The 57,671-nt window shown below is 35.7% G+C and carries 65 protein-coding genes, 1 tRNA gene, 1 other RNA gene and 1 pseudogene (2 of these 68 running past the window's edge); 4 read left to right on the forward strand and 64 right to left on the reverse strand.

Annotation, left to right across the window (positions count from 1 at the left end; all coding sequences use genetic code 11):
* From PHE88_05605 to PHE88_05685, 17 genes are all read right to left on the reverse strand, one after another.
* Positions 1-242, reverse strand: partial view of an aldolase catalytic domain-containing protein gene (locus PHE88_05605; protein MDD5687289.1) — the 5' end (the start) only. The gene continues 727 nt to the left of window position 1, outside the view; the window shows 242 of its 969 coding nt (coding positions 1-242); its start codon is at positions 240-242; its stop codon lies beyond the left edge, outside the window.
* A 60-nt stretch (positions 243-302) separates the two neighbouring features.
* Entirely contained in the window at positions 303-2,657 is a 2,355-nt protein-coding gene (hypF, locus tag PHE88_05610) for a carbamoyltransferase HypF (GenBank protein MDD5687290.1), read from the reverse strand.
* A gap of 161 nt (positions 2,658-2,818) precedes the next feature.
* Positions 2,819-3,160, reverse strand: a complete 342-nt coding sequence (locus PHE88_05615; protein ID MDD5687291.1) for a hydrogenase maturation nickel metallochaperone HypA — start codon at positions 3,158-3,160, stop codon at positions 2,819-2,821.
* A gap of 43 nt (positions 3,161-3,203) precedes the next feature.
* Positions 3,204-4,040: an HAD family acid phosphatase gene (locus PHE88_05620; GenBank protein MDD5687292.1), complete on the reverse strand. Its 837-nt coding sequence runs from the start codon at positions 4,038-4,040 to the stop codon at positions 3,204-3,206.
* The gene (locus PHE88_05625) at positions 4,037-5,155 is read right to left on the reverse strand and encodes a glycosyltransferase (GenBank protein MDD5687293.1); all 1,119 of its coding nucleotides are present in this window, start codon (positions 5,153-5,155) and stop codon (positions 4,037-4,039) included. Before PHE88_05625 ends, PHE88_05620 begins: the two co-directional genes overlap by 4 nt.
* Before the next feature lie 14 nt (positions 5,156-5,169).
* The gene (locus PHE88_05630; GenBank protein MDD5687294.1) at positions 5,170-7,146 is read right to left on the reverse strand and encodes a DUF3999 family protein; all 1,977 of its coding nucleotides are present in this window, start codon (positions 7,144-7,146) and stop codon (positions 5,170-5,172) included.
* Positions 7,139-10,171, reverse strand: coding sequence for a DUF2339 domain-containing protein (locus PHE88_05635; GenBank protein MDD5687295.1), 3,033 nt, complete (start codon positions 10,169-10,171; stop codon positions 7,139-7,141). Before PHE88_05635 ends, PHE88_05630 begins: the two co-directional genes overlap by 8 nt.
* 89 nt (positions 10,172-10,260) lie before the next feature.
* The gene (locus PHE88_05640; GenBank protein ID MDD5687296.1) at positions 10,261-10,836 is read right to left on the reverse strand and encodes a hypothetical protein; all 576 of its coding nucleotides are present in this window, start codon (positions 10,834-10,836) and stop codon (positions 10,261-10,263) included.
* A gap of 106 nt (positions 10,837-10,942) precedes the next feature.
* Positions 10,943-11,485 carry a hypothetical protein gene (locus PHE88_05645; GenBank protein MDD5687297.1) on the reverse strand — a complete coding sequence of 181 codons (543 nt, stop codon included), beginning with the start codon at positions 11,483-11,485 and terminating at the stop codon, positions 10,943-10,945.
* Between the two features lie 213 nt (positions 11,486-11,698).
* Positions 11,699-13,243, reverse strand: a complete 1,545-nt coding sequence (gene nadB / locus PHE88_05650; GenBank protein ID MDD5687298.1) for an L-aspartate oxidase — start codon at positions 13,241-13,243, stop codon at positions 11,699-11,701.
* A 167-nt stretch (positions 13,244-13,410) separates the two neighbouring features.
* The gene (locus tag PHE88_05655) at positions 13,411-14,379 is read right to left on the reverse strand and encodes an NAD(P)-dependent alcohol dehydrogenase (GenBank protein ID MDD5687299.1); all 969 of its coding nucleotides are present in this window, start codon (positions 14,377-14,379) and stop codon (positions 13,411-13,413) included.
* Positions 14,380-14,544: 165 nt separating this feature from the next.
* Entirely contained in the window at positions 14,545-15,663 is a 1,119-nt protein-coding gene (locus PHE88_05660) for a TIM barrel protein (GenBank protein ID MDD5687300.1), read from the reverse strand.
* 131 nt (positions 15,664-15,794) lie between these two features.
* Positions 15,795-16,466 (reverse strand): L-ribulose-5-phosphate 4-epimerase, encoded by a 672-nt coding sequence (locus tag PHE88_05665; GenBank protein MDD5687301.1) that lies wholly within the window; start codon positions 16,464-16,466, stop codon positions 15,795-15,797.
* Between the two features lie 35 nt (positions 16,467-16,501).
* Positions 16,502-17,275 (reverse strand): creatininase family protein, encoded by a 774-nt coding sequence (locus tag PHE88_05670; GenBank protein MDD5687302.1) that lies wholly within the window; start codon positions 17,273-17,275, stop codon positions 16,502-16,504.
* A gap of 167 nt (positions 17,276-17,442) precedes the next feature.
* Positions 17,443-18,492, reverse strand: a complete 1,050-nt coding sequence (locus tag PHE88_05675) for a Gfo/Idh/MocA family oxidoreductase (GenBank protein MDD5687303.1) — start codon at positions 18,490-18,492, stop codon at positions 17,443-17,445.
* 16 nt (positions 18,493-18,508) lie between these two features.
* Positions 18,509-19,939, reverse strand: a complete 1,431-nt coding sequence (gene melA, locus PHE88_05680; protein MDD5687304.1) for an alpha-galactosidase — start codon at positions 19,937-19,939, stop codon at positions 18,509-18,511.
* Between the two features lie 18 nt (positions 19,940-19,957).
* Positions 19,958-21,049 (reverse strand): VCBS repeat-containing protein, encoded by a 1,092-nt coding sequence (locus PHE88_05685; protein ID MDD5687305.1) that lies wholly within the window; start codon positions 21,047-21,049, stop codon positions 19,958-19,960.
* A 146-nt stretch (positions 21,050-21,195) separates the two neighbouring features.
* On the opposite strand from PHE88_05685, the gene PHE88_05690 reads away from it, so the two are divergent.
* Positions 21,196-21,948: an AraC family transcriptional regulator gene (locus tag PHE88_05690; protein ID MDD5687306.1), complete on the forward strand. Its 753-nt coding sequence runs from the start codon at positions 21,196-21,198 to the stop codon at positions 21,946-21,948.
* Positions 21,949-21,990: 42 nt separating this feature from the next.
* Here PHE88_05690 and nadA read toward each other — a convergent pair whose 3' ends face one another.
* The 8 genes from nadA to smpB form a co-directional block, all read right to left on the reverse strand.
* Entirely contained in the window at positions 21,991-22,893 is a 903-nt protein-coding gene (nadA, locus tag PHE88_05695; GenBank protein ID MDD5687307.1) for a quinolinate synthase NadA, read from the reverse strand.
* Between the two features lie 15 nt (positions 22,894-22,908).
* A complete protein-coding gene (locus PHE88_05700; GenBank protein ID MDD5687308.1) occupies positions 22,909-23,295 on the reverse strand; it encodes a response regulator in 387 nt (128 codons plus the stop codon).
* Positions 23,292-24,320, reverse strand: a complete 1,029-nt coding sequence (locus PHE88_05705) for a GAF domain-containing protein (protein ID MDD5687309.1) — start codon at positions 24,318-24,320, stop codon at positions 23,292-23,294. Before PHE88_05705 ends, PHE88_05700 begins: the two co-directional genes overlap by 4 nt.
* A gap of 193 nt (positions 24,321-24,513) precedes the next feature.
* Positions 24,514-26,328 carry an ATPase, T2SS/T4P/T4SS family gene (locus PHE88_05710; protein MDD5687310.1) on the reverse strand — a complete coding sequence of 605 codons (1,815 nt, stop codon included), beginning with the start codon at positions 26,326-26,328 and terminating at the stop codon, positions 24,514-24,516.
* Positions 26,329-26,346: 18 nt separating this feature from the next.
* Positions 26,347-27,228 carry a hypothetical protein gene (locus tag PHE88_05715; GenBank protein MDD5687311.1) on the reverse strand — a complete coding sequence of 294 codons (882 nt, stop codon included), beginning with the start codon at positions 27,226-27,228 and terminating at the stop codon, positions 26,347-26,349.
* Between the two features lie 6 nt (positions 27,229-27,234).
* On the reverse strand, positions 27,235-27,594 hold the full coding sequence (locus tag PHE88_05720; GenBank protein ID MDD5687312.1) for a DUF192 domain-containing protein: 360 nt from the start codon (positions 27,592-27,594) through the stop codon (positions 27,235-27,237).
* Between the two features lie 289 nt (positions 27,595-27,883).
* Positions 27,884-28,239, reverse strand: a transfer-messenger RNA (tmRNA) gene (gene ssrA / locus PHE88_05725).
* A gap of 194 nt (positions 28,240-28,433) precedes the next feature.
* Entirely contained in the window at positions 28,434-28,883 is a 450-nt protein-coding gene (smpB, locus tag PHE88_05730) for an SsrA-binding protein SmpB (protein MDD5687313.1), read from the reverse strand.
* 289 nt (positions 28,884-29,172) lie between these two features.
* On the opposite strand from smpB, the gene PHE88_05735 reads away from it, so the two are divergent.
* Both PHE88_05735 and PHE88_05740 read left to right on the forward strand, forming a co-directional pair.
* Positions 29,173-29,256 (forward strand) — tRNA-Leu (locus PHE88_05735).
* A gap of 144 nt (positions 29,257-29,400) precedes the next feature.
* Positions 29,401-30,306, forward strand: a complete 906-nt coding sequence (locus tag PHE88_05740) for a PfkB family carbohydrate kinase (GenBank protein ID MDD5687314.1) — start codon at positions 29,401-29,403, stop codon at positions 30,304-30,306.
* Between the two features lie 95 nt (positions 30,307-30,401).
* Here PHE88_05740 and PHE88_05745 read toward each other — a convergent pair whose 3' ends face one another.
* Positions 30,402-30,803 carry a response regulator gene (locus PHE88_05745; GenBank protein MDD5687315.1) on the reverse strand — a complete coding sequence of 134 codons (402 nt, stop codon included), beginning with the start codon at positions 30,801-30,803 and terminating at the stop codon, positions 30,402-30,404.
* A 133-nt stretch (positions 30,804-30,936) separates the two neighbouring features.
* Here PHE88_05745 and PHE88_05750 point away from each other — a divergent pair, with 133 nt between their 5' ends.
* On the forward strand, positions 30,937-31,281 hold the full coding sequence (locus PHE88_05750) for a helix-turn-helix transcriptional regulator (protein MDD5687316.1): 345 nt from the start codon (positions 30,937-30,939) through the stop codon (positions 31,279-31,281).
* A gap of 228 nt (positions 31,282-31,509) precedes the next feature.
* On the opposite strand, the gene PHE88_05755 is transcribed toward PHE88_05750, so the two are convergent.
* The 38 genes and pseudogenes from PHE88_05755 to fusA all read right to left on the reverse strand — a co-directional run.
* Entirely contained in the window at positions 31,510-33,141 is a 1,632-nt protein-coding gene (locus PHE88_05755) for a TIGR03960 family B12-binding radical SAM protein (protein ID MDD5687317.1), read from the reverse strand.
* A gap of 103 nt (positions 33,142-33,244) precedes the next feature.
* Complete coding sequence (rodA, locus tag PHE88_05760; GenBank protein MDD5687318.1) at positions 33,245-34,534, reverse strand: rod shape-determining protein RodA; 1,290 nt, start codon at positions 34,532-34,534, stop codon at positions 33,245-33,247.
* 147 nt (positions 34,535-34,681) lie between these two features.
* On the reverse strand, positions 34,682-36,496 hold the full coding sequence (gene mrdA, locus PHE88_05765; GenBank protein MDD5687319.1) for a penicillin-binding protein 2: 1,815 nt from the start codon (positions 36,494-36,496) through the stop codon (positions 34,682-34,684).
* Between the two features lie 76 nt (positions 36,497-36,572).
* Positions 36,573-37,040 (reverse strand): rod shape-determining protein MreD, encoded by a 468-nt coding sequence (mreD, locus tag PHE88_05770; protein MDD5687320.1) that lies wholly within the window; start codon positions 37,038-37,040, stop codon positions 36,573-36,575.
* Between the two features lie 147 nt (positions 37,041-37,187).
* Complete coding sequence (gene mreC, locus PHE88_05775) at positions 37,188-37,988, reverse strand: rod shape-determining protein MreC (protein ID MDD5687321.1); 801 nt, start codon at positions 37,986-37,988, stop codon at positions 37,188-37,190.
* A 30-nt stretch (positions 37,989-38,018) separates the two neighbouring features.
* Positions 38,019-39,050, reverse strand: a complete 1,032-nt coding sequence (locus PHE88_05780; GenBank protein ID MDD5687322.1) for a rod shape-determining protein — start codon at positions 39,048-39,050, stop codon at positions 38,019-38,021.
* An 88-nt stretch (positions 39,051-39,138) separates the two neighbouring features.
* Entirely contained in the window at positions 39,139-39,489 is a 351-nt protein-coding gene (gene rplQ / locus PHE88_05785) for a 50S ribosomal protein L17 (GenBank protein ID MDD5687323.1), read from the reverse strand.
* A 95-nt stretch (positions 39,490-39,584) separates the two neighbouring features.
* Positions 39,585-40,535 (reverse strand): DNA-directed RNA polymerase subunit alpha, encoded by a 951-nt coding sequence (locus tag PHE88_05790; GenBank protein MDD5687324.1) that lies wholly within the window; start codon positions 40,533-40,535, stop codon positions 39,585-39,587.
* A 101-nt stretch (positions 40,536-40,636) separates the two neighbouring features.
* On the reverse strand, positions 40,637-41,278 hold the full coding sequence (gene rpsD / locus PHE88_05795; protein MDD5687325.1) for a 30S ribosomal protein S4: 642 nt from the start codon (positions 41,276-41,278) through the stop codon (positions 40,637-40,639).
* Positions 41,279-41,398: 120 nt separating this feature from the next.
* Entirely contained in the window at positions 41,399-41,884 is a 486-nt protein-coding gene (gene rpsK, locus PHE88_05800; GenBank protein MDD5687326.1) for a 30S ribosomal protein S11, read from the reverse strand.
* Between the two features lie 51 nt (positions 41,885-41,935).
* Positions 41,936-42,337, reverse strand: coding sequence for a 30S ribosomal protein S13 (rpsM, locus tag PHE88_05805; GenBank protein MDD5687327.1), 402 nt, complete (start codon positions 42,335-42,337; stop codon positions 41,936-41,938).
* Positions 42,338-42,426: 89 nt separating this feature from the next.
* Positions 42,427-42,540, reverse strand: a complete 114-nt coding sequence (gene rpmJ / locus PHE88_05810) for a 50S ribosomal protein L36 (protein MDD5687328.1) — start codon at positions 42,538-42,540, stop codon at positions 42,427-42,429.
* A 53-nt stretch (positions 42,541-42,593) separates the two neighbouring features.
* A complete protein-coding gene (infA, locus tag PHE88_05815; GenBank protein MDD5687329.1) occupies positions 42,594-42,812 on the reverse strand; it encodes a translation initiation factor IF-1 in 219 nt (72 codons plus the stop codon).
* Between the two features lie 49 nt (positions 42,813-42,861).
* A complete protein-coding gene (map, locus tag PHE88_05820; GenBank protein ID MDD5687330.1) occupies positions 42,862-43,611 on the reverse strand; it encodes a type I methionyl aminopeptidase in 750 nt (249 codons plus the stop codon).
* A complete protein-coding gene (locus PHE88_05825) occupies positions 43,608-44,246 on the reverse strand; it encodes an adenylate kinase (GenBank protein MDD5687331.1) in 639 nt (212 codons plus the stop codon). The genes map and PHE88_05825 overlap by 4 nt, the downstream gene beginning before the upstream one ends.
* Before the next feature lie 82 nt (positions 44,247-44,328).
* On the reverse strand, positions 44,329-45,654 hold the full coding sequence (gene secY, locus PHE88_05830) for a preprotein translocase subunit SecY (protein MDD5687332.1): 1,326 nt from the start codon (positions 45,652-45,654) through the stop codon (positions 44,329-44,331).
* A 93-nt stretch (positions 45,655-45,747) separates the two neighbouring features.
* Positions 45,748-46,206, reverse strand: coding sequence for a 50S ribosomal protein L15 (gene rplO, locus PHE88_05835; protein ID MDD5687333.1), 459 nt, complete (start codon positions 46,204-46,206; stop codon positions 45,748-45,750).
* Positions 46,207-46,289: 83 nt separating this feature from the next.
* A complete protein-coding gene (gene rpsE, locus PHE88_05840; protein MDD5687334.1) occupies positions 46,290-46,760 on the reverse strand; it encodes a 30S ribosomal protein S5 in 471 nt (156 codons plus the stop codon).
* A 91-nt stretch (positions 46,761-46,851) separates the two neighbouring features.
* Positions 46,852-47,202 carry a 50S ribosomal protein L18 gene (gene rplR / locus PHE88_05845; GenBank protein ID MDD5687335.1) on the reverse strand — a complete coding sequence of 117 codons (351 nt, stop codon included), beginning with the start codon at positions 47,200-47,202 and terminating at the stop codon, positions 46,852-46,854.
* A 73-nt stretch (positions 47,203-47,275) separates the two neighbouring features.
* Positions 47,276-47,848 carry a 50S ribosomal protein L6 gene (gene rplF, locus PHE88_05850; GenBank protein ID MDD5687336.1) on the reverse strand — a complete coding sequence of 191 codons (573 nt, stop codon included), beginning with the start codon at positions 47,846-47,848 and terminating at the stop codon, positions 47,276-47,278.
* Between the two features lie 137 nt (positions 47,849-47,985).
* A complete protein-coding gene (gene rpsH / locus PHE88_05855; GenBank protein ID MDD5687337.1) occupies positions 47,986-48,384 on the reverse strand; it encodes a 30S ribosomal protein S8 in 399 nt (132 codons plus the stop codon).
* An 84-nt stretch (positions 48,385-48,468) separates the two neighbouring features.
* Positions 48,469-48,654, reverse strand: a complete 186-nt coding sequence (locus tag PHE88_05860) for a type Z 30S ribosomal protein S14 (GenBank protein ID MDD5687338.1) — start codon at positions 48,652-48,654, stop codon at positions 48,469-48,471.
* 32 nt (positions 48,655-48,686) lie between these two features.
* Positions 48,687-49,241: a 50S ribosomal protein L5 gene (gene rplE, locus PHE88_05865; protein ID MDD5687339.1), complete on the reverse strand. Its 555-nt coding sequence runs from the start codon at positions 49,239-49,241 to the stop codon at positions 48,687-48,689.
* 75 nt (positions 49,242-49,316) lie between these two features.
* Entirely contained in the window at positions 49,317-49,625 is a 309-nt protein-coding gene (rplX, locus tag PHE88_05870; GenBank protein ID MDD5687340.1) for a 50S ribosomal protein L24, read from the reverse strand.
* Between the two features lie 87 nt (positions 49,626-49,712).
* Positions 49,713-50,081 carry a 50S ribosomal protein L14 gene (gene rplN / locus PHE88_05875; GenBank protein ID MDD5687341.1) on the reverse strand — a complete coding sequence of 123 codons (369 nt, stop codon included), beginning with the start codon at positions 50,079-50,081 and terminating at the stop codon, positions 49,713-49,715.
* A 53-nt stretch (positions 50,082-50,134) separates the two neighbouring features.
* Entirely contained in the window at positions 50,135-50,389 is a 255-nt protein-coding gene (rpsQ, locus tag PHE88_05880; GenBank protein ID MDD5687342.1) for a 30S ribosomal protein S17, read from the reverse strand.
* The gene (rpmC, locus tag PHE88_05885; GenBank protein MDD5687343.1) at positions 50,386-50,589 is read right to left on the reverse strand and encodes a 50S ribosomal protein L29; all 204 of its coding nucleotides are present in this window, start codon (positions 50,587-50,589) and stop codon (positions 50,386-50,388) included. The genes rpsQ and rpmC overlap by 4 nt, the downstream gene beginning before the upstream one ends.
* Positions 50,590-50,693: 104 nt before the next feature.
* Positions 50,694-51,104, reverse strand: coding sequence for a 50S ribosomal protein L16 (rplP, locus tag PHE88_05890; protein MDD5687344.1), 411 nt, complete (start codon positions 51,102-51,104; stop codon positions 50,694-50,696).
* Positions 51,076-51,846: a 30S ribosomal protein S3 gene (gene rpsC, locus PHE88_05895; protein MDD5687345.1), complete on the reverse strand. Its 771-nt coding sequence runs from the start codon at positions 51,844-51,846 to the stop codon at positions 51,076-51,078. The genes rplP and rpsC overlap by 29 nt, the downstream gene beginning before the upstream one ends.
* Before the next feature lie 81 nt (positions 51,847-51,927).
* Positions 51,928-52,260: a 50S ribosomal protein L22 gene (gene rplV / locus PHE88_05900; protein MDD5687346.1), complete on the reverse strand. Its 333-nt coding sequence runs from the start codon at positions 52,258-52,260 to the stop codon at positions 51,928-51,930.
* Between the two features lie 96 nt (positions 52,261-52,356).
* Complete coding sequence (rpsS, locus tag PHE88_05905) at positions 52,357-52,644, reverse strand: 30S ribosomal protein S19 (GenBank protein ID MDD5687347.1); 288 nt, start codon at positions 52,642-52,644, stop codon at positions 52,357-52,359.
* Between the two features lie 23 nt (positions 52,645-52,667).
* Positions 52,668-53,504 carry a 50S ribosomal protein L2 gene (gene rplB, locus PHE88_05910; protein ID MDD5687348.1) on the reverse strand — a complete coding sequence of 279 codons (837 nt, stop codon included), beginning with the start codon at positions 53,502-53,504 and terminating at the stop codon, positions 52,668-52,670.
* A gap of 107 nt (positions 53,505-53,611) precedes the next feature.
* Positions 53,612-53,902, reverse strand: a complete 291-nt coding sequence (rplW, locus tag PHE88_05915; GenBank protein ID MDD5687349.1) for a 50S ribosomal protein L23 — start codon at positions 53,900-53,902, stop codon at positions 53,612-53,614.
* Complete coding sequence (rplD, locus tag PHE88_05920) at positions 53,881-54,501, reverse strand: 50S ribosomal protein L4 (GenBank protein MDD5687350.1); 621 nt, start codon at positions 54,499-54,501, stop codon at positions 53,881-53,883. Before rplD ends, rplW begins: the two co-directional genes overlap by 22 nt.
* 96 nt (positions 54,502-54,597) lie before the next feature.
* Positions 54,598-55,218 (reverse strand): annotated as a pseudogene (rplC, locus tag PHE88_05925) (50S ribosomal protein L3).
* Between the two features lie 20 nt (positions 55,219-55,238).
* Positions 55,239-55,547 carry a 30S ribosomal protein S10 gene (rpsJ, locus tag PHE88_05930; GenBank protein MDD5687351.1) on the reverse strand — a complete coding sequence of 103 codons (309 nt, stop codon included), beginning with the start codon at positions 55,545-55,547 and terminating at the stop codon, positions 55,239-55,241.
* Positions 55,548-55,572: 25 nt separating this feature from the next.
* Complete coding sequence (gene tuf, locus PHE88_05935) at positions 55,573-56,778, reverse strand: elongation factor Tu (GenBank protein ID MDD5687352.1); 1,206 nt, start codon at positions 56,776-56,778, stop codon at positions 55,573-55,575.
* 91 nt (positions 56,779-56,869) lie between these two features.
* Positions 56,870-57,671: the final stretch of an elongation factor G gene (gene fusA, locus PHE88_05940; protein MDD5687353.1), read on the reverse strand. Its footprint extends 1,262 nt past the window's final position; the window shows 802 of its 2,064 coding nt (coding positions 1,263-2,064); the start codon falls outside the window, past its right edge; it ends in the stop codon at positions 56,870-56,872.

Consider the following 57,671-nt stretch of genomic DNA (forward strand, 5'->3'; position numbering starts at 1 on the left):
TCTGATTTTATTCCATCAACTACTTTTAAAAGATTTTCCTCATCACAAAAACGCCACGGTCCATATTCTTTTACAGAAAACATTTTTTTACTATTCCTGTAGCCCAACTCAATAATATCTATACCAGCATCACAAACAGCTTTATAGACCTTCCTGACAATTTCAAATGAAAAATTTGATTTGTTCATTAAGCCGCCATCACGAATGGTACAATCTACTACTTTAATTTCCGGTCTGAACATTTTATATCTCCTTTAAAAATATTTAAGCTGCGTTAAGATGTGCTATTTTAGTAAATAAAACTAACTATGTAAACCCCCACATGCTAATTTTGAGACATAAACCTGACCCAAAGAAATTCCACCGTCGTTGGTTGGCACTTCTTTATTTGTAAAAACACTGAACCCGGCATTTTTAAGTAATTCAATAGCTTTCCCCAATAATGTCATATTTTGAAAAACACCGCCGCTTAATGCTACTTTATTTATTTTAGTTTCTTTCCTTAGTTTTTGACATACGTCCAAAATGATTTCTGCAAGTGTATTATGAAATTTAAACGAAATCTCTCCTTTGGATTTCTTTTTTTTAAGGTCGTTAATAATTTCTATTATCATTTTTTTAACATCAATCTCATCTCCGATAATTTCATAGTTATAACTTTTAACCGGTCCCTTGCAACCATCAACCGCTAAATTCTCCAGTTCAATTGCCGCCTGAGCTTCGTAAGTTGTTTCTTGTCTTAAATTTATTATTGATGCCACTGCATCAAAAAGCCGTCCCATTGAAGATGTTAAAGGAGAGTTTATATTTTTATCAATCATATTCTTTATAACTGTTATTTTCTTATTCTTGTAAAACCTGACTGCCTTTTCTCCCAAAATCGAATACAGATAACTGAACCCTGTCCGCCATATTTCATTTGCAGCAGCATCACCGCCAGGCAATTTAATATATTTTAAATGATATTTTCGTTCGAAAGTTCCACCATCAACAACTAAAAATTCACCGCCCCAAATAGCGTTGTCAGTCCCATAACCTGTCCCATCATACGCTACACCAATAATTTTTTCATTAATATTATTTTCTGCACAAACAGAAGCGATGTGAGCGTGGTGGTGTTGAATAAAAATAGTCCGAGGTCCGAGGTCCGGGGTCCGAGGTCTAGAGTTCATAGTCTGAAGGTCTTTGGCGTATTGGGTGGAAAGATAGTCCAGGTGTAAATCGCAGGCAATAACTTTTGGATTTACCTTTAAAAGATTTTTCATATTTTCAATTGCTTCTTTGTAAAACTCGTATGTTTTTAAGTCTTTTAAGTCACCTATGTATTGTGAAATATACGCTTCGCTCCCGCGTGTCAGGCAAAAAGTGTTTTTTAGTTCAGCACCGGTCGCGAGAACGTCGGGAAGCCCGCCACTAAAGCTCGGCGAGGCAAGTGGGATGGGATTTGGGACGTAGCCGCGGCTGCGGCGGATGATTCTTTGTTCTCCCTTACAATCTATTTGGACAATGGAATCGTCACACCTGTTAAAGATATCCCTGTTATGCAATAAAAAATAATCGCAGATTCCGGAAAGTTCTTTTAGTACCTCTTTATTGTCTTTACAGATTGGTTCATCCTGTTTATTGCCGGAGGTCATGACAAGGGCTGAGAAATTGGAAATTGGAAATTGGAAATTAAATAATAGATAATGCAGCGGGGCGTAAGGAAGCATAACGCCAAGTGAGTTATTGTTTGGAGAGACAAAATCGGAAATTACCTCTCCTTGTCGTTTTTTCAATAATACAATTGGACGTTCGGAAGACAATAAAACTTTTTCTTCTGCTTTGTTTACGTGACAGAATTTTTTTACAGCTTTTATATCAGGCATCATTACTGCAAACGGTTTATCTGGGCGGCTTTTCCTGATACGAAGTTTTTTGACAGCATCATTATTAGTAGCATCACAAGCAATATGAAAACCCCCAATCCCTTTTATCGCAACAATCTTTCCTTTCTTTAAAAGTTCAATAGTCTTTTGAATTGCCTTTAACCCTTGACCTTGGACCTCGCCCACCACCAAACCGTCGGCGGGCAGGGACCTCGGACCTCGGACTAATTCCACATTTGGCCCACAATCCCAACAGGCATTTGGCTGGGCATGGAACCTTCTATCAGATGGATTTTCATAATCATTTCCACATACTTTGCACATATTAAAACTTTGCATTGTCGTATTTTTTCTGTCATAAGGGATATCTTTTATAATAGAAAATCTCGGACCGCAGTTAGTGCAATTTATAAATGGATATAGATACCTATGATTATTTTTATCATACAATTCGTGAAGACAATCATCACATATTGCAATATCCGGAGAAATATTCAGTAGAGCCTTATTATCAACAGTGCTTTTCTTTATAACAAACTTCTTGTCATATTGTAATATAATCTTCTTAAGCGTTATTTTAGTGATTCTTGCTTGTATTGGCGGGGTATTTTTTAATTTCCCTAAAAATATTTTTATACTCAGCTTATTACCTTCCACTTCTATTATTACACCCTCGCTTGTATTAATAACAAACCCTGCAAGGTTTTCTTGCACAGCATAACGATAAACCGTGGGTCTGAATCCCACGCCTTGAACTCTACCGGAAACAATTATTTTATATCTTTCCATATTGTGTGTTTAAAATATCAAAGCTGTCCACTAAAAATCTCATAATTTTCCCCTCAACTCTTTCTTCTCCCCCGAGGAGAGAAGATGAAAGATGAGGGGTCAGACAATTGTGTTATTATATCAGTTTTAAGATGAAATCTAAAGCAGGGCTTGAAATTATATCAACCTTCTATAAAATCAACATAAACTTCTTTACCGAAAATAATTTCAATATTATCGCTTTGGCAGGACGGGCACAAGAAGTATTTTTTTTCAGGTAAAAATTCTTTGGAACACTTTTTACATTTTGCTTTTACTTTTTCAGCAGCAATTTCCAGGATACAACCCGAAGCAATTGTATTTGGAAATAAATGGTCGACAAAAGAATGTCTTAAAAAATCCATTTCTATTCCTGCGGCCTCACCAAGTTTTACAGATATTTTTGTAATTTTCTTAAGTTTATTCTCTTTTGCTTTCTGTAAAACAATATCAAAAAGGTTTTTAGCAATCCCTAATTCATGCATAAATAATTTTTCTCCTTAAGTTTTAAGAAAAGATTCGTTATTTTTACTTTCCGAGCAATAAATCTTCTATCTCATCCCAATTTGATACAAATGTCACATTGGGAATAGTTTTGTTTTCTTTACCTATCTTAATAACTTTCATATCGTTTGCAAGGTATGATTCTATATCAGTATCTCTGTCGCCAATACCGATTGAGATATTTTTCCATATTTGTTTTAATTTTTTAATTCTTTCTGTTTTATATTTCACAGAACTTAAAGGATAATCACCTAAATCCCAAAAGAACACAGGGGCATCAGGAAATTTATACATTTTTAGCCATTCTTCTGTCTTCCATAGAAACACCTCTTCTCTTTTGGTTACAAAGACAATATCATATTTTCTGGAAAGCTTTTGTAAAACTTCCGGGGCATTTTTAAGGGGCATAACTTTTTCATTTGGTTTAGTTACATATCCGAACCAACTTACATCAGCAATAGTGTGGTCTATATCAACAACCATAGCAGGTTTCTTTTTATCAGAACAAAATATTTTTGCTGATACCGGTCCTGAAATATAATTAGAAGCCGTTGATAATTTTACATTTAACTCAAATATACCCGGTTTATTGATTATATACGGCAGGAAAGCAAAACCTTCACTATTAGTTATAGATTCCCCTATGTTTTTGTTATCAATATAAAAAGCGAGTTTTTCATCTTTTATGTCCGGTCGGAAAAACAAAACTTTCTTTTCTAACTTTGCACTGAGAATAACTTCTTGACCGGGAATGGATATTGAATCATATGCGACTAATCTTGCCGGTTTCAGCATTTCCGCAGAAAGATTATTAAAACCGTACAAAATTAAAATACTAAGCAATATACTTTTTTTATTCATAACAACCTTTTTATAATTTCTTTAGCTGAATTTATTGCAGATAATGGTTTACCAACCCGTAACGCATTTGACCTCATTATATTCAATCTACCCCTTTCACGAAGTATCGATTCAATCCTAAATCCAATGTCATCTATTTTATTTACCCTTATACCTGCTCCGTGTTCCAAAAGATAGTCACTATTTCTTTCTTCCTGCCCCGGAGTAGGATTAACAACAATCATTGGCACGCCTTTTGCCAGTGCTTCAGAAGTAGTCAGTCCGCCGGGCTTTGAAACAAGCAAATCGGTTACGGAAAGAAGCTCGTCAACATTATTAACAAAACCTAAAACTTTAGTAGGTTTTGCATACTTTCCCGATTTAAGTTTATCCTCAAGCTGTTTGTTTCTACCTGTAACAATTATAATTTGTATAGGGAAATTTATTTTTTGTAACTGTTTTAATATACTTTCTACAGGTCCGGTACCAAAACCACCGCTCATTACTAATATCGTTTTTAATTTTTTTTGGAGTCCGATTTTTTTCATTAAAATATTTTTTGAGTTTTTTTGTGAAAATATTGGGTCTATAGGAATACCTACCGGTAAAATCTTTTTTGCAGAAATACCGTTTCTCTCAAGTTGAAATTTAGTATGTTCAGTCGCTGCTATGTACAAATCAGCATTTGGATATATCCAGAACATATGTGCTTCGTAGTCAGTCACAACACATACCCACGGAAAATCTATTTTATGTTTGGTCTTTCGACTGGACAAAATCTCAGCCGGTAAGAAATGTGTACATATAGCAATATCAGGCGGGTATTTCTTAATATATTTTACAAAGCGGATAGTGTTAATTTTATTAAAAAGGTGCTGTGCCTTTGCAGTTTTTTCAACCGCTTTTTTATCGTCCATTCTCCCATAAAGCAAACCCCAGAATTCAGGGACCTGATTAACTACATCAAGGTAAGAATTTGCATAGAATTTTTTAAACCATGGATTAGTATAATCCAGGACATTGATAAGTTTAATATCCCATTCCGGATGCAGAGATATAAACGCTTTTCTCAGTGCATCCGCTGCCCGCAAATGCCCTGCACCGGCAGTCACTGTTAAAATATATACTTTTTTCATAAAAGATTTTTTGGCTAAGAATTTTTTGGCAAAAGTTTAATTATAACAACAAGCAAACCAATTACTACGATAATCATAACTATCCAGAAAACTATCCGCATTGCGCCTGATAATACCGGCAATTCCCACCAAGTACTTGGATTAAGTGCTTCTTCCTTATTCAATGTCGCGATTTTCTTGTCAGCGGAAAGAACTTCGTTTGCGACCAGGTCAATGTCATATTGAGGACTTGAAACGTCTTTGTTTCCATAATATAAATAAGTGTTGTTATTCGCTGTCGCTTTAAATAATAGTCTGGTAATTAGATAGTAGAACTGAATATTACTAATCGTCAATGGAGGATTATCTCCATTTTGAATCACCAAAATAATTTTATTTGTAATTGGTTTGGTATTCAAGTTAATCGAAAAGGAAGTATTACTCTGATTTGGTATTCTTGTCCATATTGCATTCCCTAAATACCGATTACTTTTTGCACCTCGCTCATCAAGTATTTCTTCATACAAAGAAATGTTCCTCTGGAATATAGATTCATTTACATTACACGATAAATATGTTACAGGAATTGAATTTTTTGGAAGAGTTAACAACCAGCTACTTATTGGTAATTTTTTATCATTAGGTATGTTTGTTACATTAGGCTGAAGACTACGCAGTATGCTTGTTCGCTCTATAATAAACGGGATTTGTTTACCATCTCTTACTAATCTCAAGTCTTTCATTGAAGTGTCAGCATGAACTATAACATCAAAATCAAGTTCTAATTTCTGAATTCCTGATTCGGGAATATTCATTATCTTTCTAAATTGCCAATCGCTTACATCAATAGAAGTTCCTAATTCACTCAGTTCCGGTAATGTTTCAGGAGGTTTATATTTTGGATTTAAGACAATCTGACCTATTTTCACAGATGTGTATTTTGCTTTTTGTAGATATTCATTTAATTCAGAAATATCATATTTTGGAGCAGATATTAACTGATTACCGGTTAAAACATAGAATGTTCCGGTAGTTTTAGTTAAAAATCTAATAAATACCGGTTTCACAAACACTGTCACTTTTTTTATACTTAATGGAGGACTATTGCCATTATTGATGACAAGTATAATTTCATTATTTTTTATCTGTGCTGAAACAAGAATACTTATTTTTTCAAAAGAATTTTGACCGTCAACAGATACTCTGTAAATTGTTCCCTGCTCTATATATGATTCTTTGATTTCACCTTGCAAATATTCACGAGTTAAAACTGAGACTTGTCGCGTAAATAAACTATTGTCAGTATTTATCATTATTTTTGAAAGTCGCAAATTCTTTGCCGGTAATTTTATAACTATACGCGATTGACTTGGGGTCTCACTTCTCTCAATAGCATCAATCTTAATTTCATCATCAGGATAAACCGATTCCTGGGAAACAGTACGAACCGATAAGCCGGTTATCGGAATAGCATCTTTACGTTTATCATTCAAAATAACTTTTAAATATTTATAAGAACCCTTTGTAAACTCTATATGAATATTCTCCACGTTATAAGATTGCCTGAATATTGGCTTATCTTTTGCTATACAATTCCATTCATTTTGGTCTGAAGAACTGAATACAGATACAGACTTTAAAAATCCGCTGGCTGGTGTTATAATAGCAATTGAATCGATTTGTTCAGATATACCGGTTTTTGAAATAAGTTCTGTACTATTCTCATTTACCGTAACTTTATAATCGCGTAATGGCTGTTCAGTCTCCTCTATTCTGGCTGGTATGCTAATAGAATAAGGGACCTCGCCTCCGACAGCATCATAAATTCTTATATCTTCAAGATTTTCTCTTGAAACATTTATAGTTTCAAATGGTATTTTTACCGATACTAATCCTATATTTTCAATGTTGATATTTTTGAAATATTGCCAATCAACCGGAACTTCAATCGCACCTCCATAAACAGTGAATCCGAAAAATATAAAAACAATACAAAATACTTTTTTAAACATTTTTAGAATCCTCCTTTACTTTTGGTGAAAGATATCGCTGGTAAAGAAATGATACAAGGGTAAGCGTGATTGCAAGACCAATAATCGAGCCTACTCTATACAACTGACCCAAACGCCAAAGGTCATGTAAAAATACTTTAATAATCGTAACCGAAAAAAGACCCAAACTGCCGATTCGTGCAGCCTGGTTTTTCTTATTGATACCAATAATAAGCATTACTAACGCAAAGATAGTCCAACCTAATGAATAAGTCATATCTCTTGCCAAATCACCGGAGAACTGGAAAGTTATGGTACTACCCGTACTAAAATAATCTGCAATTTCAATATTTAATAACAAAAATGCAAGTATGGTTCCTAATGAATTTAAAACAGGTGTCATTTTATATTCCATTATCTGGTCACCTAATTTATAAATAAATCTCGCGCCAACAAATAGACATAAAGTAACAATACCATAAGCATATAAATACCAATTGAAAATTTGCAATATTTCCCGTGGATGATATAAAAAAACAGATTTATTTAATGCTAATCTAACAAAAGCAATTATCAATAATCCTACACCCCAGATTTTAAGACCCTGGTGCGGAATGCGTCGCAAAAGCCATAAAAGTGCTATCCCTTCCAAAGCCCAACCAATTGTTATCCATTGTTTTTCAAATTGTAAAGGGAAAATCAGTGTAATAAAAAATAGCGATACTCCTGCAAATAGAGCTAATTGTGACATACGGATAGGATTTTCTAAAGGAGTATATTTTATTATATAAAATAAACATAAAAGTGACAGAACGGCGAATATGGCAGGTAATATTCCTATATATTCAGTTCCCATAGAAAGCGTGATAACTTTATGTATTAGATAAAATTGGAGCGGACCAACAAATGCAGATACAGCCCACGGGATTATTCTATCGCTCATTTGTCTCATAAAGATGAAAGGAAAAGCTGTAAAAATACAGTAAAATGTAAAATACCATATCAAAGCAACTGTTGGATTCTGCGGATTAAAATACAAAGTATGCCATATATATTGAACCATTACAGTGCACAACATAGCAATTACACCTACAGATTCAGTATCACGATATCTTACTAACCCTAAAAGTAAAATAATAAGCAGAACAACTAAACCAAATATAGGAGAAGGATTATATATTTTAAGATGGGTTATCGCTATAGATACCAAAACAAACGGGAGAATTGCTGATAGCGAAGAGAGTTGAGCAATTTGCTCAGGTTTTATTTCCCATAATGACTTATTTTCTTTTTCTTCCTGTTTAATTGGTTTCTTTCGGGCTATGTATAAACCCCATGCAAAAAAAGCAAGTATAAAAAATGTTACCAATACCAGCCACTCCGAAATATTGGATATATCCTGCAATTTAGAAGTCCAGATTCCGAGTGCAACCATTGTTAATATCAATACTATACCACTAACCCATGCTATTGCCATAATCATAGCAGACATAACTGCAACTGCACTTATTAAAAAAACAAATGGCCATATGATTATTGAAGTCACCGGTTCTTTAATCAATGGGAACATTACAAGAATCAACATCAGTGACGGAAACAAATAACACCATTTAGGCATTGAAGTCGTTGGTCGTATTTTTTGTAAAACAATCGGTAAAAGAGAATGTAGTACTGCAAAAATTAAATAGAATGCTAAACCCCACGGTAAAAGCGTTAATGTAAGATATCTATTAGTCCAAACTAAAAGAATTATAAAAGAAAAAATACTGGCATAAAGATGTGTAGGACGAAAGTCATCACGGCAAACTGCAAGATAACTAATGCCTAACTGAAGCAAAAACAGAAAAGAAAGAACCAAACCGGGACGAGTTCCCAATTCCTGAAAAGACAATAGATACATAGCAAATACCATGGATAATAACGGGACGAATGATGCCGGTAAATTTATCCATTTATCTTCTCTTCTAATTTTTTCGGATATTTTAAAAGCAATGATGAAAAGTGCTGAAAATAAAAGAAAAACTGTAATACCTGTGTTGACTTTGTAAGAATTGAAAAACTTTACAACCCATCCCGTTTCTATAATGAGAGTCCCTACAGCTGCCATGCTTACTAAAAATCCCCACCTTTTTTGCAAAGCAACTGCAATTAAACCGACATCAAGAATGGTAATATAAGTAAACAAACCTAAGGGTCTATCTATACCTGTAGATAGAAGCGGCGGAGTAAGAAAACCACCTATCATCCCTAATATTGCAACATATTGTGAATCTAATCTAACCGCCAAAAGAAACGAAGTGATAGTAACTAAAATCATCAGTAAGAAAGACACACCTGAAGAAATAAAATGATAATAAGTGCAAGCCGCAAAAATATCAGCATATAGAACTGCAACACCGCTGGCACATAAAGCCTGTACAGTTACAGAATATCCTTTCTTCCTAAGTAGTAACCCACTGACAATACAACATATTCCAAAAATGAAGCTTATCATAACCCGTACAAGCGGACTAATTAAATTATGTTCTATTGAATATTTTACAAAAAATGATATACCAAGAAAAAAAGCAAAACCTCCAAGCCATGCAAACAATTTTATACCCATGAATTTTTCCCAATCTATCTTTGGGATAGATAATGATTGAACAGCAGTTTCAGGATGAATTATTGGGATATCTTCTTTTTCTTCAAGAGGAGTGTTTGTCGGAGTACCACAGTTCATACAATGAAGTGCATCTACACTATTCATGCTTCCGCATTTTAGACATGGGATACTTTCTGTTTCAGTATTTAATCCTATGGATCCTTCCGGAATAGCGATATAATCAGGTATGGCTACTTTTTCTTCCCCATCCATGAACGGTTTATTTACATCCTGAGGGTTGAGTTTATTCCATAATAAAATAACCGTACTACGTAATTCTTTAATATTTTTTTCTAATAATTCAATTTTAGTTAAAGCCTCGCGGGCATTTGTTGAAGAAGTACTTATAGTAATAATAAGCCAAATTATAACACCTATAACTATTATAATTATTAATGGCATATATCCTCCTTCCTAAAAAATCATTCTATACTTAATTGAAATGTGAAAATAAACTTACACTGTCACAACCAGAACCGTCCCCGTTTATGTCAAACAGGTCTTCTTGTTGCTTTTTCGTAATCTATTTGTTCTATTCTTCCTAAATTATGTTTTGCCTGGTCATATTTAGTACGCAAATAACCGGTCATGTCAAATTCAATTAACTCTGCCATAATATCATTGATAATTTTTTTCATTTTGGGTACTTCGTCCAAATTACCGGCAGCAGCTTCGTTAACAGCCCTGCGTACCAGTTCGCCGGTTAAATCACAAAGTCCTCCCAGATAAGAACCATAGTTTAAATTAATTTCCTTAATCCTGTCTATTTTCTTATTCACCATAACAAAATAAAACATTTTCGCTTCCACGTACTCTTCAACAGCAGCCCTGTAACTGCCTTCTTCTGAAATCCGTTCAAAACCGAATTTCTTTTCCAGTTGCCGCAGAACCTGTTCTATCTCAAGAAGTTTCTTTTTTGCTTCGCCGGTTTCCCCGCGATGCAGGGTAAAAATTATTCTCTTGGCATTATGTAGCGTATCATTAGATATGCCGATAATTTGCATTCTTTCATTTGACGCCTTCCGGTGGTCTTCTTTTAATTTCTGAAAAAATTTTTCATTAATCATATTTAGTTTCCCTCCAAAACATTACTGTAACAATCACCCTTGGCAACTATGTATCATAAGTGAACCATTTAAACTCCATTGTCCCCTTCTCCCTCTTTATTATCATTTATTGATATTTTTTTGTAAAAATAAAATATCTAATTTCTAGTCCAAGTATTAATGAAAACAAAAATGTCTGAAGTACACGCCCATATCTCGCAATTTCATATTCATAACCATATTCAGATATTTGTATAGGCAATTTTACTGTATAAATTAGAACTTGTAGTAACAATAAAACTAAACAACAAAAAGTAATTAACTTATATCCTGAACCACTAAGATACCATAACCTTTTGTATATTCCTAATCCTGATAGTTCACTAAAATGCTTATCGTGTTTTTGTCTTATTTTTGTTATTTTAATTACAGTCCCTTTTAAGTCGTTTCTAGTAAGGAACAAAGATATTGTTACTCCAACTAAAATATCAATTAAAACCAAAAATATAAAATGATACGAATTAACTATTAAACAATTAACAGAAAAACTTATTACGATTTCAAATATTAATATTACTAAAATACTTATTATAAAAAATAGAGAATATTTTGGTTTTGTTAAAACAGTAGGCAAATCTTGTTTATCTATATCATATCCATAGATATTCATAATATTCTATAGCCTTTAGAAACCAGTTGAACCGTCTAATAGTTTTAATACTCAAGACTTGAGAAGATAAGCTGGCAAAAATAAAAAGTAAAGGGGTCAGGCCTTGAATTGTGAATTACCCACTCTTTTTTATTTACTATTTCGCTTATTGTCATAATTGTATTAAATAACACAATCAAACTTATTGCATAAAAACCAGAACCGTCCCTGATTTTACAAAACTGTGTCTCTTGGATTTGAAAGTTTTTTTGGATAATCTATGTTGTAATGTAGACCACGTGATTCTTTGCGGGCAATTGCTGACTTTATTATGAGTTCTGAAACTATTGCTATGTTTCTTAGTTCAATTAAATCCTGAGTGATGATAAAATCCCAATAGTATTGGTTTATTTCCTTTTTTAGGTTCTCTATTCTGGCAAGTGCACGTTCTAACCGCTTGTTTGAACGAACGATGCCGACATAGTTCCACATAAGCCGTCTTATTTCATCCCAGTTATGAGAAATAACTATCGCTTCATCCGAATGTGTGGCATGCCCTATTTTCCACGGTTCTACTTTCGGAAAATTATGATTGTTTTTTCCCACACAGCTTTCTTCAATAATTTTTTTTGCTGCTTGATAAGAAAAAACTATTCCTTCTAAAAGCGAGTTTGAGGCAAGACGGTTTGCACCGTGCAATCCCGTGCAGGCGACTTCACCTATAGCATATAGTCCGGGGATATTCGTTCTTCCATGAATATCTGTTACAATTCCGCCACACATGTAATGAGCTGCCGGGACAACAGGTATAGGTCTTTTTGTAATATCAATGCCGAAAGAAAGACACTTTTTATAAATACTAGGAAATCTTTTTCTGATAAAATTAGCAGGTTTGAAAGAAATATCCAAATAGGCGCAGTCAGCACCGGATTTTTTTAATTCGGAGTCAATTGACCTTGCAACTATATCACGTAGAGCAAGCTCTTTTTTGGCATGATACTTCTCCATAAAGCGGTTGCCTTTTGAATCAATCAAAATGGCACCTTCACCACGGAGTGCCTCGGATATCAGGAAAGATTTTGCTTCAGGATGATAAAGACAGGTAGGGTGGAACTGCATGAATTCAAGGTTTGACACTTTACATCCGATACGATAAGCCATAGCAATACCGTCACCGGTAGCGACATCAGGATTAGAGGTATAAAGATAAACTTTGCCTGTACCGCCTGTCGCTAAAATTGTCGTTCTCGCTAAAAACGTTTCAACTTTACCTTTGTTCTTATTTAAAATATATGCACCCCAGCATTTGTTGTTTTTTTTGATTAAATTAACTGCTGCATAATTCTCAAATATTTTTATGTTTTTTCCTTTTTTAACTTTATTAACAATTGCTGTTTCAATTACTTTTCCCGTGTTATCACCGGAATGTAAAACCCTCCTTCTTGAATGCCCACCTTCCAGCCCGGTATCTTTATCAAATTTTACACCCCACTTTCTTAATTCTTCAACGCGGTCCGGTGCTTGTTTTACAACTAATTCAACAACTTTTTCATTACAAAGCCCGTCACCAGAAGAAAGTGTATCATCTATATGTTTTTGAAAAGAATCATTTTTTTGGCAGACAGAAGCAATTCCGCCCTGTGCTTCAATTGTATTTGACTCAAATATAAGTCTTTTTGTAACAATAAATACTGAGCCGTATTTTGAAAGCCGGAGCGCAAGTGAAAGTCCGGCGATTCCCGAACCAATAATTAGAAAATCTGATTTATGTTCCGTCATAGTTTTGATTATATAAAATTAGTGAAGGAAAAACAAGGTAAGAAGATAGAAAACAAGTTAGGCACGCCAAGGGCGTGCTACTACAATTGTGACACAGCCTAAGGCGGACGTAAAAAAACATAATGTTATGACATTATGTTTTTTTGCCTGCGGATTTCCTGCTATATCTACATATTTATTATGGCTTTCATTACTCCATCTGCGTATTTTTCAACCAGTTCAAACGATTTATTAATGTCGTCCAGTTTGAAATTATGGGTTATCATATCTTTAACAACAATTTTTCCGGATTTTACTGCTTGGATTGCTTTTTTATATTGATTTTTAAACCTGCGGACTAATTTAATAACCACTTCTTTCCGTCTTGCAATATGCCCTTCAATAGATATATAATCCTCTTTAGGAATACCTATCCATATTACTTTGCCACCTATCCTGACAATTTCTATAGACTGCCGAAATGTATCTGCAGCACCAGTCGCTTCAAAAACTATATCTACCCCGCGATTCTTGGTCAATTCTTTTATTACTTCAACAGGGTTTTTTTGTGATGCGTTTATTGCAACAACATTTTTATATTTTCTTGCAAAATTGAGCCGTTCTTCAATTAAATCAGTAATAAATATATTTTGGACACCCGCTGCCACTACTGATTTTAAAGTAGTTAATCCTACGGGACCACAACCAAGTACAGCTACGCTATCAGTTTTTTTCAATTCTGACAATTCTACAGCATACATTCCTACTGATAATGTTTCTATCAATGCACCTTCGGCAAAACTCATTGAACCCGGTATAGGAAAGAGAAGCTCGGCAGGATACGCAAGATATTCACGATATGCACCACTAACCGGCGGAGTGCCTAAAAACAATATATCAGGACAGATGTTATAACGTCCTGATTTACAATATTCACATTTACCGCATGGAATGCCCGGCTCTACTGCTACCCGCATACCGGGAGTAATATTTTTTACATTCTTACCGACTTTAACAACCTCACCTGATACTTCATGACCGAGTATATGCGGACCTTTAACAATCTGGTTGCCTATTTTACCGTGAAGATAATAATGTACATCTGACCCGCAAACACCGACTGATTTAATCTTTACTAACGCTTCTTCCGGTTTGATACTTGGAACTTGGACATCTTCAATATTAATATTTTTTATACCCCGTAATATCGCGGCTTTTATATAACCCCCTGTAACAATACAGAACTGTCAAATCCCCCTCATCTTTCATCTTCTCCCCCGAGGGGAGAAGAAAGAATTTAAGGGAGCATATCACTTATATAATTATCCGATTATATATTTTTTGACAACTTCTATGGTTTCTATGGCATCACCTGTTGATTGTGCTTTTTCGAGTTTATCTTTTATCGCGTAAATCATTAGCGACTTTTTCATTATATTACCAAAAAATTCTCTGGATAGCAACATTGATTTTACCGCGTCAGTACGATACGTGAACTGGTCTTCTCCAATCCAGCCGTTATAACCGGTATCAATTGCAGCATAACAAAAATCAGCTAATCGCCATATATCTCCTGTCCCTGCTATCCTATCTTCATCATTTGAATGGAGTTTAGCGTTATTCACATGTAAATTAACTACAGGCACACCAAATCTTTTGGCAGCATAAAGCATAGATGCAGGTTCGACCGCATACATCTGTTCATGACCGTAGTCAATAGCAACTCCCATATTGGTTTCGCCACATTCTTCGTTGACTTCTTTTGCAATTAATATTGCCAAATGTGTCGTAGGAACTACCATATTGCCTTCCCTTGGTTCGTGCAATTTAGCTTCTATACCAAACTTGAGACCTAATTCCTTAGTTTTCTTATTTATAGCAATACACCCTTCAATAAATCTATCTAATATAACACCATAATTCACTTCAAAATTGTAGTCCCAACCGTCTGAACCGGGCCATAAAGCAACGCTCTTACAGCCAACCTCTTTTGCTATTTCCACACCTTGTAACGCAACTGCTAATGCATCTTCGCGGATTGATTTGTTAACATTGGTGATACCACCCAGTTTCCATTTTGGGTCACCAAAAAGATTGGTATTCATATTTGTAGGTTCAACTTTATTTTTTGCCAAGGATTCTTTTATTTTGTCAATCTTGCTTTTATCTTTCTTGTAGTTCTTATCAATAAAAAGCGCTTCGTGAAATTCTATTCCTTTGATTCCTGCTTTTGCAACCCGTTCAATCTGGGCAATGATACTCTCATCAAGACCGGGATTGTATCCGCCAGGTGCAAACCTATCGGCAAACCCACCGGCAGACCAGTGACCGGCAGCAAAATCTATTCCAAACTCATTGAAAAAACTGTCTAATTTCTTACCTTCCAGATACCCGGCATATTCTTTATCCAATTTTCCAAGACTGCTCTTTGTTAATTTCATTGTCTCCTCCCATTTTTTACTTCAAGTTAGGCCCTCCACTGAATCGTTGGCGGGCAGCTACAAACCAATTGATATTGTAGCCGCAGAACGTTAGCTCTGCTATACATTGAAATCCGCATACTTTTAATTATTCAAAATAACTTGCTATTTTTTTGTCCGTATACTTCGTGATATCTTCTATACCATTTTTTTATTTCACTTCCAGGTAATACGTTCGGCTTGCCTAAAAGTAATGTTAAATGGCAGGTCTTTGCTATATCTTCAACCATTACAGCAGCTTTAAGTGCAGAAGTGGCTGTAGTACCAAATGCAAATACTCCATGGCTTTTAACTAATACTGCCTGAACTCTTGAATTTCCTAATGTTTCGACTACGGCTTCTCCTACTTCTTCTAACGGAAACGGAGATGCATACCTTGTAATTGGAACCACCTCGCCAAATTCATCAGCGTGAGCAGTAAGGTAGACAGGTATTGGTTTTCCCAACAATGCGAAACTTGTTGCATATGAAGAATGAGTGTGAACTACACCGCATAAATCCTTACGGTTACGGTAAATAACTAAATGTGATATTGTATCAACTGACGGGCTAAGTTTTCCTTCTATAACTTTTCCGGATAAATCTACTATAACCATTTTTGCAGGACTAAGTTCATCATAATTTATCCCGCTGGGTTTAATTACAATATAACCTGTTTTAATATCTCTGCCACTTACATTCCCACTGGTCATCGTAACCAGATGGTTTTTAGGAAGTTCTAAATTCATTCTATATACTTCTTCTCTAAGTTTTTTCAATAACATATTTTCCCCATTAAGTTCAACTACAAACCAATTAATTATCTACCTAATAATTTATGCACTTTTTCCGATATCCGGTTGACAATTGCATCAACACCTTTTTTGCCATACTTTACACTTGCATATTTCCTTGGGTCTCTACCATGCACTCCGATAAGTTTTACATTCAAGTCCTTTGGTAACCTCGTCATATCAACCAAATCGGGTCTTAAGTACATCATTAAACTTGTTTCCCATGCAGCAGCATGGTCACCGGCTGACGGGATTACATCTCTTACTAATTCATACCCGGAACAAGGCCATGCCTTTCTGTAATCAAGATTAAAAAGTTCACAAGCAGCTCTTGCATGATATAGCAGCGGATAGTGTCCTGATAAAACAATAATAACTTCAAACCCAAGACTATGAATTTCAACCATAATATGATGTAACAATTTCACATAGTCAAAATTAGCCTGAAAACCTTGCTCCTGCATATACCCGGGTGAAAAATTACTTTTAGGTAGTTCCATCTTATTAGCAATTTGTCCATCTTCATCCTGGTCCGCTTCCATAAGATAATGTTCCCGTGGTTCACCATAGAAAAGAGATGGAAAAACTACTCCACCTATTCTTTTGGCGCATTCCATAGCAATTGCGTGAACCTTGACGGTATCTAATCCGAGACAGTTCTGTTCGCCATGCCACTCAATCCCACCGATTGGTAGATAGGCAACCGGGAATGCCTTACGGGATTTTACTGCTTCCCAAGGTAACATCTCCTCATATCGTACTTTTTTAATCAGAATTGATTTTTTTATTTTTTTATCCATTTTATTATACTTTCATACAAGTTAAGCAAAGCTTCGCTTTGCAGCTACAAATCAATCGATATTGTAGCCGCAGAGCGTTAGCTCTGCTAAACATTGAAATTTCTATACATCAAGTTAATACCGACTAAGGTCGCCGAAGTAGGTTTTATAAGAGACAATCACATCTATCACTTCTTTGTTAGCAGTTTGATATATGATTCGGCAACTTCCAAATCCTTTAATCCGTCTTCAGCCGTAGAAATGCATTCCCGTTTTCCTTGTATTGTTTCCACAAAGATACGGGCTTGTTCTAACATACACCAGCGAGGTGAAAAAACAGGGTTTTTATAATATTCCCCTGAGCTATTATTAATATATATTTCTACCTTGCCGCTATGTTGCCGTGCCAGCGGCGCCGGTAGCGATAACTTAATATAACCTTTTTCAAAAAATGCAGTATAAAATTCGTGCCACTCTTTTTTAAGGTTATAAGTATTCATTTCAAGAACAATAGGTTTTCCTGAATCAGTCTCCCCTACCAGCAGCCTGCCTGAAGACTCTGCGTATTTTACGCTGTAGTCCTCTTTTAACAAATACCTGATTAAATTTATCTGGTGAATATAATAATTTACAAAATCTACATATTTTTCACCGGTTTTTTTGTCCATCCAGGAAGGAACTGATTCCTGTTCCTGAGCCGGTGATTGGTCAGCATCATTTGCAGATATTGGGTCTTCAATCCCAAACATCCAATTGCCCGGGGGCATACTTGCTCTTAAATAACTAAATTCACCTAATTCACCGGACTTCTTCCATTCTTCAATTGTCTTTTTCATATAAATGCTGGCAGGGTCGCATCTTTTCATAAAACCAACATGATAAACTATATCTTTTTGTTTCGCTTTCTGAACTAAATTTTTCCCATTTTCTGCGTTTACACACAATGGTTTTTCTGTCAGTATATTCAGCCCGGCATCAATAACATCAGGGACCACAACATTATGAAACCCGAAGTTCATTATCGCCACAACTCCGTCTAATTTTTCATTTTTAAGCATCTCTTTATGATTTGAATAAACCTTTTTAATACCATAACGGGAGGCAACGAGTTCAGCAGTTTTCTCCCTGCCTTCAGCAAGAGCAGTCATCTCCACATCAGGCAATAATGCATAGTTTGAAATATGAGCCAGTTGCCCCATAAATCCGGAACCGATAAACCCAATTTTTACTTTAGACATATTTCCTCCGTTTTACTTATTTCTTTTGTTCAACTAATTTGCCGAACCTATGGACAACTGCAAGTGCCGGGTCCAAAGGTACATCAACTCCTTTCGTTCCTTTTGGAGTATTAATAATTGGTTTTGACTGTAACTTCTTCCCTGCAAATTGCGGCAACCATTCTTTTTCTGCTTCAAACATATCACTCACCATTTCACGTGCTTCATAAAGAGTACAAACTGCGCTTGTAAGCGGGTCCATTGCCACTGACTGCATTGCATATTCCGGGTTGCCGGTCAATGCCGATTCAGCTGCTAATGCCTGCACACCGATATTGCTTTGATTCAAAACTGCACACTGCAGAGGCAGTTCTCCAACGCGGACTGGATGAAGTCCTCTACTGTCAACAAATATCGGCACTTCAACACAACAACCCTGCGGTAAATTTGTAATATACCCGTCATTCCTAATATTACCGTTGAGACGAAAAATATTGTCCGTTTCCATTGCCTCAATAATATAAGAACAATACTCTATACTCCTTCCTTTAATTTGTGTTGATTCAAACGACAGTTGGTCTATTTTGGCATATTTTTCGGCAATCATACTGCACCATTTATAATATGCACCTGTTTCCCCGCCAAAACTCGGCTGGTCACAATACAGGTCGAGCGCCTTCTTGTTCTTACGAAACCAGGGAATATATTCCGAAAGATGGCCGGTACTTTCTGTCATAAAATAACCAAAATGCCTCATAACTTCACACCGTACTTTTTCGTTAATATAATATTCCGGTTTCTCAATATTCCTACTAAGTATGGGATAAAGGTCTTTCCCGTCTTTTTTATCTTTGAGAGAAAGAAACCAAGCCATATGGTTAATTCCCGCACAGAAATAGTCAATCCTGTCCTTTGGAACATCTACATACCTGCTGATTAAATCAAGTGTGGTTTGTACACCATGACAAAGTCCTATAAAATTTATTTTGGTCGCTTTGCCAAGTGCGAAACAATTAGCTGCCATCGGATTGGCATAGTTCACCATCAATGCATCTGGGCATACTTCTTCCATATCTTTGGCTATATCAATCAATACCGGTATAGTCCGTAACGCTCTAAATATCCCGCCGGGTCCAAGTGAATCTCCTATGCACTGGTCTACTCCATATTTTAAAGGAATTTCATAATCCATTTTGAAAGCATCTACGCCGCCAACCTGTATCATTACAATAACATAATCGGCTCCCGCTAACGCCTTTTTCCGGTCAAGTGTGGCGACTACCTTTGTAGGCAGTTTGTTGTCTTTTACCATCCTGTCAGCAAAACTTTTTATCTGGTCAAGTTTAGGTTTCGTCCTGTTCATCAACCATATTTCACTGTCCTGTAAAGCCGGAGTCGCTAAAATATCCTTCATTAATGTCTGACAAAAAACAATGCTTCCTGCCCCTATAAACGCTATCTTCGCCATAACCAACCTCCTATTTTTTTATTTTTCCAATCCCATATTTTCAAATAAATATAAACCATCTTTACCCGGGGCAACAACATCAAGCCAGCCGTTACCATTTAAATCGGCAATTGCAAAATGAATACCGCAACCGGTGGCATCCGGAACTTTACCGAAATCAATAATATTTTTCTCAAACTTTCCGGAATTAATTTTGAAATAATAAATCCCAACAGGATCAGAATCACTTTCGCCGGGATCCTCGCCGCAATGGGCACGATATCTTTTACCGGTAACTAATTCCAACTCCCCGTCATTGTCTATATCTGCCATCTGTAAATCGTGATACTGGGATGCGGTGAGGTCAATATCATGTTTTATCCATTTTCTTTCACCGTTACTCATCTTTTGCTGCTCCCACCAGTGCAAACCAAAATTATGCGCCTGCCCTACAATTAAATCTGCAATACCGTCATTATTAACATCGTGTACAATTATCGGGATACTAGCGCTGCCCAAATCAAATTCCGGGTGAAATTTCCATTTACCTTTTGCAGGGTCTTCCGGTGCTTCCAACCAGCCATTTCTTAAAATAATGTCAGGTCTGCCATTGCCATTTATATCGCCAAATCCTAAACCATGTCCGCTCGGTTGGTCAAAAACTACATACCTGTCAAATTCGCCGGTACCTTTTCCTTTGGAATCTAATTTTAATTTATAATACGCTAAGGGAGCTTCGGGCGTATTGGGGATAATCTCCTGGTGTCCGTCTTTATCAATATCAAACAGCCGTGTAGTTTCAATACTCCCGCATTTATATATATCGTGAGTTTTCCATTCTACAGGTTTACCCTTTGGATTTTCCCTCCACTGTAAAGTGGCACCCCACCATGCACCCGTAACTATATCCAAAAAACCGTCACCGTTAACATCCATAGGCAAATCTGAAAAATCATTATAATATTCGCCTTCCCGTTTCACATCACATATTTTATGTTTCTTCCAATCAGGACCCTCATACCAATTCGCTCCGCATACAATATCTAAAATTCCGTCATTATTAACGTCAAAAACCGAAGCAGCCTCATATTTAACATTATCTATCAACTTCTTTCTGAATTTTACCGGCATTTTAATCCTCCTTTATTATTCTTATATTGCTATTGACATATTTTTATTATTTTATATAATGTTTCTGTGCTATCTAACAGTAGTATAACGCATAGTGCTAAAAATGTCAATACCTACGATTGCCATTATTTTATCTATAATTGCTTATGAAGAAAAATAACTCAGAATTACTTTATGTTGGCAGAACCGAACCTTATTCGAAATGGAAAATGCCCAGTCATTCCCATCCTTTTAATGAAATGATTGTTGTTATCAACGGAGAGATGTCTGTATTAATCGCAAACCAAAACATAATTGCAAAAGCAGGAGATGTTTTGTTTTATCAAGCCGGTGCGGCACATAAAGAAAAATCTAATGAAAAAAATCCGGCTGAAACTATTTATTTTGGCTGGAAACAAGATAACAAAGAAAAAATGGAATTCCCTATATTATTACACGATACTAACGGCAGGATGAGACTTTTATCAAAATGGCTTTTAGAAGAAAGACAAACTAATTCGAAATATAATATTCAATTTCAGGAATCAATAACCGAAACCATATTAGCAGAATATTCAAGATTAAATAGAACTAATAAAGAAAAATCTGAACTTATCCGGAAAATAAAAGGTTTTATGCGTGATAATTTAAAGGAAAATATTACTCTACAAAAATTAGCTGATTTTGCTTACCTGAGTAAATATCATTTTTTACGGAAATATAAAAGTGAATCAGGACGTACACCAATAGAGGATTTAAGTATATTACGTATCGAAACGGCCAAAGAATTAATCCTGACAACAAACCTGCCGTTAAAATCCATTGCCAAAGAAGTGGGTTTTACTAATGAATATCATTTCAATAGAATATTCCGCAAATACAGCGGTTTAACTCCCGGACATTTCCGCAAAAACCAATAGATGCAACCAAACTTCATTTAATCCGTTTTATAATGATACTTTCTAAGAAATATCAAGCATTTTTTGGATTACCAAATATGCCTTTTTTCTTATTTTTTCCGGGACTTCTATTTCGTGTTGCTTATTAAGAAGTGATTCGTGCAGCGACTCGAGGTTGACATATTTCATATTCGGGCAGAACATCCTTCGGGAGGCAGGTATAAATGTTTTGTTTGGGTTTTCCTTTTGAAGACGGTGTAAAATGGCAGTTTCAGTGCCTATAATAAAGCTATTTGAAGAATCATTTTTAACATATCTGATTATCCCGCTTGTTGAAGTAACCTTATCGGCAAGATTCAGAACATCTTCTCTGCATTCAGGATGCGCTACGAATTTTGCATTAGAATATTGTTTTTTTAATTCCAGGACATCCTCAACTTTTAGTGTTTCATGGGTAGGACAAAAACCATTCCATATAATTACTTTCTTGTCTGTGTATTTGGAAACATAATTGCCGAGGTTTCTGTCAGGTAAAAATATTACAGTGTCGGATGGAACAGAATTAACAATTTCAATAGCATTTGAAGACGTACAACAAATATCACATTCTGCCTTTACATCAGCAGATGTATTTATGTAACAAACAACTGATGCCTTAGGATTTTCATGGCGAAGTCTTCTAACATCATCTACAGTAATCATATTGGCAAGCGGGCAGCTACTTCTCATATCAGGTAAGAGTACTACTTTTAACGGCGATAATATCTTTGCAGTTTCAGCCATAAAATGAACACCGCAAAAAACAATAATTTTAGCATCGGTAATTAGAGCATTCCTTGAAAGTTCTAATGAATCACCCACGAAGTCAGCAATATCCTGAATTTCAGGTAACTGATAATTATGTGAAAGCACAACCGCTTTTTTTTCAATTTTTAACTGATTTATGTCGTCAATTATATTATCCATTGTTTTGAAATCGTATTACTGGGTAAAATCCTTTTTGTCAAGCAGTTCTACAACCTTCTTAACAAGTTCTTTGGGTTCAAACGGCTTTATCAAGTAGGCATCACAACCGAATTGTTCTGCTTGCTGAATATCCCGGGGTTGTGATTTTACGGAGAGCATTAATACCTTTGGATAAGGTTTGAAAACTTCATCTTTTTTTAACCGTCTTAAAACCTGGAAACCGGTAAAACAAGGCATCATTATATCAAGAACAACGAGATGCGGCTTTTCTCTGCGGCAAACAGAAAACACTTCAGAACCGTCCCTTGCTATAAAGATTTCATGTCCAAGTGGTGTAAATAAAGCTATAAGAAGTTGTACTATTTCCTCATTATCATCTGCTATGAGAATTTTCTTCTTCATAATAAATCTAATTTGAGATAAGTATCAACTATTTGAGGGTCGTATTTTATTCCTTTTTGTGATTCAAGAATCTGTTTGATTTTGTCATTTGAAATACCCGAAAAATTCATATCTTCTACCGATTCAACTAAAGATATTATCCTTGAACCGAGAGGTATTTGCTCTTTTTTTAAGCTTTCAGGGAAACCGGAACCATCATACATCAGGTGGTGATATTTTATAAGTTCCGCAGCATTTTTTAAAAGGTTTATATTTTTAACCATTTCAAAACCTCTTATAGGATGACTTTTATTTGTTGCATGGTCCATTATAGAATATTCAGGAATATTAACAAAACCAACATCATGTAAAATTGCAGCGTAATAAATATCTTTGTAATTGGAACCGGAAATATCGAGTTCTTTGGCTATTGCAGTTGAAAGTTGCGCTACCTTAAACGAATGTCCTGAAAGCCGTTTGTCTTTTGACTCAAACGCAGTTGTAAGTATCTCGAAAATATTTGCAAAAAAGTTCTGCTGGTCAGAAATATTTCTTGCATTTAATATTGCAACAGCAGCAAAACCCGATAAACTAATTAAAATTGTTTTATCGTCTTCTGTAAACTGGGAACCATCTACTTTATTAAGTACTTCCGCAACTCCGATAAGTTCATTGTTTACAATCAGTGGAACACAAAGTATTGATTTTGTTTGAAAGCCGGATTCAGAATCAATTTTTCCAGTAAAACGCGCGTCAGTTTTTACATCCTGAATAATCAGCGGCTCTTTATTTTTGGCAACCCAGCCTGCAACACCCTCACCAACGGGAACTTTAAGCTTAGTTAATATCGTACCTTTATCACCACTGGCAACTTTAAAATAAAGACTTTTTTTATCATCGTCCAAAATCATAATTGAGGATGCCATTGTATTGGTTAGTCTCTCAGCAGCAGTACCTATTTTTTTTAAAACTGAATCAACATCAAATGTGGATGTTATGGTTCTCACAATATCAAAAAATTCAGCAAAATTTGAGTTTTTTTCCATAAATAACTCCTGTAATATATCGTTTTCTTATTATTCTTTTAAAAACTAAACTTTACTTAACAAGTTAGGCAAAGCTTCGCTTTGCAGCTACAAACCAATTGATATTGTAGCCGCAGAGCGTTAGCTCTGCTAAATATCGAAATTCCTATACACCAAGATAGCAGACGAAGGGTCTCAACCACAAAACCACCTTTTATGTAGCAGCAGTCATAACCTCATCAAAAGTTGTAAGTCCCATTGTAACTTTTATAAGTCCATCTTCAACCAATGTACGCATACCATGTTTCTTTGCCATATCCCTTATTGGACCGACAGAAACTTCTTTTATACAAAACCTGCGTAACTCCTCATCCATAACTAAAAGTTCGTGTATTGCAGTCCTGCCTTTCATTCCCCTGGTACCGCATTTCGGACAGCCACCCTGGTGAATTTTCATAAACGACGCTTTTGAATAATCAATTTTGTAAAATTCAAGTAACTTTATCAAATCTTCTGACGGATTAGGGTCCGGTTCCTTGCAATTTTTACATAATGTCCCTATCAACCGTTGGGCAAGAATACACTCTGTTGTATTTGCCACAAGAAAGGTATGTATACCCATTTCAGAAAGCCTGGAAATCGCTGATGGTGCATCATTGGTATGAACAGTAGATAAAACCAAATGACCCGTCATAGCAGCTTCCATCGCTATCTGACCTGTTTCTTTATCGCGAATTTCACCAACCATAATTATATCCGGATCTTGTCTGAGGAAAGAACGAAGTGCCATAGAAAAGTCAAAAACTTTGTCGCCCATTTTCAGGTCGGGATTTACCTGCACCTGCATTACCCCGTCAAGGTTATATTCAACCGGATTCTCAGCAGTTAGGATTTTTTCCGTCGGGTCTTTGATAGCTGCAAGTGCTGCAGAAAGTGTATATGATTTACCGCTTCCAGTAGGTCCGCATACTAGAATAAGACCATATGGTTTAGCAAGCGATACCAGAAATTTCTCAATAGTATCAGGTAAAAAACCAAGTTGTTCCAATTTTGCCGAAGAACCGGACCTATCAAGAATTCTCATTACTGCACTTTCACCATAGATAGTCGGAATAATATTGACACGGAATTCTATCGGTTTACCTTTTGCCTTTACCTGGATTCTGCCGTCCTGCGGAACCCTTCTTTCAGTAAGGTTCATTGAACCGGTCATGATTTTTATTTTTGCAATAAGAGCCTGTTTAAAACTTAACGGTATTTTAAACGATGCTCGCCTTAAATTGCCGTCCACGCGGTAGCGAACATTTAATTTCTTTTCAAACGGTTCAATGTGAATATCTGATGCTTTTAACCTCATTGCTTCTAAAATTATAGCATTAACAAGTTTTTCTACTTCAGGTGCAGAAGTATCAACCTGCATAATATCGGTAGATTCTTCCGCTGCAAATTTATCAACTTCTATTTCACCACCTGAATCAAGTCCTGCTATCAGTTCTGCAGTAAGTTCTTTTGCATCATCCGCATCAGAAGATGACATTGAAGCTGTTTCTTCTCTTCCCTCTTCGTCTTCAGCCATCGCTTCTGCTTCACTTCCGTAGATTTTATCTATTACTATTCTTATATCCTCAGGAAGCGCCAGATACGGCTGGACCTGAAACCCTGTTCTTAAATTTATATCTTCAATAGCAAATAAATCACGCGGTTCTGCCATAGCAACAAATAAAATGCTTTCTTCTTTAGCAAAAGGAATAGCATTATATCTTTTTGCAGATGGTTTAGGCATTACTTTCACTATTTCCGGGTCGATATCCATAACAGACAAATCAATTGCTTTCACTGTCCATTCAGTTGATAAAAGTTTTAATATTTCACCTTTATCAATAAGTTTCATATCAATAGCTGCCTGCTGGAAAAGAGCGCCGGTTTTCTTTACCTCTTCTTCTACCTTTTTAAATTGTTCATCGGTTAAAATCTTTTTATCGAGAAGTATTTCTTTACAGGATTTTTTTTTGCCGGTTGCCTGAACCATTTCTTATTTCCTCCTTCCCTAAAATGGTATCTTTTCTATAGGGGCGCCTTCTTTAACAATTGTCGGTGTTATAAATATAACCACAGTAGTTTTTATATTGCTATAAGACTTGTGTGAAAACAAAATACCTATAATCGGTATATCTGATAAAAACGGAATTCCGCTTGTTATTTCTTCTTTTAAACTCTTTTCTAAACCTGCTAAAGTAAGCGTCTCCCCGTCTTTTAAAATCACAGATGAAGATGCTTTCCTGGTAATTAAAGCAGGGAGACTGAAACCCGAGACAACTGTTCCATGTGTATAATCCAAATCAGAAATATCCGCAAAAACTGAAAGTCCTATCTGATTATCATCAAGAATGGTCGGTAAAAGATTTACCTGAGTACCATAATCCTTCCATTCTATCTGTATGTTATTCGTTGTCGCTATAGCATACGGAACTTTACCGCCAACAAAGAATGAGGCATTTGTTTCCGACTTAGCTATAATTTTAGGTTTTGCCAAAAGCCGTGCTGCACCTTTATTAACTAAAAGTTTTATATCTGCCGAAAGAGTTGTCCACCTACCGAACTCACCAACCCTAAAAAGTGCCGGGATATCCGTTATCGTTGGCGGTACACTCGTTTCGCCGACATTAACTGTGTCAATCCACTTAACACCAAGCGTTTTCGCCGCTTCGTTTCTTATCTCTAACACCTCAATAGCAATATGGACAAGTTTATTTTTCTTTTTGTTTGTTTCGTTAAGAGCAGATAAATCACCATTAGATGAATCTTCAGTAATTGCTTTTACAACCGTTGTTTCACAGTAAAGTCTTAAATTAGAGAATGCTATTAACATTTCAAGCAGTACAATAAACCTTACTGCTTTTGTTGAAATACAAACAGCATTTTTTCTCATATTATTTTATTTTACTTCCAACTCATCACCAACCAAAATTACATCCTTTGAAATCTGTGCTTTCATCTCTAAAACAGAATTAGCACTAAAAACGGGTTGACACAATCCCCACGGTTTCACATTATATAAAATTTTTACAACTTTGTAAACATTTTGAGATTGAGTTTTTTGTGTTTTAAGAAAAACAGCATCAATAGCAAATCTCATAAAGAACATATGTATCCAGTTGCATCTTTTTAATAATAACCCTTCGTTCTTTCCTATTCCCGCTTTACCTATAAGCCCTTTTGCCCTATCAAAATATTTCTCTGCAATCTTTAAGTTTTCTATGACAACCCTGCCTTTTGTCAAATTATACAATATCATTTTTATATTAAAGATTTTACTGATTTTTTACTATTTCTAATACCATCTATATGAAACACCCAAGTTTAGTTACCCGAATTGAGAAGAAAACCTGGCATTTTCACTTCAAAATGATTACTGTCAAAAATGTATGGAAGTTGTAGTTATTACTCTAGTTTTTGAATGTCAGGTTTATTGCAATAATCTACGTTCTTATTTGATACCAAATCTAAAAATCATTTACAAATACTAAAACCTTAGTATTTAGTGTGAGTAATTTGTAGTTAGTGAAATTTTTGTTTACAAAAATTTATGGAGGTGGCCGGAATCGAACCGGCGTCCGAAAAAACTGCCTGATGGCTTCTACAGACATAGTCGATGTTTTTGTCTCGCCCTGAACCTATTCCATCGACAAAACTGGCTCAGGACCAGCCGCTAAGTTTCGCCGTCGGCATCGCAGCTCTGCCGGCAACTATCCCGCTTTATAACACTCTGCCCCGACTCCGCAGGAGTAGAAATCGGGAGAGCGGCTCACTTATGCGTGAGCAACTACTGGTGAATAATCAGCAGTTATATTTGAATAACCGATTTTTAACGCAGCCGTTCGGTTAACTGCGGTCTGCCACAACATCAAACTAGTAATCCCGTCGAGACCTGTTCACCCCCAAAATTCGCTCGGGAATAAATTTCTTTGAGACGCTCGTTAGAACTCGCTCTATCATTTGCTCCTGGAAAGAATAAGTCGCAAATTTAGGCTCTTCAGAAATTTTTCCCTCGCTCACTATAAAATTAGAAATTTTTCCTTCGCTCACTATAAAAATCAGAATCTTTTCTTCGCTCACTATTAACAAACGACTTTGCTATCTAATATTTCTTATTTCTCTTTCTATCTCTCTTTTTTTAATAGATTCTCTCTTATCCCAGGTTTTTTTGCCTTTGGCAACGGAGATTTCAACTTTTACTAATCCGTTCTTAAGGTAAACTTCTATGGGAATAATAGATAATCCCCTTTCACTGACTTTCACCTGAAGTCTTGTTATTTCTTTTTTATGAAGAAGAAGTTTTCGAGGTTTCTGGGGATCATATTTTCCGCTTAACCTGTCGGAAGCAAAATCGTATAAGCTTATGTTTATATTATATAAAAAGACTTCGCTATTTTCAATTTTTACATAACCATCTTTCAAATCAATGTTTCCGGCACGAACCGATTTCACCTCACTACCTTCAAGCACAATACCCGCCTCATAACTTTCAAGTATAGTGTAATTAAACCTCGCTTTCCTATTTGTTGTAATTATCTTTTTACTCATAGATTGATTTTACCATATTTTAAGAGGTTTTACAATTGACTAATTTTTGCTTTTTTTGTAGAATAACTTTGGTTTTGGTGATTAACAGGTTGAGCCCGCCACTGAACCGTTGGCGGGCAGCTACAAAACAGCTGATGTTGTAGCCGCAGAGCGTCAGCTCTGTTAAACATTGAAATTCTTAGACATCAAGTTAGGCACGCCAAGGGCGTGCGACTACAAACATTGAAATTCCTGTACATCAAGATATGCCGACCAAGGTCGGCAACTACAAAAGTTGAAATTTATAGATGCCGAGGTGGCGAAACTGGCAGACGCGCTAGCTTCAGGAGCTAGTGCCCGCAGGGGCTTGCGGGTTCAAATCCCGCTCTCGGCATGATGTTTTTGTATAGGAATTTGAAAGATGCAGGCAGAGCAAGCTCTGCCACTACAATAACAAAAACTGTTTATAAAACATAATGCACGCCGAGGGCGTGCGACTACAAAAGAACCTGAAAAATTTACAAATAGGAGCGAAATTATGTCTATTCTTGTTGTTGGGTCGGTGGCTTTGGATTCGGTTAAGACACCGTTTGGTGAAAGGAAGGAGATTCTTGGGGGGTCGGCTACTTACTTTTCGTATTCGGCGAGCTTTTTTACAAAAGTAAATCTTGTAGCGGTTGTCGGAAATGATTTTCAAAAAGAACATATTGAACTTTTGAAATCAAGAAATATAAATGTTGAAGGACTTAAAGTGGTTGAAGGACAAACATTCAGATGGTGTGGTTTTTATGAATATGATATGAATGAGGCAAAAACGCTTTCAACCTGTCTGAATGTATTTGAGACGTTTAAGCCTGAGATACCGGAATCATATAAAGATAGTAAATTCATTTTTTTGGCAAATATTGACCCTGATTTACAAATGGAGGTTCTCTCACAGATAAAAAAGCCCAAACTTATTGCAGCAGATTCAATGAATCTCTGGATAAAAATAAAGAAACCATCACTTATAAAACTACTTTCTAAAATTGATATTCTGATAATCAACGACGCAGAAGCAAGATTATTGACCGAACAGTCAAGTTTGATAAAAGCAGGAAGAATTATTCTTAACTACGGGCTTAAGTATGTGGTAATAAAAAAAGGAGAACATGGTTCTCTTCTATTATCAAAGGATAATTTCTTTTCGGCACCCGCTTACCCTATTGAAGAAGTTCTTGACCCGACAGGAGCAGGCGATACGTTTGCAGGTGGTTTTTTTGGTTATCTTGCAAAATTAGATAAAAAACCTACTGAAGATGATATGAAAAAAGCTGTTATTTATGGAAGCGTTATGGCGTCATTTAATGTAGAGGATTTTTCACTTGAACGACTTAAAAAACTTACCAACAGGGAAATTACAGCTCGTTATAAAAAATTCAAAGAAATTACACGGTTTAAATGAATCTACATTTTAGCAGAGCTAACGCTTTCGCCTCAGGCGAACCTACTCGGCTGCGGCCACAATTTTAGGAGAACGACACGATATCAACGACAAGATTACTTCGTCTCTTCAGTTCTCGCAATGTTATCATCAATTTCATCTTTCAGTTGTTCCACAACATCGGAAATGTTAAAGGGTTTTAATAAACAAGCGGAAGCCCCAAATTTTCTGGCTTCTTCTAATGAAGAATTATCAGAACTCATTGCTATTATTTTACAGTTAGGAAAAAATATTTTAACATGTCGAATAAGAAATATGCCTGACTTATCCGGCATCTTCATATCTGTTATTAAGATATTATAGGGACTGCCATACGGACTTTCTGCAAATTTCCATATAGCATCTGTAACAGAACTCGTTGTTTCAACAATACCACAATTACCTTTAATAATCGCCTTGCTAAGAAAATCTAAAATACCTTTTTCATCATCAACAATCAAAATTCGCTTCTTTTTCATAAGGTCTCCCAATATTTTTTAATTTAACTGCAGATATTTTCTATATTGTAAATAATATTGGTGTATATGTCAATACTTATTTTTGTTGTTATATTCAATACATTTGGTAAAATTTATTTGTATAATAAAATATATGAAAGAACTAGACACGTTTTATCTAAGTATTGGTAAAAAAATACGCGAGATAAGAAATCTTAAAGGGATAACTCTTGAAGAACTTGCTGAAAAGGTTGGGCGGGATTGGAGTTTTTTAAGTCAGATTGAAAGAGGGAAAAGTGTCCCATCAATTAAAACACTTTATTTGATATGCAATGCTCTTTCAATATCTCTATCAGATTTATTTCAAGCACATAAATCTACTTCCTATAAAACTGACCCTGAAATAGACAAGCTTATATGGTTAATGAGAGATAAAAGCCTATCTGAAAAAAAAATAGTTACCAACGTTGTTAAACATATCCTAAAGAAGAAAAAATAAAAATAAGTAGACCATTGTAATTGTTATTCTGTGTCCTATTGGGCGAAGAATCTCATGAAATACTGTATTAAAATGAGATACTTCCCACCGCTAAACTGTAGGTGGGCAGGCGATATCACTCAGTATGACTGCCTAAGTAACTATATTGAGTCAACGAAAGCAGAGCAAGCTCTGCGACTACAAAATATTTGAGATTGCTTCACCCGGTTCGCAATGACATCTTTAACTTTATAATTTTATGAAACTCCAGGGTAGTGTTTTAGAATCTTCTATTTTTTTTAAATAGTCATTGGGGTTTATATTGCATTTTTTAAAGGCATCGAGCCACTTATCGTAGGAGAAACTTTCACTCCACTGGTCAAATCTGCAACCGTTTTTATAAGCTGTTGTAAGAACATCTCCTAATTTTTCATCGCCTCTGGCAAAAACTGCTTCAATTAAAGACATCTCAGATTTATGGGTTTTAATTTTTGCCGGTAGTTTCTTTCTTAGATAATTTTGTTTCTCATTAAAATAATCTAAACCAAAAAACTGCTCTCTTTCAAATACCGTGTGTGCTTTTGGAACAAACGGAGATATGGTTATATTCAGGTTTAATTGCGGTGTCTGGTTTTTAATGTTTCTTACAAGCGATACAATACCATCAATATCTTCAGCAGTTTCCGTCGGTAAACCAATCATAAAATAAAGCTTTATTAAATGCCAGCCTAATTTATTAGCGTATTTTGTTGTTTCCAATATCTCAACATCAGTAATAGATTTTCCGATATATTTGCGTAAACGTTCTGTCCCCGCCTCCGGAGCAATTGTTAATGACGTTTTTTTAAAAACACGGGTTTTGCTCGCCAAGTCCACTGATGAAGGCTGACACCTTAAAGACGGAAGTGATACAGCTACTTTTTTCTTGAGACATATATCCAAAACTGAATTTATTAGTTCATCTATCCCGGGGTAATCGGAAGTGGAAAGCGAAAGAAGAGATACTTCGTCATAACCGGTAGAATCAAGACCTTTTTGTAATATTTCTAATATTTTTTCTTTGCTTCTTATCCTCTGTGGAGAATATAATTTTGATGCCTGACAAAATAAACACCGTCTTGCACAACCTCGCATTATTTCAATATTTAGACGATTTTGAGTGGTATCCAGAAGCGGTACAACCGGTCTTACCGGATATTCTGCAATTTCTAAATCAACAGTGCTTTTCTCAATGACCTTTTTACCATCGTGCAATATCGGAACATATACCGACTGTATTTTAGCCAATTCTTCCAGTATTTTCAATTTTTCAATCTTTGAATCTTTAAATTTTTCAATTATCTTCAATATAACATCTTCACCATCTCCAAGAACAAAAGCATCTATAAATTCACTTAGTGGTAAAGGGTTAACACATGCAGGACCGCCTGCAATAATTAACGGATATTTTTGCTTTGTATTTTTTTCTAAATCAATCCTTTCTTTTGTCTTAAACGGTATTTTTGATAAATCTAAAATGTTTAAAATATTTGTATAACACAATTCGTATTGTATGTTAAAACCTATAATATCAAATTCATTAAGCGGTGTCTTTGTTTCAATTGAAAATAGCGGTAAATTGTTTTTCCTCAGAATCTCTGCCATATCTTCCTGAGGAACAAACGCTCTTTCGCAAATAATATCTTTGTTTTTATTGAGTATATTATACAAAATTTGTATCCCCAGATTGGACATCCCGATTTCGTAAAAATCAGGGAAAACAAGACAGAATTTGAGCGGGTATTGGACTTCGGACTTCGGACTTCGGACTACCGAATTCCATTCCTGCCCGATATATTGAGAGGGTTTTTTGACATAAGGTAAAAGTTTTTCTATATCCATAAAACCGTATAAGCAGATTTACGCTGAACTCAACGCTGATTTACGCTGATATTTTTCTGCGTTTATCTGCGTTACTATCTGCGTTTATCCGCTTCTATTCTTTTTAGTAAGCGTACCTTCTTATATGTATATTTAGTAATATTCCGACGGCAATCATATTGATAATAAGTGAACTGCCGCCATATGAAAGGAATGGGAGTGGTACACCGGCAACCGGCATGATTCCTGTTAGCATACCTAAATTCAGAATAATATAATACGAAAACATAATAACAATTCCGACTGCCATTAAACTACCAAATCTATTTGCAGCATTTTTTGCGATAGAAATTCCTCTCATAATTAAAACAACATATAACAAAATAATTGCTATTGAAAATAGCGCACCGCCTTCTTCTGATAAAACAGCAAATATATAATCGGTATGCTGATCAGGAATGAAGCCTAACTGTGTTTGTGTCCCCTGGAAAATTCCACGACCTGTAATCTTGCCGCTACCAATAGCTATTCTTGACTGTAAAATATTATAGCCGCTTCCTAACGGGTCAAGCAATGGGTCTAAAAATACTATTATACGCTTCCGCTGATAGTCCTTAAGATAAGCTGAAATTGAAATCGCAGATACTAATCCTATTAAAACAATTAGAATTACCGTTTTATACTCTCTAAATGTTATTTTGAACCGTAAAGATTTTATTAAAAACCATATCGCAAAAGTAATTAAAAAAACCACTCCGATATAAATCAATCTAATGTTATGGGGATTAATTTCACTGTAATAATTTGTTGTTAAAAATATTTCCAAAAAGGGTAGTCCTATGGCAACAATAAAATAAATAACCACGCAATTAACAATTTTCTTAGAAATACCCCCAACATACATCATCCCTAAAAAAATAGGAACAAATACGGTAGCAGATGAAAAATCCGGTTCCATTAAAATTAGTCCAACATATACAAGTGTTGCAAACAAAGGAGTGAAAAGTTTGGATATTTTATACATCTGATAACGGTTTTTTTCTATGAATTTAGCAAGATATACTATGATGGCAATTTTAGCAATTTCCGACGGCTGGAAAGCAAATTTTCCAAAATCAAACCATGATTTTGAACCACGGACACGGCTTCCCGCAAAAAGAACTAATAAAAGCAATATCAAGGCAAAAAAATAAAAATATTTAGTATATTCAGAATATATTTCGTATCTTACACTGACAATTAGAAGCATCGCTGCGATACCTATTCCCATTGCAGTTGACTGCTTCACGACAAAAAATGTTGAATTACCTGTTCGCATTTGTGCTGAAAATATAAAAAGAAGTCCTGTAAGTGTTATAATAATAACATCTAAAAAAAGAATCCAATCATATTTCTTAAATATTTCTAATTTCATAATTGCTACATCCGGCTTGCCAAGGGCAAGCCACTACAACATAAGACGAAGAGATATTGCGGGATATCCCCACCACTACAAAAAGTCAGCAAAGCAAGCTTTGCAACTACCTTGGACATTGGACATCGGACATTGGACGCCTTTGTCCTAATTTGCTATTATCACTTCTTTACTTGTTTCTGTTTTAACGTGCTTGTTAAAAATTTCTGCTAGCATTTTTCCGGCAAGAGGAGCTGCTACTTCACCTCCGGAACCACCATGTTCAACCATCACCACAAGAGCAATTTTAGGATTTTCTAACGGTGCAAAACACACAAACCAGGCATGGTCTGCTCCTTGCGGATTTTGAGCAGTACCTGTTTTACCACCTACTGATAAACCGGGAATATGTACACCCTTAGCAGTTCCATACTGAGCAACACCCGCTAACCCCTTCTTAATAATATTAAAAGTAGACGGGCTTACATTTACTTTCCACTTTATTTCCGGGAAACTCTCAAATTTTACATTTCCATTAGTATCAATTATTTTTTTAAGAATATTCGGCTTGAAAACAGTTCCTTCATTGGCTACAGCAGACATAAACTGCGCTACTTGAATCGGGGTTGTCCAGATATATCCCTGGCCAACTGACATATTTACTGTATCGCCATCATACCAATCCTGATGAAGCCGTTCCTTCTTCCATACTTTATCAGGTATAAGTCCTTTTTCTTCAAAAGGTAAATCTATATCTGTTTTCTCACCAAAACCAAATTTTTTCGCCCATTCATCAAGTATTGTAGGTCCCAATTTTAGACCAACATCATAAAAGAAAACATCGCAGGAATGAGCCAAAGCGCTTACTAGACTAATATCCCCATGTCCTTCTCGTGCCCAACAACGGAATTTCTGCTTATATTTGCCAAGCTCAATAAAACCCTTACAGTTAATTACTGTCTCAGGTGTAATCTCCCCGCTTTCGAGCCCCGCAACCGCTGTTACAATTTTATAAATAGAACCTGGCGGATATTGACCCTGTATAGTGCGGTCCCATAATGGTCTTTGTTTAGATTCTAAATAATATGATAATTGCCAGTTTGGTATTTTTGAAATAAATAAATTGGGATTATAATTAGGATAAGATGCAAGCCCTAAAACATCACCGTTATTTGGGTCTATTGCAATTGCGATACCTACATGACCTTCAAGATTTCTTGAAAGTGCATCCTGAACCTTTTTATCAATTGTTAAAACAAGCGAGTCACCATCGACAGATTCAACAGTTTCAATAATTCTCTTTTGAATTCCACGAGCATTAACCTCAACCTGACTACCCCCATTAATACCTCTTAAAATTTCATCATATTGTTTTTCAATTCCATTCTTTCCAATAACATCCCCTGACTTTATTTTTGGCAGCCTATCTAATTCGTCAAGTGATACTTCACGGACATAACCGGTTAAATGTGAAGATATATTGTTCCATTTATATACCCTCACAGGCTCAACTCTAACAACCACTCCGGGTAATTGCGGCATTTTTTCTGCTAAACGCAAAGCTTGATTTTTTGAAATATTTTCTGCAATTTTTACAAGTGTAAAATTTCTACCTGAAGTCATTTTTACTTTTTCAAGCAGCGTATCTACAGGTAGGGAAAGAAAACTTGAGACTTTTGTAATAACATTTTTCACTTCTTCATCTGAAAGCGTCTGTCTGGAAAACAAAACAACGAATGACGGCTTATTGTCTACTATAATCTCGTTATTCCTGTCAAAAATCTTACCCCGCGAGGCAGGCTGCGGATATATCACTATTCTATTTTCATCAGATATTTTTCTATAGCGATCACCACTGATTATCTGGAGTGAAATTATACGGAATAAAATTATTCCGATTACAAAATATATTGCAAATCGCAAGACATTTAATCGTGCAGAAAATGATTCTATAGAATAACTTAAGTTTTCGCCATGCCACATAGGAAACCAGAGAATTAGAGATTAGAGAATTAGTTGATTAGTAAATTCACTTATATTATATTCTTAAATGCTTTTATTACCTCTCTACTTCCAATTTTTTAAACCAGAAAAACCACCATTTTTTTAAAATCCAAAAATACAATGGAGAAAGAACCACAAAAACAATTTTCCAATCCAAATAAAATAAACCCTGGATACCGGTAAAAAGTGTTTCTATGATAGAACTTATCACCCAATTCAAAATAATAGTTAAAAACACAATTATAATTTGTGCGAGTGGATTTTCCTCATCAATCCTTCTCGATATATGCCCTGCAAGATAACCAACAATCGAATAGGAAAAACTACCGACACCAAAAGAAGTAGTTGAAAAAACTCCTTCTAATAATCCAATAAAAAAGCCGACTGAACATCCTACTGATGCGCCTCTATACAACCCGACAAAAACGATAAAAATAAGTCCAATAAATGAAAATTTCGACAACAATATTTCCGAAATTATTATTATTATTATAGAGGTAAAATAAAATAACGGCTTTTTCATAATTTACTTCATTCTAGTTTTTAGTCGGGAGCGAGGAAGTTGTTGAGCAGAACTTCACGGAGTTCCGCTTAAAACTTTCAGCGGAACGAGTGAGAGCGCCAGCACAAGCTGGACGCGGTTCTGCGAAACAAGCTTCCGAACGACTTTCTATTCAATAAAAACATCCGTCAACTGAAATGTCGGAATAGTTGGAATCACCTTTGCTGACTTAAATAGTAAATGTCCTGATTCTGATATAGATACAATCCTTCCGATTGAAACACCGGCTGGAAATATTTCGGAAGCAGGTGAGGAAACAACCTCATCGCCTATTTTTATATCGGCATCTGTCGGAATCCACATCATTTCAAGCTCATTAGTTTCACGACCAACAATTATACCATCTACGTTAGTAGATAAAACTCTTGCAGGGATTTTTGAAATGCGGTTAGTTATAACTAAAACCTGCGAATACTCTTTTTCAACTGTAATTAACTGTCCAACAATTCCAAAACGCTCTTTATAAAAACCATATACTGCCCTGTTTTCTGATAATCCATCATCTAAACCCTTATCAATTATAATCGTTTTATAGTACTGTTGCGGTGGTGTTGCAATAATACGGGCTATTGTTGTTTTTATAGGAGTTTTTCTTTTGTACTTTAACAACTCGCTCATCCGCCCATTTTCTATTTCAAGCGTTTTCAATCTTACCAAATCATGTAAAAGTTCCTGATTTTTATTTTTCAATTCTAAAACCTGTTTATGAACATCTATCAATTCCCTGATATTTACACCCAGATTACTAACTGAAGAAATAGTAAAATTCGCCTTGGAATATGGCGAAATAATCATATAAAACAAAAAATCCCTAACTGCTTTTATAGTGGGATTTAAATTAAAATTTAAAATTATTATTGATATAACAAGATAAAATGAAAGTAAGGTAGTAGGATTTTTCTTATACACAAAATACACGCATCTGCTTTGCGTTCCCTATCATTCCATATATTTGCGTGATTTCTTTATGTTTTCCAATTCTTCCAAATATCTGCCGGTTCCTAAAACGACACAAGTCATTGGATCCTGGGCAAGATATACAGGAATATGCGTTTCCTTTGAAACCAAATCAGTCATGCCGCGAGTTAAAGAACCGCCGCCGGCCATAACTATTCCCCTATCCACCAATTCTGCGGCTAACTCAGCGGGTGTTTCTTCAAGAACCCCTTTTACCATTTCAATAATTGATTTAACAGGTTCCAACAATGCCGCTCTTATATCTTTGCTTGAAACACTTATAGTTCTGGGAAGTCCCTGTGCTAAATCCAGCCCTTTTACATCCATTGTTTCCTCTTTTTGCAAAGGGAACACAGAACCTATTTGTATCTTTATTGTTTCTGCTGTTTTATATCCGATAGCAAGATTGTGATTCCTTTTAAAAAATGAAAGAATAGCTTCATCCATTTCATCGCCGGCAATAGGAATTGACTTTGAAACAACCATTCCGCCTAGAGAAATAACTGCTGATTCAGTTGTTCCACCACCAATATCTATAATCATGTTACCGGTCGGTTCTTGTATAGGAAGTCCTGCACCGATTGCCGCAGCCATTGGTTCTTCTATAAGATAAACTTCTCTCGCACCTGCCTGCTCTGCCGCTTCTCTGACTGCACGACGCTCAACTTCCGTAATACCTGATGGTATCCCTATTACTATTCTCGGATGGAGAAGTGTCTTTCTTTTGTGCACTTTTTTTATAAAATACCTAATCATTCTTTCAGTAATATCAAAATCAGCAATTACGCCATTCCTTAGAGGCCTTATCGCTTCAATAGAACTGGGAGTTTTTCCAACCATATTTTTTGCTGCTTCTCCAATTGCCTTTATCTCCTGGGTATCCCTGTCATATGCAACAACAGACGGCTCCCTTAACACAATCCCCTGACCTTTAACATAAACAAGTGTGGTAGCAGTACCAAGGTCGATACCCATATCATTCGAAAAAAGCGAAAAAATAAAATCGAACATTATAACACCTTAACGACGTTCACGTGTTCAAATGTTCATTTGTTCATATGTTAAACCATCAACGAATGAACCTGTGAACGCCTCTATGCTTCTACTCAACTAATTTAACTATTGCCATCTCACTGCCGTCGGAAATGCGACGACCTAACTTATAAATTCGGGTATACCCACCAGGTCTGTCCTTAAATCTTTCTGCTAAAGGACCGAATAACTTTGTCATTGCTATTGAAGATTTTATATCTTCTGCAACAAGTCTCTTATTTGACAACCCGCCTTTTTTTGCCTTTGTAATAATTTTTGAAACGAATTTTACTAATTCTTTCGCTTTTGGAAGTGTAACTTTTATAGATTCGTTTTCTATTATTGCAATGGACAAACTTCTAAGTGTTGCAAAACGATGTGATGTTGTTCTTCCTATTTTTCTGTTTTTTCTATTTTTCATTACACATATTAGAAGCGGATTTACACAGATTACAACGCAGATAAACGCTGATGATTTCCGCGTGTATCAGCGTGTTGTTCTGCGTTTATCTGCTTCTACTCCTTTAACGATACTCCCAGTTCTTTTAATTTCATTTCTATATCTTCTAAGGATTTTTTACCAAAATTTTTATAACCCAGGAGCTCTTCGCGCGTTTTTTTCGTCAAATCACCGATTGTTTTTATTTTGGCGCGTTTAAGACAAGTCGCTGCCCTTATTGAAAGTTCAACAATCTCAACTGATTGGTCTAAAATACTGGAAACTTGTTTCTCTTCTGTTTTATCTTTTTCTTTCTTATCGCTTTCCTCTTCCTCTTCTTCAAAATTTATGAAAATTTTGACAGAATCACTTAAGAGTTTTGCAGAATAAGCCAACGCATCTTCAGGATTTATAGAACCATCTGTCCATATTTCTATAATAAGCCGGTCATAATCCGTTACCTGACCAACACGGGTATTTTCAACTTCATAGAATATCTTTTTAATAGGTGTAAATGCCGCATCAATCAAAATTGTACCGGCAGGTTGTTCTGCTTTTTTATTTTTTTCACTCGGCGAATAACCTTTTCCTTTTGCTACATCAATTTCCATCTCAAGTGAACCGCCGGATTCCAGGGTAGCAATTATTTGATCTTTATTTATAACCTCAACATTAGCGTTGGCTAAAATTTCCGATGCCTTAACTTCTCCTCCCTTTGAAACAGACAATTTAAGTGTTTCAACATTATTAGAATACATTTTGAATCTAACTTTTTTCAAATTCAAAATTATTTCCATTACATCTTCAACAACACCAGGTAATGTTGCAAATTCATGGGTAGCATCTTTTATGCGTACCGCAATTACCGCAGCACCTTCTAGTGATGAAAGTAGGATACGACGAAGGGAATGACCAACAGTATGTCCATAACCTCGCTCAAACGGTTCAACAACAAACTTACCATAAGTCAAATCAGAAGAGATATTTTTTTCACTCTTCTGAGGTTCTACTATATCAGGAAGCCGCATTTATATAACCTCCACTAAAAAGTTTATAGAGTTTTAGAGTTCATAGAGTTTTTAGAGTTATAACCTTATAACTATGCAACCCTATTCCCCAATAACTACTTTTACTTACTATACAATTCTACTATCAATTGCTCTTTTGGTCTTTCTTCATCATACGGAACAGCCATTTCCTCCCTCACTGGCTGCCTTACCACAGTTGCTATGAAATCTGTAAAATCAACAGATAACCATGGTGAAATACCTTTTTTAGAAGCAGTCTCTATTGATTTTTTAACAAGTAAATTATTTTTTATTTTATCGGTCGGCTGTATTTTATCATTGACCTTAACTGCATATGAAGGTATGTTTATGATTTTGCCATTAACTTTAATATGTCTATGTAAAACTAACTGGCGGGCAGCAGCAAGCGATACGGATAATCCAATTCTCCGAACAACATTATCAAGACGAGTTTCTAATGTTAATAAAAGATTGAAACCAGTCATACCTTTATGTTTTGCTGCATTACTAAAATACCTTCTAAATTGCCGTTCCATAACACCATATTGTCTTTTTACCTGTTGTTTGGCACGCAATTGATTAGAATATTCCGATGGTTTTTTTATTAATCTTTTATGTGGTCCAGGAGGACCTTTCTTCTTGGTTACAGGACATTTTATTGTTTCACATCTTTCACCCTTTAAGAATAAAGGCATACCTTCTTTTCTACATTTTCTACATTTAGGTCCAATATCTCTTGCCATAATAAATAAATTAAAAGATTACAAGATTCAAGATTTAAGATTTAAGATTTAAGATTTAAGATTTAAATATTGTAATCTTTCAATCTTTCAATCTTTAAATTGTCTTTTAGCTTGCCTCTTTTATACTCTCCTCTGTTTAGGTGGTCTACATCCGTTATGTGGAATGGGAGTAACATCTTTTATTGAGGTAACTATCAATCCTGATGCCTGTAACGCTCTTATTGCTGTTTCACGTCCGCTACCGGGACCATTTACAAAAACAGCAACCTGTTTTAATCCCATTTCAGCAGCTTTTTTGGCACAATTAGCCGATGCTATTTGAGCAGCGAATGGTGTTCCCTTTTTAGTTCCCTTAAAACCAGACGAACCACTTGTAGCCCAACCTATCACATTACCTTTATCATCGGTAATAGTAATGATAGTATTGTTAAAAGATGACTTAATGTACACATGCCCGGTAGCCGCAACAAGTTTTCTTTTTGACTTGGGTTTTGCTACTATCTTTGGTTTTGCATCACCTGTTTTTGCTTCACTTGTTTTCACTTCTTTTGTATCTTTAGTCTCTTTTGTCTCTTTTACTTCTTTTGGTTTTTTTTCTTCTTTTATTTTTTCATCAGCCATAAAAATATCCTACCGCCTTTTACAAAATATATTTTATTAAACTTTTTTTACCTCTCTATCTTTTTTTACTTCTGCCTTTACTGCACCAACCGTCTTTCTCTTTCCTCTTTTAGTTCTTGCATTTGTTTTGGTTCTTTGTCCGCGAACAGGGAGATTCCTGCGGTGTCTCATTCCACGATATGAACTTATTTCCTGAAGCCGCTTAATATTTCCGACAATTTCACGACGGAGATCGCCTTCAACCTTATAATCAGAAGTAATAATGCCTGCAATTTTACTAACTTCAGCATCCGAAAGATTTTTGATCCGTTTAGAACCATCAATTTCTGCTTTTTCAAGAATCTTTTTAGCAAGCACTCTGCCAATTCCGTATATATAGGCAAGCCCTATATCTATCCGCTTCTCTTTAGGTAAATCAACACCTGCTATTCGCGCCATTATAACACCAGGAAGTAGAAAGTAGGGAGTAGGGAGTAGTTAAAATCTTTTACCACTTACCACTTACCACTTACCACTTACCGCTCCTCTCATCCTTGTCTTTGTTTGTGTTTGGGATTTTTACAAATAATAAATAAAACGCCTCTGCGTCTTACAATCTTGCATTTTTTACAAAATGGTTTTACTGATGATCTTACTTTCATATAAATACCACGCAAACTATCGCAAATCTTTTGCGTTTATTCGCGGCCTTTTACTATCGCTCTCTGTAAATAATACGACCTCTTGTTAAATCATATGGAGAAAGTTCAACTTTCACTTTATCGCCGGGAAGTAGCCGTATATAATTCATTCGCATTTTACCTGATATACGGGCAAGAACTGAATGTCCGTTTTCAAGTATAACACGAAACATTGCTGATGGTAATGCTTCTTTTATAACTCCAAGAACTTCTATTTTTTCTTCTTTCTGCATATTTAAATCAATTTAAGATTAAAAATTTTGAATCTTGAATCTTCAATCTTTAATTTGTCTTTGTAAGTATTTCACAACTATCTTTTTTAACTAGTACCGTATGTTCGAAATGTGCTGATAATTTATTGTCTTTTGTCACTGTTGTCCACTTATCAGAGAGAACCTTTACCTGCCAATCACCCTGATTTATCATTACCTCAATTGCTAAACAACAATTTTCCGGTATTCGAGTACCTACACCAGGATTTCCATAATTAGGTATTTGGGGGTCTTCATGAAGATTTCTTCCAATACCGTGACCGACAAAATCTCTTACAACTGAAAACCCATTTTCTTCTGCTGTCTTCTGTATTGCTGCTGATATATCGCCAATTCTTTTGTTAGCAGAACTATTCTTTAAAGCATTATCTAAACTTAGTTCTGAAACATTAAGAAGTTTTTTTGCATTATCTGAAACTTTACCTACGGTATAAGTTTTAGCTGTATCACCGCAAAAACCATTATAAACAGTCCCAACGTCAATTCCTATAATGTCGCCTTCTTTCAATTTTTGCGATGACGGTATTCCATGTACAACAACTTCATTTACAGAGGTGCAAATAATACCCGGGTAATCTCTGTACCCCAAAAATGCCGATATGGCACCGAGTGATTTTATTTCTTTTTTGGCAATATTTTCCAGTTCTTTTGTTGTAATTCCTACTTTTATATTTTTGCCGACTGTCCTTAAAACTTCCGCTGCAATATGACATGCATCTCGCATACCGGAAATTTCATCTTCTGACTTAACATAAATCATAATACCGCTGCTACTGCTGCGGAAATTTCGGAAACTGATTTATTGCCATCAATAGTAGATAAAATATCTTTCTTATTGTAATATTCAATTAGCGGCTGTGTTTCTATATAATACACGGAAAGACGATGTCGTATCGTTGCCGGGGCATCATCTTCTCTCTGAAATAATTCATTTCCACAGTTATCACAAATAGTATCATTTTTTGGCGGAAGTGTTACAAGATTATATTTACTACCGCAATTCTTACAAATTCTTCTGGATGATAACCGCTCAATTATGTTTTCTTCTGAAACATCAAGCGAAATGACTTTATCAATCTTTTTATTTAAACGAGCAAGTATATCATCTAATCCTTTTGCCTGTGGAAGTGTTCTTGGAAAACCATCAAGCAAAAATCCATTTTTACAATCTTCTTTTTTAATCCGTTCTTCAACTAATTTTAATACGATATCATCGGGAACAAGGGCACCTTTTGACATAATAGATGAAACTTTAAGACCCAAACTACTTTTTGCAACAACCGCTTCCCTAAACATATCACCAGTTGAAATAGCCGGTATGGATTTACTTTTAGATATAAACTCACTTTGAGTTCCCTTACCCGCTCCCGGTGCACCAAAAATTATTATGTTCATATAAAACCTCGCGAATTATCGCAAATCTAACGCTAATATTCGCGTGTATTAGCGTTCCTTTACTCGCACTTATTCGCGGCATTTACTTAACATTAAACCATCTACCCTTTATTCTGCCTTTATTAAGAAAACCATCGTAGTGTCTCATAATCAAATGTGATTCAACCTGACTTATGGTATCAAGTGCAACTCCGACAACAATTAAGAGTGCAGTACCACCGAAGAAGAACGGAACATTTACAAATTTTCTCAAATAATCGGGAAGTATTGCTATGAACACTACAAAAACTGCACCACCCAAAGTAATTCTTGTCAAAATCCATTGTATATAGTTTGCTGTCGGTTCGCCAGGTCTAATACCCGGAACAAATCCACCCCATTTTTTCATATTTTCTGCGATATCTTTTGGGTTAAGTGTTATTGAATTATAAAAATAACAGAAAAATATAATTAGTGCAGCATATAAAAATTCATATAAAACACTGCCTCTCATCCACCATTCAACAAACTTCTTCATAAATGCAGAATTCTGAGCAAATTGAGCCAGTGTCATTGGTACTGACATTAAAGATACTGCAAAAATTACTGCAATAACACCTGATTGGTCAACTTTAATAGGAAGAAATGTTGATTGACCACCGTACATTTTCCTGCCAACAACCCGTTTTGCATATTGGACAGGAATTTTCCGTTGTCCTGTTTCAACCCATACAACTGCAGCAGTGACAGCAAAAACCATTGCAACAATTAAAAGCCCTGTAAAAAGAGACATTTCATGGGTTCTAATCAACACAAAAAGATTTTTTATAGCTGAAGGAAGCCTATCTATAATACCTGCGAAAATTATCAATGAAATACCGTTACCTATGCCACCCTCAGTTATCTGTTCACCTAACCACATTATAAACACTGTACCGGTTGTCATAGTAAGAACTGTGATAAAAACAAAGAGAGGTCCCGGGTTTGAGACAATAGAATCACCGTTAGGAGCTTTCATAGGCATTATCATAAAAAGGGTTAGCCCTAACGATTGAATAATAGCTAAAATAAGAGTAGCGTATCTAGTCCATTGTGTGATTTTTTTACGCCCGGTTTCCCCTTCTTTTGAAAGTTTTTCAAGGTAAGGAACCGTTGCCTGTAAAAGTGAAAATATGATTGATGCATTGATATATGGCATTATTCCTAGTGTAAAAATTGAAAGCCGGGAAAGCGCTCCACCGGAAAACATGTCCATAAATCCAAAAAGTGTATTACTTTGGGCAGCAAAAAGTGCCCTAAATGCTGAAACATCAATACCGGGAATAGGTATAGCAACACCTATTCTGTAGGCGGTAATTATCAATGCTGTAAAAAAAACCCGTTTTTTTAATTCAGGGACTTTAAATATATCTGCAAAAGATTCAATCATATCAACATCATAACTGCGTTCAAGTGTTCAAATGTTCAAATGTTAACATATCAACTAATGAACACATCAACTCGTGAACGCCTTTTAGCGATATTACTTCGCTACTTGTCTACTTTCTATTACAGCAGAACCACCTGCGGCAGATATTTTTTTAAGAGCACTTTTTGAAAATTTGTTTGCTGTAATTTTTAACGCTTTTTTTATATCGCCATCTCCAAGAATTTTTATAGGAAGTTCTCTTCTTACTAAACCTTTTTCTTTTAAAATTGCTCTTGTTATTTCTATATTCGGCTCAAATAATCTTTCAAGTGTTTTTAAATTTACAACTTCATATTTTTTCTTAAAAATATTTGTAAATCCTCTTTTGGGAATACGACGAGCCAGAGGCATTTGCCCGCCTTCAAATCCCGGCCTAGTTCCTCTACCGGACCGCGCATTTTGACCCTTCATTCCTCTTGTGGAAGAACCACCATGAGCAGAACCACGACCGCGACCTACTATTTTCCTACGGTGTTTCGAACCGACTGCTGGTTTTAAATCTGATATTTTCATATTAACACCAATTAAAAGATTAGAAAGATTAGAAAGATTAGAAAGATTAGAAAGATTTTAATCTTTAAATTGCTTTTAAAATTCTAATTACCTTTAACTTTTCCTCTTAGTTTATCGACATCTTCTTTAAGTCGTAATCTTTTCAATGCATCAATTGTTGCATATACAACATTAAAAGGGTTAGAAGATCTTAAAGACTTCGTTAAAATATCCTTTACCCCACACGCTTCTAATACTGCCCTAACAGCACCACCGGCAATTAATCCCGTCCCGACTGATGCAGGTCTTAATAAAACTCTTCCGGCACCAAAACGACCTGTGATCTCGTGAGGAATAGTCGTATTTTTCAATGAAACCTTTATTGTACTTTTGGCAGCCAGTGATGTCCCCTTTTTAATTGCTGATTGGACTTCATTTGCCTTACCAAGACCTACCCCGACATTACCATTGCCATCACCAACAACCACAAGTGCATTAAATGAAAACCTTTTTCCACCTTTCACAACCTTTGTAACGCGACCAATTGATACAACTATTTCTTTTTTTATATCCATAGTTTGCTCCGCAAATACGCGAATAAACGCTAATCAAACGCAAATATTCGCGAATAATTCGCTTTACATTCGCGACTATTCGCGGGACCCTTTAAAATTTCAAACCAGCAGCACGAGCAGCATCTGCAAAGGCTTTGACTTTACCATGATAAATGTAGCCGCTTCTATCAAATACTACATTTTTTATGCCAAGCGATACTGCTTTTTTACCCACTTCTGCACCAAGAGAAGTAGCTGCTTTTATATTCCCTGCATTTTCTAATTTTAGTGTGATAGTTGAAACCAATAAAAGTGTTTTACCTTTAATATCATCCACCAATTGAGTATAAATATACTTATTGGATTTATTTATTGTCATTCGAGGTTTATCTACAGTTCCAAAAATCTTTTTCCTTACCCTTATTTTTTTTCTTATTAATGATTGCTCTTTTTTTGATAACATATTAGCACCTATTGCAAGATTGAAGATTCAAGATTCAAGACTTAAGATTTGAATCTTTAAATCTTTTAATTTCTTACTTCCCTGCTCCTCCAGCACCACCAGTAGCACCAACTCCGATTGCTGCTTTACCCGGTTTCTTCTTTATATATTCACCAAAATATCTAACGCCCTTCCCTTTATAAGCATCCGGTTCTTTACTTATCCTAATTTTGGAAGCTATAAGTCCTAATTTTTCTTTATCCACTGACTTCAGAGTAATTAAAAGTCCTTTTGGGTCAAGCACAATATCTATTTCAGGAGGAATAGTGAACTCAACCGGATGAGAATATCCCAACTGTAAAGTAAGTTTTTTACCTGCCAATTGCGCTTTATAACCGACACCTTGTATCTCAAGTTTTTTTTCAAAAGGAGTAACAACACCCTGAACCATACCATTAATAATAGCACGGGTAGTTCCATGTACTGCCTTATATTCATCTGAACTTCTTTTTACAATTATATTATTATTATCAACAATAACTGAAACAACAGGTACAAAATTTCTTTTCAGAGTACCAGCGGGTCCGGTTATAGTAATCTCATTCCCAACTATACTAACTTTCACATTATTTGGTATCGGTATCGGACTATTTCCTATTCTACTCATTCGCTTCGCTCACTTTCACAAATAACTTATCACAAATGTTATCACGAATTTTCACGAATAAAACCAACGCTCTTATTCGTGTCCCGCTCTGCGGGATTCGTGATGTTTGCCTTTATTCGTGTTCCCCTATTCGTGACTCACCAGACGTAACAGATAACTTCACCACCAAGATGTTCTTCTCTGGCTTTTGAATCAGCCATTAAACCACGAGATGTAGATATTATAGAAACACCTATTCCTCTTAACACTCTAGGAAGTTCACTCGTTTTTCTATATACTCTCATAGATGATTTAGAAACTCGTTTTATATCTGTTATCATTGGTTGCTTGTTTTGCGTATATTTTAAGAAAATCCTTAGAATACCCTGCTTTTTGTCGTCAAGCCGCTTGTAATTTGAAACATATCCTTCGTCTTTCAAAATTTTAGCGATTTCTTCTTTAATATTTGAAGCAGGAATATCAACTTTTTCTTTGAATTTCATACTGGCATTTTTTATCTGTACCAGCATATCTGCGATTGGGTCTGTAATCATAATAAAATCAATTTTAAAGATTAGAAAATTAGAAAGATTTGAAAATTTTTGAATCTTTAAATCTTTTAATCTTTGTAATTGCCTCTTTTACCAACTAGACTTAGTAACTCCTGGAATTAATCCCTTGTGTGCAAAATTCCTAAAACAGATTCTGCATAATCCAAAATCTCTTAAAAAACCACGAGGACGTCCACATATACGACATCTGCTATATCTCCTCGTTAAGTATTTTGGCGTCTTTCTCTGTTTTATTATTAAACATTTCTTTGCCATATTTAACACTCGCTGACTTTACGCTGATTTTTTCAACGCTTATCTGCGGCCTTTTTGAACGGCATTCCCAATGACGAAAGTAACTCTTTTGCATCAGAATCATCTTTTGCAGTTGTTACTATTGTTATATTCATTCCTCTTGCTTTATCCGACTTGTCAAGCGCTATTTCAGGAAATATATATTGTTCCGTTAAACCAAGATTATAATTTCCACTGCCATCAAATTTAGATGAATCAAGTCCTCTAAAATCTCTGATTTTTGGGATAGATATATTTACGAGACGGTCAAAAAATTCGTACATTCTATTGCCTCTAAGTGTCACTTTAAGACCAATCGGCATTCCCTCTCTTAACTTAAAAGCTGATATTGATTTTTTTGCTCTTCGCAAAAGTGGTTTCTGTCCGGTAATAGCAGCAAGCTCCAGAGATGCTACGTCTATCGCCTTAGGATTTTCCCTTGCATCGGACACACCCATATTGATAACAACCTTCTCAAGTTTAGGAACTTGATGGATGTTGCCACATTTAAGCTTTTCCATCAATTCAGATATAATAACTTTTTTATAAGCTTCTCTTAACCTTGCCATAATAAAACCAATTGAAAAATTAAAAAATTAGAAAGATTCTAAAATCTTTGAATCTTTTAATCTTCGTAATTTCCTCTAAACAATCATCTCCCCGCATTTTTTACATATACGAGTCTTTTCACCATCGGAAATAACTGCCCATTTCTGACGAGTTGGCTTGTCACATTTTGGACAAACAAGTATCAATCTTGATAGTGGAAGCGGGGCTTCTTTTTCTCTTATACCGCCAGGATCTGTCTGGGTCGGCTTAGTATGTCTTTTTACAAAATTAACTTTTGAAACAATAGCAGTATTTTTCTTAGGAAAAATCTTTAAGACTTCGCCCGTCTTACCTTTATCTTTACCTGCTAAAACAATTACTTTATCTTTCTTTTTTATATGCATTGTTCGTCCCACTCACACGCGAATAAACGCTAATCAAACGCTAATATTCGCAAATATCCGCGTTACATTCGCGACCATTCGCGGCATTTAAACGACTTCTGGGGCAAGAGAAATTATTTTCAAAAAATTCTTTTCTCTCAGCTCTCTTGCTACCGGACCGAATATTCTTGTACCACGCGGCTCATTTTCTACATCAATGATCACTGCTGCATTATCATCAAACTTTACATAACTACCATCGGCACGTCGAACTTCTTTAACACATCTAACAATAACAGCACGAACTTTTTCACCTTTTTTAATTGTAGCTGTAGGAAGAGCATCAAACACAGAGGCAATAATTATATCACCCAGTGAAGCATACTTTCTATGACTTCCACCTAACATGCGAAAGCACCTTATCTTTCTTGCTCCCGTGTTATCTGCAACTGTTATAATAGAACGTTCTTGAATCATATCAACACCTATTAAAAGATTACAAGATTAAATATTAGAAAGATTGCAAATCTTTAAATCTTTGAATCTTTCAATTTTTCAATCGCCTTTATTATTGCCCATCTTTTCGTTTTTGAAATTGGTCTAGTTTCTATTATCTCAACTTTATCACCTACGTGAGTTTCGTTTTTATCGTCATGTACATATAATTTCGTACTATGTCTCACAATTTTTCCATAAAGAGGGTGACGGCTCGTCCAATTAACCCTTACAACCCTGGTTTTGTCCATTTTCTCACTTATTACCACACCGGTTTTTATCTTTCTCACTTTTTCACCTTATCATGAATAATAGTATTCATCCTTGCTATTTGCCGTCTTAAAATTCTTATTTCAAGAGGATTTTTAATAGGCGTTACTTTATGCGCAAATTTTAACTTAAATAACTTTTCTTTCGCTTCTAAAAGTTTTGATTTTAACTCGTCGATTGTAAGTTCTTTTATATTTACTTCTTTCTTTTCTTTCGCCATACTAATTAGAAGCGGATTTACGCTGAACTCAACGCTGATTCACGCAGATAATTTCTGCGTTCATCCGCGTAGTTATCCGCGTTTATCTGCTTCTACCCTTTTTATTATTGGCCGCGTTCTAAAAATCTCACTCTTATTGGAAGTTTATGAGCAACCAAGTTAAATGCCTTTATTGCTTCGGCTTTTTCTAAACCGGAAATTTCGAACATAACCCTTCCCGGCTTAACAACTGCAACCCATGACTCAACAAGTCCTTTTCCTTTTCCCATTCGAGTTTCAGCCGGCTTTTTTGTAAAAGGTTTATCCGGAAATATTCTTATCCAGACTCTGCCGTTTTTACTAATTGCCCTGGTCAATGCTATTCTGCATGCTTCAATCTGGTTTGCTGTAACCCAAGCGGTACCAAGTGATTGTACTCCATATTCACCAAAACTGACATCAGTACCACCAGATGCATTACCTTTCATTCTACCACGCTGCATTTTTCTATATTTTACTCTCTTCGGAGATAACATTATCTTCTTCCTCTTTAACGATTTCTTCTTCAGGAACCAATTTTTCTTCTTCTTTTACAACAATGTCTTCTGGTTTTTCTATAAGCCGTGCCTCATCAACCATCTCTTTTTCAGTTTTCCGAAAAAGTTCTTTTTTGAAAATCCATACTTTAACACCGATTATTCCCATTGTAGTAAGAGATTCTGCAAATCCATAATCAATTTCAGCTCTAAATGTCTGCAAAGGAATCCTGCCTTCTTTTAACCATTCTGTTCTTGCAATTTCATTACCGCCAAGACGACCAGCGACCATAACCTTTATTCCAAGCGCACCGGATCCCATCGCTTTTTCAATTGCTTTTTTCATCGCCCTTCTATATGAGCCTTTTTTTTCAAGTTGCATAGCTATACCTTCTGCAACAAGTTGCGCATTTGTTTCCGGTAGCTTTATTTCCATTATATTTACTATGGTCTTTTTATCGGAAATTTCTTCTATTTCTTTCTTTAAACTTTCAACATCTGCTCCCCGTTTGCCTATAACAAGCCCCGGACGAGCAGAAAAAATGTTAACTTTTAAATATTTCCCTGCTCTCTCTATAGTTATCTTTGATACGGCAGCAAATTTAAGCCGTTCTTTCACGAATCTTCTTATTCTGAAATCTTCTTCTAAAAGGTCAGCCATATTGCGACGGGAAAACCACTTGGAATCCCAATCAGCAGAATAACCTAACCTTAACCCCTTCGGATGAACTTTTTGTCCCATAGTTTGCTCCGCAAACTCGCTGATTGCCACTGATATTTATACGCTGATTACCGCTGATAAATCTGCGGGCATCTGTGCCTTTTATCTGCGGCTATCTGCGACTACAATTGTCAAATGACAAGTTTTTCTTTTATATGGATTTCCTCTGCCTTGTGCTCCGGGTCTCATTCTTTTTATCGGTGGTCCCATAGTTGCATAAGCTTCTTTTACAAAAACTGTTTCAGGATTCTTTAAACGCCCGCAATTAGCAGTCGCTGATTTTAAAGCTTTTTCAATAAAATGAACCGAACCCTTTTTTACAAACATAAGTAAATTAAAAGCATCGGAAACTCTTTTACCTTGTATAAGTTTAAGAATTTGTCCAACTTTTCTATATGAATATCTTCCAAATTTTGAAACTGCTTTAGCTTCCATTTTAACACCTTAATTAACTGCGTTCACATGTTCACGTGTTCATATGTTCAAATTTTAACAAATCAACAAATCAACTCGTGAACGCCTTTTATGTCTCTATGTCTTTTCTAACGCTTCTTTTGTATGAGCGGCACCGTGACCCCTGAAAAATCTTGTAGGTGAAAACTCGCCTAGACGATGACCTACCATATTTTCAGTAATATAAACTGATATAAATTTTCTACCATTATGGACTCCAAAAGTATGACCAACAAACTCAGGCGGAATAACAGAAACTCGCGCCCATGTTTTTATAACTGTTTTTTGTCCGGTTGCATTTAATTTTTCAACTTTTTTTAGAAGTTTTTCGTCAATATAAGGACCTTTTTTTGTTGACCTGCCCATTATCTTTTACTCCTTAACTACCTTTATCTTACTCCTTTTGGCCTTCTATTTATTATGTACATACTTGTCCATTTCTTTTTTGATCTTGTCTTAAAACCTTTTGCCGGCTGATTCCACGGTGAACGAGGTTGATTATTACCCTTTGACTTACCTCTACCACCCCCATGTGGATGGTCAACTGAATTCATCGCTGTCCCACGAACAGTGGGTCTTATACCAAGATGCCTGCTTCTACCGGCATTCCCTAATGTAATATTTTCGTGGTCTAAATTACCAACCTGCCCAACTGTGGCATAACATTTTAACCATAATATTCTTATTTCGCCGGAAGGCATTTTTATTTGCGCAAATTCACCTTCTTTTGACATTATCTGAGCAACACCACCTGCTGAACGGACAAGTTTGGCACCTAAACCCGGAACAAGTTCTATGTTGTGTATTTGCGTTCCTAAAGGAATACTTGAAAGCGGAAGAGCATTACCATTTTTTATTTCAACATTTTCTCCACTTTCTATTATATCACCAACTTTTAATCCTAACGGACATATTATATATCTTTTCTCACCATCAGTATATTTTACAAGTGCTATACGGGAAGACCGGTTTGGATCATATTCAACTGCAATAACATCTGCTTTTATATTGCGTTTGTCCCTCTTAAAATCAATAAGACGATACATCCTTTTATGTCCGCCACCATGGTGACGAACAGTTATCCGTCCGGTGTTATTTCTACCACCGGTTTTCTTCAATTGAACTAATAATGACTTTTCCGGAGTTTTTTTTGTTATATCCGAAAAATCATCCGTAGTTATAAATCGCCTTGACGGCGTATATGGTATATATGATTTTATTCCCATGTTAAACAACGTAGAAGCTGATTTACGCTGAACTCAACGCTGATTCACGCTGATAATTTCCGCGTTCATCTACGTAGTTATCTGCGTTTATCTGCTTCTATTCCTTTTTAGACGCCTTCTGCTAATTTTATTGTTTGACCCTTTTTTATTTTTACAATTGCTTTTTTTAAATCTGATCTATAACCCGCATGAACACCCATTCTTCTTAATTTCCCTGACATTATAGAAGTATGAACATCAACAACTTCAACATTAAACAAATCTTCAACTGCCTTTTTTATTTGGTTTTTATTAGCATTCTTTGCAACTATAAAAACAAATTTATTTTCTTTGTCTTTTATATTAGTTGTTTTCTCTGTAATAAGCGGTCTCTTTATTATATTGAAAGTGTCGAGCATCTATCTAGTGACTCCTTTGTAAAAATAATTCTATTGGCATTTAAAACATTATAAGTTGTTAATTCTGAAATATCGCAAACATTAAGCAAAGCTATATTTCTTGAAGCCGTATTAAAAATTTTATCTCTTTTTAACACTAACAGAACCTTATCTTTCAATTTCAGGTTTTTGAGAATTTTAGATACTTCTTTTGTTTTTGGTTTTTCAATTTTAACTTCATCAACTACGATTATCCCTTTATCTTTTGCCTTTGATGATAGTGCCGATAACAGAGCTATACGAACTTTCTTTTTAGGCATTGAATATGAAAACTCTCTTGGTTTTTTAGCAAAAATTACCCCACCATGCCGCCAAAGCGGTGAACGAATACTACCCGCCCTTGCGCGACCGGTACCTTTCTGCTTCCATGGTTTTCTACCGGAACCGGACACTTCTGCTCTGGTTTTAGCAGCATGTGTTCCTTGACGAGCATTGGCAAGATACCATTTAACCACTTCATGCATTAAGGCAATATTAATTTTATTATTAAAAATATTTTCAGGTAAAGTCACTTTACCTGTTTGCTCACCGCTTGTATTATATATGTTTACTTCAATCATAAATAACCTTTACTTTTTTCCTTTAACTTCCTTTTTCACTTCTTTTTTAACTTCTTTCTTTGCTTCCTTATGCGATTCAACTTTCACTTTGATATTTTTTATAGTTTGAGATATTATAACTTCAGAATTTCTAACACCCGGCACAGCACCTTTTATTAACAAAAGATTGTCTTCCGGTATTGTTTTTACTACTTTTAATTTTTGGATTGTAACTCCGCTACCACCCATTCTGCCTGCCATTCTAAGACCCTTTCTAACTTTTTGCGGTCTTTGCGGACCAATAGCACCAGGAGCACGTTGTTTATCCGATTGACCATGTGTAGCAGGACCACCGCCAAAACCATGTCTTTTAACAACACCCTGAAAACCATGGCCTTTAGAAATACCAGTGACATCAACAAAATCTCCAATAGCAAAAATATCGCTTTTTATTTCCTGACCAACCTGATATTCATCCGGATTGTCAACTCTAAACTCTTTAAGTCGTGCAAATATATTAGTTCCTGCTTTTTTTAAATGACCAAGTTGCGCCTTGTTAAGTTTTTTTTCTTCAGTTTTATCATAGCCAACCTGGATAGCATTATAACCATTAGTTTTTATTGTTTTCTTCTGAATTACAATGCAAGGTTCCGCAGAAATAACAGTTACAGGAACTGCTTCCCCTTTATCTAAAAATATTTGCGTCATCCCGATTTTTGTTCCTACTATTGATTTCATATAAAATCTATTAATTGTCCTTACGCTTTTATCTCCACATCTACACCAGCTGGTAAATCCAGCTTCATAAGAGCATCTACTGTTTGAGGTGTCGGCTGTAAAATATCAATAAGCCGTTTGTGAATTCTCATTTCAAACTGTTCCCGTGCTTTTTTATCACAATGCGGAGAACTAAGTACTGTATACTTTTTTATTCTCATGGGCAAAAGAACAGGACCGGAAATTGATGCTCCTGTCCGCTTTGCTGTTTGAATTATTTCAGCTAACGACTGGTCAAGCATTTTATGGTCATATGCTTGCAACTTAATTCTTATTCTCTGTGATTGTATTAACTGTTCTGTTTTTGCCATTTGTTTACTCTATTATTTCACTAACAACACCGGATCCGACAGTGTGACCACCCTCTCTAATAGCGAATCTCAGTTCTTTTTCCATTGCGATAGGGGTAATCAATTCTCCAACCACTTCAACATTATCACCTGGCATTACCATTTCTACTCCTTTTGGTAAATTTACTATTCCGGTAACATCTGTTGTTCTAAAGTAAAATTGAGGACGATACCCATTGAAAAACGGTGTATGTCTTCCACCTTCATCCTTTGTCAAAATATATACCTGCCCTCTGAATTTTTTATGAGGTGTAATACTGCCGGGAGCAGCAATAACCTGACCACGTTCTATCTGCTCTTTTTCTACTCCTCTTAAAAGCACACCGACATTATCTCCAGCCTGTGCTTCATCAAGTATTTTCCTGAACATTTCTACACTTGTCGCAACTGATTTTCTGGTCTCCTGAATTCCAACTATCTCAACAGCATCACCTGTTCTTACTTTTCCCTTTTCAATTCTTCCCGTTGCAACAGTTCCACGTCCAGTAATAGTAAACACATCTTCAACACTCATTAAAAACGGCTTATCTACATCTCTCTTGGGATCCGGAATAGTAGCATCAATCGCATCCATTAATTTCCATATTGACGGTTCACCAATTTCGCTTTGGTCACCTTGTATTGCTTTTAAAGCACTTCCTCTTATAATAGGTGTCTTGTCGCCGGGAAACTGATACTTATTCAAAAGTTCTCTAATTTCTAACTCAACCAAATCAACAAGTTCAGTATCGGTAACTATATCAACTTTGTTAAGATAAACAACTATGTAAGGTACATTAACCTGCCTAGCAAGAAGAATATGTTCGCGAGTTTGCGGCATTGGACCATCAGCTGCTGAAACAACAAGAATAGCACCGTCCATTTGAGCAGCACCAGTAATCATATTTTTCACATAGTCAGCGTGACCCGGACAGTCAATATGTGCATAGTGACGTTTTGCCGTTTCATATTCAACATGACTAATAGCAATGGTTAAAATTTTGGTTTCATCACGTCTGCCCTGCGATTCTGACGCTTTAGCGACTTGATCATAATTAATATACTTTGATAACCCTTTACCTTCCAACACTTTTGTGATTGCTGATGTCAAAAGCGTTTTGCCATGATCAACATGCCCTATTGTTCCTACATTCACATGTAATTTCTTCCTCTCAAATTTTTGCTTAGCCATACTTACCCTCCATAGAATTAGTAGATAGGTTTAAGTAGTTAGGGGCTTGGGATTTTTCTCACTCCTATCTACTAACACCTCACTACTGTTTTTATGCTGTTCCTAATATTTCTTTAGCAAGTTTCTCTGAAACCTGCTCATAATATGCCGGTTCCATTGAATATGTTGCCCTTCCCTGACTTAAAGAACGAAGTGACGAAGAATAACCGAACATAGCTCCAAGGGGAACACATCCCTCAATAGTATGAACTTTTTTACTAGTTTTCATATTTTCAATTTTTCCACGCCGTGAATTTATATCACCGAGAATATCTCCTAAATAATCGTCAGGAGTAATAACTTCCAATTTCATTATTGGTTCTAATAAAACAGGACTTGCTTTGGATAATGCATCCTTAGTAGCAATTGAAGCTGCCATCTTAAAGGCAATATCAGAAGAATCAACTTCGTGATATGAACCATCCAGAAGCGTTACTTTTATATCAACTACAGGGAAACCACCAATAGGACCTGATTCAAGTGCAGAGATAATTCCATCTTCTATCGAAGAGAAGTATTCACGAGGAATACGCCCTTCTCTTATATCATTTATAAATTCAAAACCGCTTCCTTTTTTATTTGGTTCAGCTAAAAGAACAACATGACCATACTGCCCATGTCCGCCAGTTTGACGAATAAACTTTCCTGCTACCTCAGCTGATTTTGCAATTGTTTCTTTATAAGCAACATGTGGTTTACCAATATTTGCAACTACACCAAACTCCCTTTTCATTCTTTCAACAAGAACTTCAAGATGAAGTTCACCCATACCGGAAATTATTGTCTGTCCGGTCTGGTCATCTATCTTCAACTTAAACGTTGGGTCTTCTTCGGAAAGTTTCGAAAGTGATTTT

The sequence above is a fragment of the Elusimicrobiota bacterium genome (assembly GCA_028718185.1).
Taxonomy (GTDB): Bacteria; Elusimicrobiota; UBA8919; order UBA8919; family UBA8919; genus JAQUMH01.

Bases quoted from the DNA above. Each gene is read 5' to 3' on its own strand.
- secY (MDD5687332.1), bottom strand. From the start codon at position 45,654: ATGATTGAATCTTTTGCAGATATATTTAAAGTCCCTGAATTAAAAAAA.
- PHE88_05630 (MDD5687294.1), bottom strand. From the start codon at position 7,146: ATGTTTAAAAAAGTATTTTGTATTGTTTTTATATTTTTCGGATTCACT.
- rplD (MDD5687350.1), bottom strand. From the start codon at position 54,501: ATGATTGAAGTAAACATATATAATACAAGCGGTGAGCAAACAGGTAAA.
- PHE88_05675 (MDD5687303.1), bottom strand. From the start codon at position 18,492: ATGTCTAAAGTAAAAATTGGGTTTATCGGTTCCGGATTTATGGGGCAA.
- PHE88_05705 (MDD5687309.1), bottom strand. From the start codon at position 24,320: ATGGAAAAAAACTCAAATTTTGCTGAATTTTTTGATATTGTGAGAACC.
- rplP (MDD5687344.1), bottom strand. From the start codon at position 51,104: ATGTTATCTCCGAAGAGAGTAAAATATAGAAAAATGCAGCGTGGTAGA.
- rpmJ (MDD5687328.1), bottom strand. From the start codon at position 42,540: ATGAAAGTAAGATCATCAGTAAAACCATTTTGTAAAAAATGCAAGATT.
- hypF (MDD5687290.1), bottom strand. From the start codon at position 2,657: ATGGAAAGATATAAAATAATTGTTTCCGGTAGAGTTCAAGGCGTGGGA.
- PHE88_05625 (MDD5687293.1), bottom strand. From the start codon at position 5,155: ATGAAAAAAGTATATATTTTAACAGTGACTGCCGGTGCAGGGCATTTG.
- PHE88_05615 (MDD5687291.1), bottom strand. From the start codon at position 3,160: ATGCATGAATTAGGGATTGCTAAAAACCTTTTTGATATTGTTTTACAG.
- PHE88_05710 (MDD5687310.1), bottom strand. From the start codon at position 26,328: ATGGTTCAGGCAACCGGCAAAAAAAAATCCTGTAAAGAAATACTTCTC.
- rplN (MDD5687341.1), bottom strand. From the start codon at position 50,081: ATGATTCAAGAACGTTCTATTATAACAGTTGCAGATAACACGGGAGCA.
- PHE88_05750 (MDD5687316.1), top strand. From the start codon at position 30,937: ATGAAAGAACTAGACACGTTTTATCTAAGTATTGGTAAAAAAATACGC.
- melA (MDD5687304.1), bottom strand. From the start codon at position 19,939: ATGGCGAAGATAGCGTTTATAGGGGCAGGAAGCATTGTTTTTTGTCAG.
- PHE88_05790 (MDD5687324.1), bottom strand. From the start codon at position 40,535: ATGCGGCTTCCTGATATAGTAGAACCTCAGAAGAGTGAAAAAAATATC.
- PHE88_05620 (MDD5687292.1), bottom strand. From the start codon at position 4,040: ATGAATAAAAAAAGTATATTGCTTAGTATTTTAATTTTGTACGGTTTT.
- smpB (MDD5687313.1), bottom strand. From the start codon at position 28,883: ATGAGTAAAAAGATAATTACAACAAATAGGAAAGCGAGGTTTAATTAC.
- PHE88_05720 (MDD5687312.1), bottom strand. From the start codon at position 27,594: ATGATATTGTATAATTTGACAAAAGGCAGGGTTGTCATAGAAAACTTA.
- PHE88_05740 (MDD5687314.1), top strand. From the start codon at position 29,401: ATGTCTATTCTTGTTGTTGGGTCGGTGGCTTTGGATTCGGTTAAGACA.
- PHE88_05715 (MDD5687311.1), bottom strand. From the start codon at position 27,228: ATGAGAAAAAATGCTGTTTGTATTTCAACAAAAGCAGTAAGGTTTATT.
- rpsM (MDD5687327.1), bottom strand. From the start codon at position 42,337: ATGGCGCGAATAGCAGGTGTTGATTTACCTAAAGAGAAGCGGATAGAT.
- PHE88_05645 (MDD5687297.1), bottom strand. From the start codon at position 11,485: ATGAATATCTATGGATATGATATAGATAAACAAGATTTGCCTACTGTT.
- rplF (MDD5687336.1), bottom strand. From the start codon at position 47,848: ATGAGTAGAATAGGAAATAGTCCGATACCGATACCAAATAATGTGAAA.
- rplO (MDD5687333.1), bottom strand. From the start codon at position 46,206: ATGAAAATATCAGATTTAAAACCAGCAGTCGGTTCGAAACACCGTAGG.
- rplQ (MDD5687323.1), bottom strand. From the start codon at position 39,489: ATGAAAAATAGAAAAAACAGAAAAATAGGAAGAACAACATCACATCGT.
- PHE88_05685 (MDD5687305.1), bottom strand. From the start codon at position 21,049: ATGCCGGTAAAATTCAGAAAGAAGTTGATAGATAATGTTAAATATGAG.
- PHE88_05700 (MDD5687308.1), bottom strand. From the start codon at position 23,295: ATGAAGAAGAAAATTCTCATAGCAGATGATAATGAGGAAATAGTACAA.
- nadB (MDD5687298.1), bottom strand. From the start codon at position 13,243: ATGACGGAACATAAATCAGATTTTCTAATTATTGGTTCGGGAATCGCC.
- rplE (MDD5687339.1), bottom strand. From the start codon at position 49,241: ATGGCAAGGTTAAGAGAAGCTTATAAAAAAGTTATTATATCTGAATTG.
- rplV (MDD5687346.1), bottom strand. From the start codon at position 52,260: ATGGAAGCTAAAGCAGTTTCAAAATTTGGAAGATATTCATATAGAAAA.
- PHE88_05665 (MDD5687301.1), bottom strand. From the start codon at position 16,466: ATGTTATTGAAAAAACTTAGAGAAGAAGTATATAGAATGAATTTAGAA.
- mreD (MDD5687320.1), bottom strand. From the start codon at position 37,040: ATGAAAAAGCCGTTATTTTATTTTACCTCTATAATAATAATAATAATT.
- rpsD (MDD5687325.1), bottom strand. From the start codon at position 41,278: ATGGCAAGAGATATTGGACCTAAATGTAGAAAATGTAGAAAAGAAGGT.
- tuf (MDD5687352.1), bottom strand. From the start codon at position 56,778: ATGGCTAAGCAAAAATTTGAGAGGAAGAAATTACATGTGAATGTAGGA.
- PHE88_05690 (MDD5687306.1), top strand. From the start codon at position 21,196: ATGAAGAAAAATAACTCAGAATTACTTTATGTTGGCAGAACCGAACCT.
- nadA (MDD5687307.1), bottom strand. From the start codon at position 22,893: ATGGATAATATAATTGACGACATAAATCAGTTAAAAATTGAAAAAAAA.
- PHE88_05640 (MDD5687296.1), bottom strand. From the start codon at position 10,836: ATGATTAATGAAAAATTTTTTCAGAAATTAAAAGAAGACCACCGGAAG.
- rpmC (MDD5687343.1), bottom strand. From the start codon at position 50,589: ATGGCGAAAGAAAAGAAAGAAGTAAATATAAAAGAACTTACAATCGAC.
- PHE88_05660 (MDD5687300.1), bottom strand. From the start codon at position 15,663: ATGAAATTAACAAAGAGCAGTCTTGGAAAATTGGATAAAGAATATGCC.
- PHE88_05755 (MDD5687317.1), bottom strand. From the start codon at position 33,141: ATGGATATAGAAAAACTTTTACCTTATGTCAAAAAACCCTCTCAATAT.
- rplW (MDD5687349.1), bottom strand. From the start codon at position 53,902: ATGCTCGACACTTTCAATATAATAAAGAGACCGCTTATTACAGAGAAA.
- mrdA (MDD5687319.1), bottom strand. From the start codon at position 36,496: ATGTGGCATGGCGAAAACTTAAGTTATTCTATAGAATCATTTTCTGCA.
- rplR (MDD5687335.1), bottom strand. From the start codon at position 47,202: ATGTTATCAAAAAAAGAGCAATCATTAATAAGAAAAAAAATAAGGGTA.
- rpsC (MDD5687345.1), bottom strand. From the start codon at position 51,846: ATGGGACAAAAAGTTCATCCGAAGGGGTTAAGGTTAGGTTATTCTGCT.
- map (MDD5687330.1), bottom strand. From the start codon at position 43,611: ATGATTTATGTTAAGTCAGAAGATGAAATTTCCGGTATGCGAGATGCA.
- rpsS (MDD5687347.1), bottom strand. From the start codon at position 52,644: ATGGGCAGGTCAACAAAAAAAGGTCCTTATATTGACGAAAAACTTCTA.
- PHE88_05860 (MDD5687338.1), bottom strand. From the start codon at position 48,654: ATGGCAAAGAAATGTTTAATAATAAAACAGAGAAAGACGCCAAAATAC.
- rodA (MDD5687318.1), bottom strand. From the start codon at position 34,534: ATGAAATTAGAAATATTTAAGAAATATGATTGGATTCTTTTTTTAGAT.
- rpsE (MDD5687334.1), bottom strand. From the start codon at position 46,760: ATGGATATAAAAAAAGAAATAGTTGTATCAATTGGTCGCGTTACAAAG.
- rplX (MDD5687340.1), bottom strand. From the start codon at position 49,625: ATGCATATAAAAAAGAAAGATAAAGTAATTGTTTTAGCAGGTAAAGAT.
- infA (MDD5687329.1), bottom strand. From the start codon at position 42,812: ATGCAGAAAGAAGAAAAAATAGAAGTTCTTGGAGTTATAAAAGAAGCA.
- PHE88_05670 (MDD5687302.1), bottom strand. From the start codon at position 17,275: ATGGATAAAAAAATAAAAAAATCAATTCTGATTAAAAAAGTACGATAT.
- PHE88_05825 (MDD5687331.1), bottom strand. From the start codon at position 44,246: ATGAACATAATAATTTTTGGTGCACCGGGAGCGGGTAAGGGAACTCAA.
- PHE88_05745 (MDD5687315.1), bottom strand. From the start codon at position 30,803: ATGAAAAAGAAGCGAATTTTGATTGTTGATGATGAAAAAGGTATTTTA.
- rplB (MDD5687348.1), bottom strand. From the start codon at position 53,504: ATGGGAATAAAATCATATATACCATATACGCCGTCAAGGCGATTTATA.
- PHE88_05635 (MDD5687295.1), bottom strand. From the start codon at position 10,171: ATGCCATTAATAATTATAATAGTTATAGGTGTTATAATTTGGCTTATT.